Genomic DNA, 57,671 nt, shown 5'->3' with positions numbered 1-57,671 from the left:
CTTTATAACTTTAGTGTTAGCTGAATTTATATTTTCTATGGTTGTGACATTTCAGCAATCCATCATCTTAGGCAGCGTATATTTAATTGCAGTGCTCAGTGGCGTGTTGTTGTTAGGCAAGCTCTTATGGCGTGAGTATAGAATGTTGCGCAGCTTAAAGCGCAATCAATTACATCGTCATGAAGCGGATCGTTTGCTCAATAGCGAACAGGTTGGTGGGGCACTACCTTGGCTTGAAAAACTCAATAAACATCAGCAGTTAACTGGGTTTGATGAGTTTAAAGCAAGCATTGATAGCCATCATAGCGATAAAGAGATCATGACCTTGTACGCCGATAGTTTGTTAGTGAAACAAGATACTCAAGCTAAAAAGCTGATCAACCGTTTTGCCACTGAATCAGGCTTGTTAGTGGCATTAAGTCCATTAGCGCTGGTGGATATGATGGCTGTGCTTTGGCGGGGCACAAAACTGATTGAGCAAATAGGTAAGATTTACGGTATCGGATTTGGTTATGCTAGCCGGATCAAGCTCTATCGTATGTTGATCAAGCAAGTGATGTTTGTTGGCAGTGCTGAGTTAGTATCGGATTTAGCTGCTACAGCGCTCAGTGCTGAATTACTAGGTAAATTATCAGGACGTGCAGCACAAGGCTTAAGCGCGGGTATATTTACCGCACGCATTGGTTATAAAGCGATGGAACTAAGCCGTCCTTTACCACGACTTGAGCATAAGCGCAGCTTGCTTAAAGGTACTGCGCAATTGATTGCCAGCAAAATTATGAGCCGCAAAGCTTCGTCGTCAGGAGCTGGCACGAAAGAAACGAGCTGACAATAAATCTGTACAGTGGTGAACTGCCACTGTACTAACTACATCCCAATTTATAGCCATCTGAGCATCTGGCATGCTTGTGCTTTATCCTGCGATACGTTTTGATTATGGGATCAATAATAATCAAAAAAGATCAGACAATGAACAAACTCCACATCGACAGCCAATGTATCCATGGACCAGAAAAAGCCAATGATCCGCATGGTGCACTTACTGCTCCTTTATACCAAACTTCTACGTTTCATTTTACTAGTGCCACGCAAGGTGCAGCACGTTTTGCTGGTGAAGAACCGGGCTATATTTATACCCGTTTAGGTAACCCGACGACGACAGAGCTTGAACAAAAAGTCGCACAACTTGAAAGTTGCGAAGCCGCTGCAGCAACAGCCACAGGAATGGGCGCGGTTTCTGCATCGGTATTAAGTTTTTTATCGCAAGGCGATCACTTAGTCGCATCAAGCGCTTTGTATGGCTGTACGTTTGCTTTCTTCGCACATATGTTGCCGCGTTGGGGGATTGAAGTGACGTTTGTAGATATGACCGATGAGCAGCAATTACGCGATGCAATTAAACTGAATTCAAAAATGATTTTTGCCGAAACCCCAGTTAATCCAACTATGGCGGTAATTGATTTAGAGTTAATAGGACAAGTGGCAAAACAACACAATTTGATCAGTGTAATAGATAACACCTTTCTCACGCCGTTACTGCAAAAGCCAATTGATTATGGCATTGATTTAATTGTTCACAGTGCTACTAAATATTTAAATGGTCACGGTGATGTTGTGGCAGGTTTGGTGTGTGGCAGTCAAGAGCACATTACATTAATTAAAATGACCGTACTTAAAGATATTGGTGCAACAATTAGTCCACACGATGCATGGCTTATTAATCGTGGTTTAAAAACCTTAGCGATACGCATGCAGCGTCATTGTGAAAGTGCGCAAATTATTGCTGAATTTTTAGAGCAGCATCCCCAAGTTAATACCGTTTATTACCCCGGACTTGCATCTCACCCAGGGTTTAAGTTTATCGGTAAGCAAATGAAAGCCTCTGGTGGCGTTATTGCCTTTGAATTAAAAGGCAGCCTAAAAGATGGCGAGCAGTTTATTAATAATACCCAATTGTGCACACTCGCCGTGAGTTTAGGAGACGCCGAAACACTCATTCAACATCCGGCATCGATGACTCATTCACCGTATTCACCCGAAGAAAGAGCAGCTGCGGGTATTAGCGATGGTCTGATCAGACTATCTGTTGGCCTTGAAGATGTTAACGATATAATTAACGACCTTAACCGCGCTTTTACTTTTATTGCATAGTCTGTAATTTTATATTTACGGTTTGTGTTGCTTCTAGCCCTTTAAAAATAGCACTGTAAACTTTTTGATCTTAAAGTGTAATGTTTGGTGTACAAAGGGCGGTTTGGTGCTAATAGCTGATGTTGTCTCAGCTATTAAACTTTGCCTTACATTTGCTTAGTATCTCCTTAACAGGTTGACACCGATATCGGTTTAACACTAAGAAGGTTATTATGGCTAAAGCAAGTAAATACACCTCCAAGACACCAGATGAAAATGGCGTTATCCATTGGAGCGAAGCAGAAAATAAAATATGGTCAGAACTAGTCGCACGCCAACTAAAATGTATTGCAGGCAAAGCTTGCAATGAATACATGGAAGGGCTTGAAAAAATAAACCTGCCTCATGACCGTATTCCGCAGTTAAGTGAGCTTAATGAAGTATTACTAGCGACTACCGGCTGGCAAGTTACGCCTGTGCCAGCTTTAATCGACTTTGATGAATTCTTTCGTTTATTAGCAAATAAGCAATTTCCAGTCGCAACCTTTATTCGCAGCCGTGAAGAGTTTGATTACCTGCAAGAACCTGATATTTTTCATGAAATATTTGGTCATTGTGCAATGCTTACTAATCCTGATTTTGCCAAGTTTACGCATAAATATGGCCAGTTAGGTTACGCTGCCGAGAAAAAAGATCGGGTTTACCTTGCCCGTATGTATTGGTTTACGGTTGAGTTTGGCCTAATGCAAACAGATGATGGTCTACGTATTTATGGTGGCGGTATTTTATCAAGTCCAGGTGAAACACAATACGTGTATTCAGATAAGCCCGAGATCAACCCGATGAATGTATTGGATGTATTACGCACGCCGTACCGAATTGATATTATGCAGCCTTTGTACTACACCATTAATTCTATCCATGATTTATTTGATATTTCACAACTGGATATTATGGCGTTAGTTGCGCAAGCAAAAGAATTAGGGTTACATGACCCAAAATTTCCTCCTAAAGAAAAATTAGCAAGTTAAGGATTTAAGATGTCATCATTAAGCGCACAAAAATGTGAAGCCTGTCACGTAGACGCTCCACAAGTATCAGATACCGAGTTAGCTGAATTAATTAAAATGATCCCAGATTGGGTGCCTGAAGTACGCGACGGTATTATGCAATTAGAGCGTGTTTATAAATTTAAAAACTTTAAACAAGCCATCGCTTTTACTAATAAAGTAGGTGATATGGCTGAAGATGAAGGCCATCACCCGGGCTTGCTAACAGAGTGGGGCAAAGTAACGGTAACGTGGTGGAGCCATTCAATTAAAGGCTTACACAAAAATGATTTTATTTGCGCTGCCAAAACAGATGAAGTTTTCGCTGCGCTATAAATAAAACACAGCAATTGTTCTGCCCAAAGAACATGAAAGGCGCTTAATTAGCGCCTTTTTTATTGTTTTAAGCTTTGGTTATTACATTTTATATCGCAGCAAAGTTAACCCCTGCGGCGAAGTTTGCTACAATCGCTCGTCTTTACTCAAATTTTATAAGGTAGTCGCGGGTGGTTAACCTAGGTCAATTGTTTGGTGAACTAAAAACGTGTTTAAGAAAAGATCAATTCATCTTTAAAAAACGCCTTCACGGCATAAAAAAAATAACCGATGAAACAAAACAAGCAGCCGTGATTGAAAAAATCACTGCGGATATAGCACGTAGCCAACAATTGCGAGAGGTGCGCTTAGCTCAGTTACCTAAAGTAACTTACCCTGAGCAGCTCCCCGTCAGTCAGAAAAAAGACGACATTAAAGAGGCTATCGCCAATAACCAAGTGGTTATTATCGCGGGTGAAACCGGCTCAGGTAAAACCACGCAAATTCCTAAAATGTGTTTAGAACTTGGCCGTGGCGTTGATGGTTATATCGGTCACACCCAACCAAGACGTTTGGCTGCGCGCAGTGTCGCGGATCGGATTGCTCATGAAATGCAATGTGAACTTGGCCAGCAAGTGGGTTTTAAAATTCGTTTTAGCGATCAAGTATCAAATAACAGCTATATAAAGTTGATGACTGACGGTATTTTACTGGCGGAAATTCAACAAGACCGATTTTTAAACCAGTATGACACCATTATTATTGATGAAGCTCATGAACGTAGTTTAAACATTGATTTTATTTTAGGTTATTTGAAAAACCTATTACCAAAGCGTCCTGATTTAAAAATAATTATTACCTCTGCGACCATTGATCCAGAGCGATTCTCAAAGCATTTTAATGATGCACCGATTATTGAAGTGTCAGGACGAACATTTCCGGTGGATGTGCGTTATCGTCCTTTGGTTGAAATTGATAAAAATGATATGGAGGCTGAAGGCGACCAGCTGCAAGGTATTTTTGATGCCGTTGATGAGCTGTGCCAAGAAGGCCCAGGCGATATTTTAATCTTCTTAAATGGTGAACGGGAAATACGCGATACTGCTGATGCCCTTAGTAAACGTAATTTAAAAGGAGCGGATGTTTTACCTTTGTATTCGCGCCTTTCTAACGCAGAACAAAACCGTATTTTTGCTCCCCATAGTCGTCGTCATATTATTTTATCGACCAACGTTGCTGAAACCTCACTTACTGTGCCGGGTATTCGATACGTTATTGATCCTGGTACCGCGCGCATTAGCCGTTATAGTTATCGTACTAAAGTGCAGCGTTTACCGATTGAGCCAATATCACAAGCCAGTGCCAATCAGCGAAAAGGCCGCTGTGGCCGTGTGGAAGCGGGTATTTGTATTCGTTTATATGCTGAAGATGATTTTAATTCGCGCCCAGAGTTTACTGATCCAGAAATACTACGTACTAATTTAGCCTCAGTTATTTTAAAAATGCTTGGCTTAGGGTTGGGCGATATGGCCGAGTTCCCATTTGTACAAGCACCAGATAGCCGTAATATCAACGATGGCTTAACGTTACTAGAGGAACTTGAAGCGGTAAAACCTAGTCGTCACAATAGCAATACACAGCTTACTAAATCGGGTATTGAACTGAGCCGCTTACCGGTTGACCCGCGTTTAGCTAAAATGGTACTAACAGCACAAAAGCTGGGTGCGCTGCGTGAAGTGATTATTATTGTGGCGGCGTTATCGATTCAAGATCCACGCGAGCGCCCGCAAGAAAAACGCGCTGCTGCAAACGAAAAGCATGGCCGTTTTGACGATCCTGATTCAGATTTCATCGCCTTTTTAAATTTATGGAATTACTTAGAAGAGCAGCAAAGTGAGCTAAGTAACAGCCAATTCAGAAAGCTGTGCCAAAAGGATATGCTCGCTTATATGCGTATTCGTGAGTGGCAAGATATCGTTTATCAGCTCAGTACTGTGTGCAATGAAATGGGCATGAAAGCGACCAGCAATGTTGCCGATGGCGATAAAATCCATCAAGCGCTATTGAGTGGCATGCTCAGTCACATTGGTTTTAAAGATGAAAAGCAAGTATATAAAGGCGCTCGCAACAGTCAGTTTCATGTATTCCCAGGCTCTGGATTATTTAAGAAAAGCCCAAAATGGTTGATGTCGGCAGAGCTGGTTGAAACCAGTAAATTATATGCACGTATTAATGCCAAAATTAACATCGATTGGGTTGAACCATTAGCACAACACTTAGTAAAACGCAGTTACAGTGAGCCGCATTGGGAGAAAAAGCCCGGCGCAGTGATCGCTTTCGAACAGCAGGTACTATACGGGCTGATCATAGTGTCAAAGCGTCGCTGTGTGTACAGTAACATTGATCCGAAAGTTAGCCGCCAGTTGTTTATTCGCAGTGCCTTAGTAGAGCAAGATTTAGGTCAAAATGAAGGGTTTTTGCAGTTTAATCGCGAACTGATTGAAGATATTCAAACTCTAGAAAATAAAAGCCGCCGTCGTGATATTTTAGTTGATGAGCAAACCTTATATGAGTTTTACGATAAGAAAATTCCTGCTCAAATAAACAGTCGTGCAGCATTTAATAAATGGTATAAAACGCAAAAGCAGCAGGATAAACATTACTTGCAAATGACACGTGATGATTTAATGCAACACGGTGCTGATAGTGTTACTGAGTTTGATTACCCCGATGTATGGCAACAAGGTAATTTAATGTTGCCGTTGAGCTATCATTTTGATCCAGGCCAAGCGGTCGATGGGGTTGCAGTGCAAATTCCGGTGGCCTTACTAAACCAAGTAGAAGAAGCTGGCTTTGACTGGCATATTCCTGCATTTCGTCATGAGTTGATCACCGGTTTAATTAAATCTTTACCTAAATCACTACGTCGTAATTTTGTGCCTGCGCCAAATTATGCAGATGCGGTTCTTGCAGCAATCGAGCCTATGCAAGGTAACTTCATTGAGGCACTCAGTACGCGTTTATTACGTATGACAGGTGTAAAAGTTGATCCAGAGGCCTGGGATTTAACCACCCTTGCGACTCACTTACGACTGCAGTTTGAAGTTCGTGATGAAAAAGATAATGTACTTGCCCGAGGTATGGATTTAGCGAAACTCAAAGCGCAATTGCAGGGTAAAGTGACGCAAACGCTGTCTAAAGTGGCAGATAAAGGCATTGAAAAAGCTGACCTATTGCAATGGGATTTTGGCAAGTTACCGGTATCCTATGTGAAAAAACAAGGCCAGTATGAAATCAAAGCGTATCCTGCGCTGGTAGATAAAAAATCATCGGCGGCAGTGGAGCTATTTGATAACGAAGTTAAAGCGCAAACTGCCCATCAGCAGGGGTTACGCCGTTTGGTATTACTGAATGTACCTTCGCCGATAAAATATTTGCAACAAAACTTACCCAATAAGGCTAAATTAGGTCTATATTTTAATCCGTTTGGTAAGGTTGCTGATTTAATTGATGACTGTATTGCCGCAGGCGTTGACAGTTTATTGGTGAAATTAGGCGATGTACGCACCGAACAAGCGTTTGAGCAAGTAAAAGAGCACGTGCGCGGTGAGCTCGGCGATGCGGTTGTTGCTATTGCAACCCAAGTTGAGCAAGTGTTGAGTATTGCGCATGCGTTACATAAAAAAATGAAAGGGCGAGTTGATTTAACCATGATCACTGCACATGGAGATATAAAAAGCCAACTGGGATCTTTGGTATTCAAAGGCTTTGTTTCAAATCATGGCGCAGACAAACTTAGTGATTTAATTCGTTACTTAAAAGCAATAGAAAAACGCTTAGAAAAGTTGCCAGTTGATCCAAATCGTGACAGATTATGTGTACTTGAGTTAGAAAAGGTTGCTCAAGAGTATCAAAAACAGCTGAAAAAAGTGCCGCCTGGAATGCCTGCTCCGCAACAATTGCAGGATATTTTTTGGATGCAACAAGAGCTTAGAGTATCCTTGTTTGCGCAAACGTTAGGGACACCGTATCCGATTTCAGCTAAGCGTGTATTGAATGCTCTGAAAGAAATTGATTGAGTTTGGTATTTAGTAAACATCGAATACCTTGGAAGGAAATATTTGTTAGATGAGAAGGAACTGATATTAACCATGCGCTCATCCGCTAATACACACCCGCGTTTACTAGTTGTAGATGACGAGTACTTTAATTTTGAAATGCTCAAAGTCGCTTTATCAGCGGATTTTGAGCTCAGTTATGCTGAATCAGGTAAGAGCTGTTTATCGTCGGCTATTGCAAATCCACCGGATGCGATTTTACTCGATGTATGTATGCCCGGCCTAGATGGTTACGACACGTGTCGAATGTTGAAGAACACCCCTGAAACTCGTAATATTCCTGTTGTTATGGTGTCAGGCTTAGAATCCGTACAGGAACAACAAGCTGGTTTTGATGCCGGTTGCGATGCCTATGTGGTGAAGCCTTTTTCGGTCGTGGGGTTATTAGAAAAAATCAATACGGTTGTTTAGGAGTTATTATGCTAAATGAAGATAAACGTAATTTTAGACGTATGCAATTAAATGCACAGGCAAAATTAACCACACTTGAGCCAGTCGCTGATCAACATTTTGATGCTGTATGTGTCGATTTAAGTGCAACTGGGTTGTCACTGCAGTTGGATGAATTACTTGAACTGGGCACCATTGTGAAGGTGAATATTGATTCGACCAGCCCTGCCATTGCACCACTTGATGCAACAGCAAAAGTCGTTCGTGCCAGCAAAGAAAGTGATGGCACGGTAACCGCTGGGCTAGAAATAATGCAGTTTAATTAACCTGATGAACTCAGGTTAATTAGTTGCAGTCAGTTTAGTAAACTTTACAGATCAGGCCTTTTAGGTAAAAACCTTCAGGGTAACTGCCTGCGATTGGATGATCAGCAGCTTGGTTTAAACGCTCCATGATCAACAAATCCTTACCAGCATCAAGGGCTGCATCAGCAACCACTTTTTGAAATAAATTTTGCTCCATTAAACCTGAACATGAGAACGTAAGCAACGTACCACCTGGTTTAAGAATTTGCATGGCAATCATATTGATATCTTTATAGCCACGACACGCACCCGTTAGTTGTGCTTTGTTATCAGCAAATTTAGGTGGGTCCATAACGATAGTATCGAATAACACCCCATCTTCACGGTATTGGCGTAGTAATTTAAATACATCTTGTTTTATGAAGTCAACTTTATCTAAATCAAGATTATTGTGCTCGACATTACGTTTTGCGGTATCAAGCGCGGGTTGCGATACGTCAACGTTAGTAACATGCTCGCAGCCGCCACGCAGCGCATACAATGAAAAGGTACCAGTGTAGCTAAAACAGTTAAGTACTCTTTTATCTTTTGAAAAACGCTCTAATGCAGCACGGCTATCACGTTGATCAAGGTAGAAACCGGTTTTATGACCTTCGAGAATGTCTACTTCAATTTTAAAACCATTTTCTTCAATTAATACTGGCTGCTCAGGCTTATTACCCCATAACACGCCCATAGTCGGCTCTAAGCCTTCTTTGGTGCGCACATCGACATCAGAGCGCTCATACACGTTACAGCCTGGGAAAATAGCGATTAAAGCGCCAACTATTTCACCTTTATGGCGCTCAGCACCGGCACTTAATAACTGACACACTAAAAAGTTGTCAAATTTATCAATGGTTACACCTGGTAAAAAATCAGACTCGGCGGCACATAACCGAAATCCCGTTAAGCCACCTTCAGTAATTACTTGCTCGCGTGCCGCAAAGGCACGACGTAAGCGACGTTCAAAAAAAGCTTGGTCGATGATTTCTGTTTCATCAAAGCTCCAAACACGCGCGCGGATCTGTGAGTGCGGACTGTAAGCCGCTGTAGCTAAAAATTTACCATTACTATCGTGAATGGTCACTGTGTCACCTAAACCTGGCTTACCTTTTATTTTTTTGATGGCTTTTGAAAACAACCATGGGTGTTTTCTTTTTAGTGATTTTTCACGACCAGCTTCTAGGTATACGACAGATGACATTAGGCTTCTCATTACGGATAAATTAAGAGCGTATTTTAGTGAAGCAGGCTCGAACATACAATGAATGTTTTGCACAACAGCCTATAACCGCGGTAAAGTAACAGTAATTCAATGCATTAATTTGAAATTACAGGATTTATGGAACAACGTTTGCCCGTTTTAGTATTATCTGAGCCGTTGCAACAGCTAGAAAATCATTGCCGTGCTTTTATTTTGTCGTTAGTGAGTGCTGATGTCGCCCACGATATTACCCATATTGAACGAGTCGTGCGTGTTGCAAAACAGCTCTGCTTTGCTGAAGATGCTTCGATGGACGTGGTGTTACCCGCAGCATGGTTGCATGACTGTGTTGCAGTGGCTAAAAACCACCCGGATCGCGCTAAAGCTTCAACAATGGCCGCAGATAAAGCAATTTCATTTTTAGCGTCAATAGGGTACGACGCGCAATATTTTGATGCCATTCATCATGCTATTGTAGCCCATAGTTTTAGTGCTAACATTGCAATTGAAAGTGTGGAAGCACAAATCGTTCAAGATGCTGATCGTATGGATGCTTTAGGAGCAATTGGTGTCAGCCGCTGTATGAAAGTAGGGGGCTCAATCGGACGCAATTTATATCACCCTGACGATCCATTTTGCGCCCACCGCAGCCCGGATGACAGCTTGTATACATTAGATCACTTCTTCATCAAGCTATTACATATTGCACAGAGTATGAATACACCTTCAGCAAAAGCAGAAGCGGTGCGTCGTACTGAATATATGCAGGTATTTATTGAACAACTTAAGTCGGAGATTGGCTAATGGCAATGCCTACTTTATCTGGTGTCGATCATTGCCATTTAAATGTGACTAACCTTGCGCAAGCCGTCACGTGGTACAAAACAGTCCTTGGATTTAATATTGTGCCAGAGCTTGCTTTTTGGGATGAGGGTACTGGGCCTTTAACACTAGAAGATCCTGCGGCAACTATTCGCTTAGCGTTATTTGAGCGAGAGGGCAGTAGTAAAGGGATTGCATTTGGCGCATCTGGAGAGCAGTTTATCGCTTGGCTTAAGCATTTGGCTGACTTAAATATTAAAACCGTGGTTGCTGATCACAAAGTTACATACTCTGTTTATTTTCAGGATTTAAGTGGTAATAGTCATGAAATCACCTCTCATGACTATGCATATATCTCGGCCAACATCTAGCATATGGTTAGCTTTGGTAGGCAGAGTACACTGCTAAAACAGCATCTAGCTGGCCTTCAAATAGTGCGATAAGCTGAGGATCAAAGTGTTTACCAGCTTGCTCGCGCATATGACTTATGGCTTCATCAACGCTCCAAGCTTGCTTATAGGGACGTTTAGAGGTAAGTGCATCGAATACATCGGCGATTGCCACAATACGTCCTTCAATCGAAATTTCCTCACCTTTAAGACCGTTTGGATAACCTGATCCATCCCATTTTTCATGATGCTCCATCGCAAGTATATAGGCGAGCTGCAATAACGGCGATGACGAGTTTGCTAAAATTTTAGCGCCGATTTTGGCATGCTGTTTCATGTGTTCAAATTCTTCGGCTGTTAATTTCCCTGGTTTAAGCAAGATTGCATCGGGAATGCCGATTTTACCAATGTCATGCATCGGTGCTGCTTGTTTGAGAAGCTCAGCATGTTGTTCAGTCATTCCATAGGCTAGTGCTAAAATTTTACTGTATTTACTCATGCGCACAATATGCTCGCCAGTATCGGTGTCTTTATACTCGGCAGCGCACCCTAAACGATGGACTAAATCAACGTGAGCCAACTTTAGCTGCTCAGCCTGAACTAGGGATAAATGAGTTTTAACACGCGCTCTTACGATTGCAGGACTAATAGGCTTGGTTATGTAATCTACCGCGCCAATTTCAAAACCTTTAAACTCATCACTTTCATCCGCAAGTGCAGTCACAAAAATGACTGGAATATGCTCAGTAGCAGGGTTTTTTTTAAGCAGCTGACATACTTCAAAACCACTCATATTTGGCATCATAATATCGAGTAGAATGAGTTTGGGTGGCTCTTTTTCAACTAACGCGAGCGCGGCATCACCCGATTTAGCAAAAGAGAGGCGATATTGATTCCCTAATACTTCGCGCATGACTTTAAGGTTGGCGGGTTCATCATCAACAATAAGAATTCGTGGGCGTTCGGTTATTAAGTCCATCAGTGTGTTTCCAAATTTGCTGCCTGATTGAGCAGCTCTATTAATGCAATAAGAGTACTCTGGGCATTGTCAAAGTCAAACTGGTCGAAATATTCGATTAATGCATCCACATCACTTTGATAAGTAGCGGGGGCATTGTCTGCTAATGTTGCTAACAACTCATCATTGAGCTCTGCATTTTCTGCGTCTTTACGCAGTTGTTCACACAGTATTTTAAATTCGCTGAGCGATAGTACTTGGGTATTTTTTTCGCTGCTTTGCACTGCTATACAGCTGCTGGTTTTTCTAGCTAACAACTCATTGACCGCATTAAACTCTATCTGCAATTGCTGAATTATTTGCGCCTGCTGCTCAGGGGCTTGGCTGTTTTCTAAGGTTGAAAGTAGGGCCATCATAGTCGGTAAACCTAAATTACCAGATAAGCCTTTAAGGGTATGTAATGTGCCATTAATATCTTTTAAGGCATTTAGTCCATCATTAAAGATAATGTCACATGTTGCCTGCTGCTCTTTAAAAAAACGGTGTATTTCGCTCAGCTGTTTACACTTACTGCCCCAAAGTTGCTGTCCTTTTTTTAAATCAATATGCTGTGCTGTGGGATCACTGTGAGCAATTTGCGTTTCTATATTTAAACCAAAGCCAAGCACTTGCGCAATCTCTTGATTCAATTGATTGATATCAACAGGCTTATTGGCGAAGCCATTCATACCCGCTTTTTTAGCCGTTAATTTATCTTGCTGTAAGACACTGGCGGTGAGCGCAATGATCGGAGTCTTTTTTAGCTGTCGTTGTTGCTCAATTTCACGAATTTTTTCGGTCGCGGCAATACCGTCACATTCAGGCATATGGATATCCATTAAAATGACATCAAAATCTTGTTTTTCAAAAATAGCGATCGCTTCTAAGCCGTTGCTTGCAGAGCTAATCGTATGCTGATCTCGCGACAATAATAACTGTAGTAGCTCAACATTTTGTGCTATGTCATCAACGACTAAAATGCGCAGCTTAGGTAATTGCGTATACAACTTATCAAAGTAATTGACTTGGGTTTCATCACCGACCTCTAAAGGCAATGAAAAATAAAAGCAGCTGCCTTTATCTTCTTCACTGACTACGTTGATTATGCCACCCATCAGCTCAACGAGTTGCTTACTGATAGTAGTACCAAGTCCAGTGCCACCAAAACGACGTGTAGTAGTCCCGTCAGCTTGTTCAAAAGGCTGAAATACCGCTTTAAGACGATCTTTAGCAATACCAATACCGGTATCTTGTACTTCAAAAAATAAGTAATTATTTTGTGTCGTACTGACAGTGACATTCACTGAGCCCTGAGCTGTAAACTTAACTGCATTACCAATTAAATTTGTTAAAACTTGGCGAATTCGGTCTGGATCACCGTAATAAGTAGGGTGAACAGACTCTTTGATGGTAAGTGTTAGTTCTAGATCTTTCTTTTTTGCTTCTAACCAAAATGTAGAAATAATACTATCAAGCACCGCTTGAAGATTAAAATGCACTAATTCAATGGTCAGCTTACCTTTTTCAAGTTTTGCAGAATCCAATATTTCATTTAATAGCCGTAACAGCGAGCGAGCCGCATTATTTACGATAATTAAGTGCTTTTGTTGGTCTTGATCAAGTGGTGTATCCATCAATAAATCACTAAAGCCAATAATCGAATTCATCGGTGTGCGAATTTCGTGACTCATATTCGCCATAAATGACTGTTTGGCTTGAGCTGCATCTTCGGCGGCTATTTTCGCCAACTTTAATTTATCTTCGTATTCACGACGTTCACTAATATCGATAATAACGCCGTCGATCCAAATCGCTTCACCTTGCTTGTTGAACTCAAAGCTACCTTTCTCAAGCACCCAAATTAGCTTGCCACTTCGATGACGTAGTCGGTATTCAATTGAGTATTGCGATTTAGCAGCGATCGCTTGCTCGACCGATTTATTGATGCGTTTGTTATCATCTTTAAAAATCAAATCACTAAACTGAATATGCTGATTGATAAATTCCGATGGGACATAGCCAGTTACTTCATTAATGCTAGGGCTAATAAAAATCATGCTCCAGCTTTTATCCAACTGGCAGCGAAATACCACGCCAGGCATATTATTCATCAGCGAGCGGTATTGTTGTTCTTTCGCTATGAGGTTTTGTTGTAGTTTGCGTTGCTCAGTCAAGTCAGTAATAAAGCCAACAAATATTGACTCTTGTCCTGGCTGGTTTGCTTCACCAATACCTAAGCGAATAGGAAATAGGTGACCTTGTTTATGTTTAGCAAGAACATCACGATTGACGCCAATAACTTTACCTAAATCGATGTGATGTGCCTTTAATAGATATTCATCATGCTCGGCTGCGATATCATCTGCCATCAGCATTTTTATGTTTTTACCCTTTACATCAGTGCTATGCCAGCCGAAAATATTCTCTGCAGCGTTATTAAAGCTTAAGATAATACCGCGATTGTTAATTGTTACAATGCCATCTATAGCGGTCGATAAAATAGCCTCTAAGCGAGATTCATTCCGTGTTTTTTCTTCAAGTAACATGCGATAGCGTACCATACCGTTAATGATAGCAACTATCGCGGTTAGAATAATGGTGGCGAACACTACGCTAATAGCAACAAATGTAAGTTCTGAGCTGGCGCTGTCATTACCAATTAATGGCGAGGTTGCAACAAACCGTGTTGCCGCCATTCCCATGTAATGCATACCTGCAACAGCAAAACCCAAAATGATTGCGCTGATCAACCGCGTCTGCAAAGAATTTAGTGTTGAGAGGTGCTTTTTAATATTAAAGCGAGCATATAAAGATATAAACGCCAGTACAACGGCAACGATAATTGACAACCCAAACATCAATGGATCGTAGCGTAGCAGCGGGCTCAATTCCATTGCTGCCATACCACTGTAATGCATAGTGCCGATACCTGCGCCGAGTAGTACCGAGGGCAGTATTAAACTGAAAATAGTGGCGTTATTTTTTACTAATAATGACACGCCAGTTAGGCAGGCTAAAAATGCTGGAATGAAAGATAAAAAGGTGAGTGTTGGGTCGTAGCTGATATTTGTACACAGTGAAAATGCCAACATACCAATAAAATGCATACTCCAAATACCGCCAGAAAGTACCAAGGAAGCCGTTGAGTTGGCTAATTTTTGATAACTTTTGAAGCGTGTTTCTTTGGCCAGATCGATCATGTAAGTTGCAAAAAATGCAGAGAAAATAGCCGTTAAAACAGACAGAGCGACTAAAAATGGGTCATAAACACCATTAATAAGAAGGCTCGGATCGTGATCGGTAATAAAAAAAGCGGTAAGCATAACGGCTCAATACACTGTTATTTCAGTAATAACTAATATCACCTGAAATATATGTTAAGACAATTAATTAATTTTGCGCAAATGCCTGTTATTTGTTTACATATTTAGCTGCAAAATTTAACAAAATCAAAAACTTTTTAAAATCAATTCGCTAAGTTTCATTGTGCGCAATGATAGCATCATTTATAACCAGTTTTATAGCAGGTATTTAGCTGAACTATTTATTTTCGCAGATAAAGTAATCGGTAATTATCGGGTCATACGTTTGACAAATACGACTACGAATAATGCCAGAGAGAAACTCCCGCAAAACGCTTCAACTGCAGCAACGAATCGGGAGAAACCAACCGGAGTAATATCGCCATATCCTAAGGTTGTAAAAGTAACCACGCTAAAATAGAAGCTATTAAGTAGGGCTAATAAATTATCACTTAATGTTGCCGCCGGATTGAACTGCATAATACGACCAGCATCCATCACCCCAAAAATAAAATAACACAGGGCGCAGCAGATGATCAGTGACAAACTAAAACGGATCACATTTTCAGGCTTTTCACCATACCCGCACAACATATCAATACAGCTCGAGGCTAATCGTTTTTTTGAACCCCGTGGATATTGTGCGTGACGCATCCGCAGTTCTTTGTACGTGAAATTACCCGCCAGTTCAAATAAGCCTTGTTGTTCTGATGCTTTACGTAAATTGCGAAATATTTCTTCTGATTGTTCAAATAAGTCAAGGGCTGCGCTTTTATCTGTATGTTTAAGCGCTGCTTTAGCTTGTTTTTCCTGTAATAGTTCAGCGCCTAGCTCAATGTTATCAATACGGGTGTTGTTTAGTTTTATACCCAATAAATTTGTATCTTGTAGGTTGCAGTAATGCAGGCTTGCTTCGTGCAAGTTGGCTTTCATCAGTGAACTGTGGGCTATTTTATTATTAAACAGATGAGCGTTGGTGAGCGTTGCACGATAAAAATTACTGTAAGATAAATCAAAGCCATCCTCATCATCTTGTTTTATCAAATTAAGCCCATTAAGGTTAGCGCGTTTTAATTGCAATCCCTGTAATAATCCTCCCTTTTTTGCATAGCGCTCTAATTTTTGGGTCAGATCTAAGCCTGACTTATCAAATTTGGCATCATGCCAAAAACAAAAACCTGAACCCATGTCTGTTTCTTGACAATGATGGCCATCGGGAGAGGTATAACGACAACAAGGCTTATCAGGCATGTTTGATATCGCTTTATTTAATTCTACTTAGATATAGATTAGCAGTTATTTTGCAAGGTATTATAGTGACCTGTTAATTAGTTTAATGACTGTCGGTCAATTACAAGAGTTAGGTTTGTTTGAATATACATTAAAACGTAGTCGCCGCCGCAAAACTGTCGCTATCAAAGTCCAGCAACAAAGTGTCACAGTTTATGCGCCTGTTGGGGTTGCTAAAAAGGAACTTGAAAGCTGGCTGCTAAGTAAAACTGACTGGATCAATGCGCAAATTAACAAGCAAAGTCAAATGCTTGATACTCGCCAATACCCATTACAAGATAATCGCGTACTGGTTTTTTCACAACCTGTGATACTGACTTATGGTGTCAGCTCGCGCAGCGCATGGCAGCTAGTAAAAAATCAGCAGGGAGATGTGTTACAGCTAAATCTTTCTGGACGGGTTAAGCATCAGCAGCCAATGTACCAAACCTTGCTCGAAAGTTTTTTACATGAGCAATTAGAAAATTATATTGAAATGCGTGTACATGCTTATTGCCTACAAATGGCAGAGACTTTACCTAGCAGTATTCGCATTCATACTTATAAGCGTCGTTGGGGCAGTTGTAATCGACGACGAGAATTGACCTTTAATTTGTTATTAGCCAGTGCGCCGCAGAGTATTATTGATTATGTGATTGTGCATGAACTAGCTCACTTGAAATATTTAAATCACAGTGCCGCATTTTGGCAGCGCGTCAGTGAGTTTTATCCTGATTATAAGCAAGCAACAAAATGGCTAAAGCAACACGGTGCGAGTTTACAATGGGTAGTCGAATGAGTTAGCGAGAATAAAGTTTTGCTGATAGATAAGAAAAGTGGTGGAGGGAGCTGGATTCGAACCAGCGAAGGCTGAGCCGTCAGATTTACAGTCTGATCCCTTTGGCCGCTCGGGAACCCCTCCACACTAATTTTGTCGCATTTGGCCCCACTTAACTTAGCGGTAAGAAAAGTGGTGGAGGGAGCTGGATTCGAACCAGCGAAGGCTGAGCCGTCAGATTTACAGTCTGATCCCTTTGGCCGCTCGGGAACCCCTCCAATGCAACGGCGCTGATAATAGCAAAGTGAGCATTTAAGTAAAGAAAAAAGCTAAAGAAATATTAAATAAAGCCGATAAATATCTATTACTAACTGCAATCGGCTAAAGTCTATGCAAATCGATGATTTGTTAATCACAGAGAGTCAACTTAACAATCGTCTTGCCAAAAGTGTCTCAGAACACCGTCGTGGCGAGTTTGCATTATTATTGGCAATGCTTTCTCATGACGTGTTAGATTTTAGTCAATTTCATCTCCCTAAAACCCCATTTGATGCACATGCTTCAACACCAACTGAAGCGCAATTACGTGAACAATTAGGGGCAGGGCCTGAGCAAGCATTGGCTCCAGATGAATTTGATATGCTCATTGGCCAACATAATGCACAGCTATTACAACAAGGCAGCATGGCAGATATTCGTTTACGTTCGTGCCTTGCGCCGGAACCATTAGTGATCAGAGATGATAAAAACCATATTCCACTAATGGTGATTGATAATTGCGAACTAGTCGTGCGAAAGCGTCATTTAGATAAAGAAACACAGCTAGATCATCCGCAAATGGATGCGGCTGCATTTTACGATAGCCTTAATAATGCAGATCTTCATCAACCCTTACACCTTGCCCAAGCGTGATATTAAGCTGTAATAATTATCGGTAAAAATATTTTATTTATTTTAGTGTAAAAAAAGCATCCACAAACTAAATGCAATTGCTATAATGACCCCAAATGGCATTTCCAATTTACTTGGTATTATTGCCATCATCATTAAATCAAGGTAATTAGGAACGTAATGAAGAAAACATTCACGCTGAATCACGAGAAAATCAAATACCCTCGCATGGTAGATGCTGCAAAGCATGAAGTAAAAAAGTATTTGAAAAGAGAGCGTAACAAAACGTTGCCAATTGATGCTGATTACTGGGCATTTGATTGTAAATTTGGTAACACAGCTGAAGATGCCCAAGTGGTGCACGTTGCTGAAATTAGCAACTCAATCAGCGAAATTGAAAAACAAGGCTTAGAGTCGTTTTATGTTGAAATCATTGCTAGAGCTGCACAACGTCAAGTGCAAGACTCTGATGATGAAATTTAAAAGTAATTGATTTAATGAAAGAATGGGCTAAGTAGCCCATTTTTTGTGCTTGCAAAAAAGTAAGTCCAGCAGTTTATTTTGCACCCGGTTGGTGCGAAATGGATCTTTTCTCTTCTTCAGATAATGCAACCAGTTGATTTATAAGTTTTTGTAAAGTTGGTTCCGTAATTGCTATTACTTTTAATAATGCAGTTAGGAGCAAACACATGGCAAGAATGAGTTATATCAGTAGCGTCGAACGTTACCAAGAATATCAAACCGTGATCCACGACTTACTTGACTCAGTGCTAGCAAGCTTAGAAGACGGTGTTAAAAAACAACAAGATAATCGTTACTTAATCGCTCAATACCCATTTTTAGAATTACAATACTGTCTAGATAAAAATGGCGTGCAGCTAGGTAACAATGTCTGCTTTAAACGTCAGTATATGAAAACCTTAAATAATCATGGCGATTCACAGGATTTGAGTGAACGGCCGTATTTTCAAGGTATCCAACAGCAGCAACATACTCGTTTTACGCCGCCCTATATTTCGATCGCGACCAATCACTTATGTATTTCAGCAATAAAATCGTTACATGCTTCATATGGCGAAAATCGCTATTTAGTGATTGATGTATGTCTAACGCAATTAATCGAATTTATTATGGGGGATCGTACTCGCGCCACGATGACGCCATTTTTTAAAGCGGGTTATGGCATTATTGTCAGTTGCTTATTTATCTTAGTGTTATTTTTACTTGGTAGGGTGTTTGGTGATATTTATAGCTTACTGTTTGTCCGCTCTATAGAAAATGATCCGCTCGAACCGTTTACGATCATCATTTTTATCACCCTCGCGTTAGCAATATTTGATTTAGGTAAAACGATTCTCGAAGAAGAAATTTTAATGCATAAAGATATCTTTAGGCACAGTTCAACGCGGCGCACTATCACACGGTTTATTTCAACTATTTTAATTGCAGTGTCTATTGAAGCGTTATTAACGATGTTTAAGGCAGCGCTGGGGCAGTCGCAGTATTTATTACCGGCAATTTATATGATGTTAGCGGTTGTAGGGCTATTGATTGCGTTGGCTATTTATGTGTATTTAGGGGCAAAAGCCGAAACCTTATTATTGAGCGCACAACGCAATAAGAAAGGGCATTAATAAAAATGGGGTAGGCGATGAATGCCTACCCCAACTCAACTTAATTTATTCTGCGCGGTCTTGGGCGCGACGAGTTTTAAAATCTGAATCGGCTTGCCATTTTGGCCAATCACCGTTGTTTGCCAATTGTGATGCGATATCAACAATTAACTCGATGTCTTGTTTTACACCACCTAATGACCACTGAGCAGAGTAATCATCAGCTTCTTTATGGTATTTATGAGCAATATAATCTGGATCTGTATCACCTAAACTCATAAACAGTAAACCAGGTACGCCTTGTTTAGCTAGTGAGAAGTGATCTGATCGGAAGAATAGGCCGTTTTGTGGCACGGGATCCATTTTTACATGACGGCCTTGTTTGCTTGCGGCTTTGCTAAGGTAGTCTTCCATTTGTGATAAGCCTTTGCCGTATTGCAGTATGTAATCGGTGCCATCTAGCACATTCATACCATCAATATTTAACAGAGCGACCATCTGCTTGGTAGGGATAAGTTCGCCACTGGCAAATTGCTCTGAGCCAATTAACCCTGTTTCTTCGGCGGTAAAGTTCGCAAAAATAATCGAGCGCTTAAACGGTTTTTGTTTATGCATGTTACTTAATATACGAGCGATTTCAATTGTGGCAGCACTGCCTGAGGCATTATCAACTGCACCATTATAAATTTTTGGCCCGCTATCAGTTTGCTTAGTGCCAAAATGATCCCAATGTGCGCTGACCACAATATATTCATCAGGCGCTTCACTGCCCGTTAATTGCGCAACAACATTGTGTGATTTAGCATGTGACACTTCGTTTTTAAATGCAAGGTTCGCTGTTAAATTAAGCGCAGTAGCTTTAAAGTCGTCGTTAAGTGCTTGTTGCTTTAATTGTTGATAGCTCAAGTTTGCTGATTTAAATAACTGCTCGGTTGCATCGAGTGTTAGCCAACCCATTACCGGTAGTTCTGATGCGTTTAGGTTGTTATCCATTAAGGTGTATTTTGTGCCTGTATTTGAGCTTTCAACTACGCCCCAAGGATATGCAGCTGGCGCTGTTTCATGCACAATAAACACTGCGGCTGCGCCTTGGCGAGCGGCTTCTTCGTATTTGTAAGTCCAGCGACCGTAGTAGGTCATAGCGTTGCCGGTAAATAGCGCATCGTCTTGCGTAGCAAACCCAGGATCATTTACTAACACAACAACCGTTTTACCCGTTACATCAATATTTTTATAATCATTCCAATTATACTCGGGCGCATTAATGCCATAACCAACAAATACTACCTCTGAATTACGAACATCAATAAGTGGCTGTAATTGTTTCGTTCGCGCCGTAAAATCTTTACCAGCGGTAAAGCTCAAGTCGCCAATTTTTAATTGCATGTTTTGATCAGCGGTTACCATCGCCATTTTTACCGGCTGTAAAAACTTATTATTATATGCACCAGTTAATCCAAGCGCTTGGTATTGGTCACTTAAGTAACCCACAGTTTTTACTTCACCGCGCGTTAATGGACCGCGTCCTTCAAATTCGTCTGAGGCAAGGGTTTTAATATGTTGTTTAATATTGCTTAAATTTACACTGGTTGTATTGTCAAGCGTCGTTTGTTCTTGAGCAGGCTCTGAACAGCCAGTTAAGCCCAATAATAAAGTTACACTGAGCGATTTAAAAAGAGGAGTCATAATTGCAGGTTTTTAAGGATACATACTGTGACTATATGGGGTGTCGGTTTTGCTGTCTAGTTTTTTGCCATGAAGCGCAGATATTTTTATAAAATACAATTAGTTGATTTTGGGTACTATGATTTAGGGGCTGAATTAAATTTCGTTGGGTGAAAGGGACTGGCGCAGAAGTTGTGTGAAAAAAAGCTAAAAGCCAGCGAAGAGTGCTGGCCTTTTGCAACAAAATAACACGTTTAAGCGTCAGCTTTCTTTACGCGGATCTTGCTTTTATCAACAGTACTTTGATTCAATGCTTTTATTGCTACAGCAGCTTCTGCATCGTTTGGCATTTCTACAAAGGCAAAGCCTTTCGATTGGCCGGTTTCTTTATCTAGTACTAAATTACAATCGGCTACTTTACCGTGTTCAGTAAAAAGTACGCGGATTTCATGTTCAGTGATAGTGCGTGATAAGTTTCTAACTAATAGTTTCATAAAGAACCATGTTTTAAAAATAACAGGGGTGATTGTCTCAAGGAAAAGCCGTTTGACCTAATGATTAATTACAAACCGCAAAAATAGTTTTTGGCTGATAGCCAAAGAATAAAGTAGGTTCCTTTTTTGGGGGGGAATAGTTAAAGCATAAGAATAGTTAGCCGATAACAACTTAGCTATAAAAAAAACAAGGACGTAATATGCAAGTTAACTCGCAAGATACATATCCACTATTGCAACCTACTTCAAACAGTTCGGTGGTCGAAATCAACACGCCAGTGAATAGTAAAGAGCAATTAAAAAGTGAAATGGAGCGCCTAGCGAAGGACATCTATCATAAAGGGCAGTTTAAAGAGCCTGATGCAACATACTATAAGCCTGTAAATAAAGATGCCAATATATTAAGACCTATTGAAGAGGTTATGTATGATATTGGAGTCGCTACAGTTCATTTGTATATGCCTGGTGGTGATGTCCCTAAAGCAGTTGAGAAGATGCTTTCACCCTATGATCGCGTTATGGCTGAATTAAGGAGTGAACAGCCTTCTTTAGCAAATAAAAGTTGGGGTATTTCTATCAATGAGTCAGGTGAGCTTACAGTAACGGGTTCTCTTAATGATGATGAAAAGGCAATCATTGCAGAAAAACTAAATAGTAATGAAGAGCTAGTCACTGCCGTTAATGATTTTAAGTCTAATTATTTAAAGTATATTAAGATGGAGCCTAGAGGCTGGGGTAATTATGACGTAAATGAAAGTAATTTTGCGGACGTCTTTGATTTTAGAGAAATGTTAGAAAGCTCAAGGAGTAGCGAAGAGTTTAAAGCAACGTGGGATTATGAAACAAATTGGCTTAAGTTGAACGATAATGTTTCAGCACAATTGAGAAGCAATGCTTCGAAACGAAAATAAACGTTGAAAAATATATGCTAAAAATTTTTACAACAACTAAGAAGAAATGCTCTTAAAATTAACTTTAAGGGTTTAGCATGAAAGGTAAGACCATTAATATAACAAAAAAGCCGTTAGTGATTTAATCCATTACTAACGGCTTTTTCAATTCTGTAAAAATGATTACTTCACTTCTTTACCCGCAGCTTGTTGATCAGCATGGTAGCTTGAACGAACAAATGGGCCTGATGCGGCATGAGTAAAGCCAATTTCATCAGCGTACTCTTTAAGCGCGTCAAACTCTGCTGGTGGCACGTAGCGTTTTACAGGTAAGTGATGCTTTGATGGCTGTAGGTATTGGCCAACCGTTAGCATATCGACATTATGCGCGCGTAAATCACGCAGTACTTCTTCGATTTCGCTAATTTCTTCGCCAAGACCAACCATTAGACCTGATTTAGTTTTCACTTCAGGGTGTGCTTCTTTAAAGCGACGCAGTAATTCTAATGACCATTTGTAGTCAGCACCTGGGCGCGCAAGTTTATATAAACGCGGTGCAGTTTCAAGGTTATGATTGAATACATCTGGTGGCGTTTCTATTAAGATTTCAAGCGCTCGGTCCATGCGACCACGAAAATCAGGCACTAAAATTTCGATGGTGATTTTTGGGTTATACTTACGAATTTCACGAATACAATCAGCAAAATGTTGTGCGCCGCCATCACGTAAATCATCACGATCCACAGAGGTGATCACCACATAGCTTAACTTCATATCGCGAATAGTAAGAGCCAACTTCTCTGGCTCTGCGGCGTCTGGTGTTAACGGACGGCCATGGGCAACATCACAAAATGGGCAACGACGAGTACAAATTGCGCCTAAAATCATAAAAGTTGCTGTACCGTGATTAAAGCATTCTGATAAGTTAGGGCAAGAGGCTTCTTCACACACTGAATGCAGTCCGTGCTTACGCATGGCTTGTTTAATGCCGTCGATCCGCTCAGTTGATTTAGGTAAGCGAATTTTTAGCCACTCTGGCTTGCGTAACATTTCGTTTTTTTCAGTGGGTAATACTTTTACTGGGATCAACGCCATTTTTTCAGCGTCGCGTAGTTTTACCCCTGGTTCCATCTTGACTGGTTTATTCATTCGTTTTCAAACCCTTCAGTATACTTAACCTGTGTCGCATTAAGTTTTTTAATCATATGTTTTACGAGCCCAGCACCTGCTTGCGCAAGGTTTTCTGGGCCGTTCAAGTCGGTTGTTTGCACCATGTTCATACCGGCGTAACCACATGGGTTGATACGTAAAAACGGGCTCATGTCCATGTTTACATTCAATGCTAGACCATGAAAAGAGCAGCCACGGCGAACACGAAGTCCTAATGATGCTATTTTGCTATCGTTAACATAAACCCCCGGGGCATCTGCTTTTGCGTAGGCTTTAATACCGTAATCATTGAGTGTATCGATAATGCACTCTTCAAGCCATGTGACCAATTCTCGTACGCCAATTTTCAAGCGACGTAAGTTAAATAATACGTACATCATTTGCTGGCCCGGTCCGTGATAGGTTACTTGACCACCTCGGTCAACCTTGATCACTTCTATATCTCCAGGTGCAAGTAGGTGTTCATCTTTACCTGCTTGGCCTTGCGTAAATACTGGCTCATGTTCAACGAGCCATATTTCATCCGCATCATGCTCAGTTCGAACATCAGTATAGTTTTGCATTTGTTGCCAAATTGGCATGTAACGCTGTTTACCAAGTTGACGGACGATTAAGGTATTTTCGCTCACAGCTTACTCCGCTTAGCGTTTAAAGCATGTGTCGTACGTCATCAATCGCACTGATCACGTTATAAATTTCTTCAATATGAGTGCCGCTGGTCACGGTAACGACTAAGCTAACTGACTCATAATTACCTTTGCTGCTAGGTTTAACTTTTGGAGCGTAGTCGCCAGGGGCAATAGGTTGTAACTTAGTTAGAATTTGGTCAGTTAAGTTGACGTTTGCCAACCCCATTACTCTAAATGTAAAAGGGCAAGGGTATTCTAAATATTCATCAAATTTAGTATTTTTTACCGGTGTAGCCACGACGTTGACTCCTCATACTTATATGTGTGTTTAGTATTTATTACCAAACAATAAACCGATTAGATAACCTGTTCTCGACCTTTATAACAATTGAATTAATCGCTTACATAAGACAATTGGTATTCTGGTTATTTGCGGGTTAGATATGGGGCGCATTCTACCATCTTTAAAGCAAAAAAAAACGCCTTGCTTTGCAAGGCGCTTATATTATTTGGTAGCGTTTTACATTATTTGTAAACGTAGGTAATCATAAATTTTACTAAAGAAGCTACCTTCTTCAACTTCTTCAAGCGTTACCAGAGGATACTGAGCAATTACTTCGCCTTCAAGTTGTAAAGATAAAGTACCTACGGTAGAGCCTTTCGCTAATGGTGCCTCTAAAACTTTATCAAGTTTAAAGTCGGCTTTTAAATTTTTACGTTGGCCGCGTGGAATAGTGATCGGCGTATCAACTAAAATGCCTAACGATACATTTTCTTTGTTACCCATCCAAATACGTTGTTCGGCAAAACTGTCGCCGGCTTTGTAAGGTGTGATTGTTTCAAAAAAACGAAAACCATAGTTAAGTAATTTTTTACTTTCTACTTTACGTGCACGTTCACTCGAAGTACCCATAACCACGGCGATTAAACGCATATCATCTTTAGTCGCTGAACTTACTAAGCTGTAACCTGCTTCCGATGTATGACCGGTTTTTATACCATCAACGTTTAAGCTTTCATCCCATAACAGTGAGTTACGGTTGTATTGCTTAATGCCGTTAAAAGTAAATGATTTTTGTGAGTAAACCGCATACTCGTCAGGCACATCACGAATAAGTGCTGCACCTAAGGTGGCCATATCTCGAGGGGTTGTGAAGTGTTCGTTGGTATCTAAACCATGGCTGTTAATGAAGTGGCTGTTACTCATACCTAATTTCTCAGCATGGGCATTCATTAAGTCTGCAAATGCGCTTTCGCTACCGGCAATATGTTCTGCCATTGCTACGCAAGCATCATTACCTGACTGGATAATAATACCGTGGTTTAAATCGTTAACACTAATTTGCTTACCCACTTCGATGAACATTTTCGAAGATTCAGGAAAGTTTTTAGCCCACGCTTTTTCGCTTACCGTAACCATATCTGTTGGCGCTATATTGCCTGCTTTGATTTCGGTACCAATGACGTAGCTGGTCATCATTTTAGTTAAACTGGCAGGTGCTAGGCGAGTATCAGCTTCACCCTCGGCAATAACTTTACCAGTGGTGAAATCAACAAGAAAATAACCTTTTGCATTAACTTGAGGCGGTGCAGGGATGATTTGGGCGGTCGCAGAAAAAACGGCAGCAGAGCAAACTACGCCACATACACCGCTAATAATTTTGGATTTAATAGATTTCATCATACTCATTAATGGTTAAAGTTAAAGATTCGCGTTTACCTCATTCTAAAGGTGTTATTCACTATAAAGCAAGAACGCGTTTTGAAATTGATCCTGTTTTAGTTTTTCAAGTACTTGCTGAGCTTGCTCAGCATTTTTAATTGGCCCTAAACGCAGCCTATAAATAGCATCTTTTTCCACAATATTAGTGGGTAATTGATATTGCTGGCGTAAAGTGTACGCTAATGCTTCAATATTTTTTAAGGTACTGCCTGCAGCGACTTGAATATAACTCAAACGCGCAGTCGAATCGGCCATTGTAATAGCTTCAAGCTTAACCTTGGCTGTACCATGATGATAGTAACCAAGTTTATACGCTGCTGCATAGGATAAATCGATTAAGCGATCATCATGAAATGGGCCACGATCATTTACACGGACAATCACAGATTTGCCATTACTGGTGTTGGTTACTTTTACAAAGCTAGGCAAGGGTAACGTTTTATGAGCTGCAGTCATCGCAAACATATCGTAGACTTCGCCATTTGAGGTGTGATAACCATGAAATTTACGGCCATACCATGAAGCGATACCTTCTTCGCTATAACCAGTTTCATCTAGCATCGGAGTATAGTTTTTGCCGTTAACTGTGTAAGCGCGCCCAGCACTGGCACTTTTGCTAACCTCTGTGACTATGGCATCTTGCATTTCTAATTCAGTGGGTACTCTCAGTGGTGCAGAATCATGGCGCATACTATACCGGTCACTGTGATTTATACCTGAAGAGCTACAGGCACTTAAAAAAACCACTAACCACAAACAGCTGAATAATTTTAAACAGTAGCGCATTATTTTAACAGCATCCTTTTATCAGTTGCGATAGACATAATAATGCCAAACCCGGCCATTAAAGTGACCATCGACGTACCGCCATAACTTATCAATGGCAATGGTACACCCACCACAGGTAGTAACCCTGATACCATGCCAATATTTACAAATACATAAACAAAAAAAGTCAGCGTGAGTGCCCCTGCCAGTAATTTACCAAATGCATCTTGAGCATTAACTGCGATATACAAACCGCGACCAATAATAAATAAATACATGGACAATAAAACACATACACCAAAAAGGCCAAATTCCTCACTAAGTACTGAAAAGATAAAATCAGTATGGCGTTCAGGTAAAAACTCTAATTGTGATTGCGTGCCTTGCAGCCAACCTTTACCTTCAATACCACCAGAGCCGATAGCTATTTTTGATTGGATAATATGATAACCAGAGCCAAGAGGATCGCTTTCTGGATTGAACAAAGTTAGTACCCGCTGTTTTTGATAGTCATGCATACCGTAATGCCAAAAAGGCCATGCAGCTAAAGCAACCAAAGCGCTTAAAAAGCCGATTAATCGCCAGCTTAAACCAGACAAAAACAATACAAAGATCCCTGAACTGGCAATTAAGATGGAGGTACCTAAGTCGGGCTGTTCTTTGATCAGGAGTGTGGGAACCATAACAATGGTAAAACCAACAACTAAGTGCAGTGCTCTTGGCGGCAAATGATTACGGCCAATATACCAAGCCACCATCATAGGCACGGCTATTTTCATTAATTCAGCAGGTTGAAAGCGGGTAATGCCTAAATCTAACCAGCGCTGAGCGCCTTTGGAGCTGACGCCAAATAACAGCACCCCAACCAGCATCAGTAACCCAACACAATATAAAGGAATAACTAAACGCTTTAAGGTCGCGGGTGAAAATTGCGCTAAAATAATCATACCTAAAACAGCGCCGCCCATCCTGGTAATATGACGGATCATCATTGCAGGGTCTTGACCACTGGCGCTATAAACAACGGTTACACTGCCTGCCATCATTAATAGCAATGCCAGCAGTAGCGGCAAGTCAAGATGCATACGCATCCAGATTGAACGGCCATCATGCAAACTGGTCATGGTGTGTTATTCCTAGCAAGATTAACGGGATTTGCGGCAAAGTAGTAATCCATTAGTTGGCGAGCAATTTGCACACCGCCATGATTGTTTTCTAGAACAACAGAAACAACGATTCTGGGATCCTCATAAGGTGCAAAGCCTACATAGATAGTGTTATCACGTTGACGCTCTTTGAGGGATTTTGCATCGTATCGCTCACCTTGAGCAATACTGACTATTTGTGCGGTGCCTGTTTTACCTGCTGAATCGTAGTTTGTTCCTTTAAATGCTCTGTGTGCAGTACCTGAGGTTTTTTGAACTGTGTTATGCATAGCATCTAATGCGACCTGCCAATGGCGAGGATCTTTTAAAATAACGGGTGGCTTTTCTTCATTATTGATCTGTGTGACGTCATTGTCTTTTTTCACAACTTGTACTAAGTGTGGAGGGTGGTTAACGCCACGATTTACTAATATATTCATCGCGTTTGCGATTTGTAGGGGAGTTGCGGTCCAATAACCTTGGCCAATGCCAACAGAGATAGTATCGCCGCGCCACCATGATTCTTTAAAACGGCCTTCTTTCCATTCTTTTGATGGCAAAATAGCCGTGGTTTCTTCATGAATATCAATACCGGTTAAATCACCGTAGCCAAACTGTGCCATAAAATCACTGATTTTAGTGATCCCTAATCGATAAGAAACATCATAAAAATAGGTATCACACGACTCTTCAATGGCTTTGTAAACATCAACATGGCCATGGCCCCAACGTTTCCAATCTCGCCACTTATGATCAACATTCGGAATTTGGAAGAAACCAGGATCCCACATTGACGTTTGCTCGGTAACGAGACCTTCTTCAAGGGCCAGAACAGCCATGTGAGGTTTTACCGTCGATGCTGGCGCATAACGCCCTTGTGTGGTTCGATTGATTAGAGGTCGGTCAGGATTTAATAAGGCTTTGTAGTTTTTACTGCTAATGCCGTGAACAAATAAGTTCGGATCATAACTGGGATTGGAATAAAGCGCCAACACGCCTCCGTCTTTGGCGTCCATGACGATCACAGCGCCACGCATATCTTTAAGTGCATGTTGGGCAATTTGCTGCAAGCCAACATCAAGAGTAAGAACAAGATCATTACCCGGCTGCGGAGGAGTCATACTTAAGGTGCGAATGACGCGACCACGATTATTGACTTCAACCCGCTGCGAACCTACTTGGCCATGCAGCAGTTGTTCATAATATTTCTCAATACCGAGTTTACCAATATCATGGGTTGCACGGTAATTAGTACCTTGCTCTTGTGCTTCGAGCTGAGCCAGTTCTTTTTTATTGAGTTTAGCAACATACCCTAACGCATGAGTTAGGGTGTCTGCAAACGGGTAGTAGCGTGCCAAACGTGCTTCGATACTAAACCCTGGGAATTTATGCTGATTGACCGAAAAACGGGCTACTTCTTGTTCGTTTAAACGTGCTTTTAATACTTGACTCTTAAAGCGACGGTTATGTTTTATATCATCAAGAAAATCGTTTTTTTGTTGCTCTGAAATATCAATAAATTGTGTCAGTGCTGACAGTGATGCATCAAGATCGTCAACTTCTTCAGGAATAACTTCTAAATTATAAACCGGTTTATTTTCAGCGAGCAACACACCATTGCGGTCATAAATAAGGCCTCGGTTAGGAGCAATAGGAATAACTTTAATGCGATTGTCGTTAGAACGTGTTTGATAATCTTGGTGATCATCAACTTGAATGGTATATAAATTGGAAAGTAAAACCGCGACTAAAATAGTAACAAATACAAACCCCACAAAGGCGCGACGAGCAAATAGGTTAGCTTCTGCTGAGTGGTCTCTAATTGTGGGTCTGTGTTTGCGCATGAGTAAATGTTACTCGCGATGATACGGGTGGTTATTGTTTAAGCTCCAGCCTCTATAAAGGCTTTCAGCAACAATAATACGCACCAATGGATGGGGCAGGGTCAAATTTGATAGTGACCATTTTTGCTCTGAAGCTGCAATGCACTCCGGCGCTAAGCCTTCAGGGCCGCCAATTAGCAAACTGACATCGCGGCCATCCAGTTGCCACTTTTCCATGTCTTTTGCTAATTGGTGAGTATCAAGCGCTTTGCCTGTTACCTCAAGCGTCACAATACGATTGCCTTTAGGGATTGCGGCTAAGGTTTTTTCACCTTCAATATGCAAGATTCGTTTGATATCTGCATTTTTACCACGTTTGCCTGCGGGAATTTCAATTAACTCCAGCGCCATATCTTTTGGAAAGCGGCGCTGATATTCTGCAAAACCCGTTTCTACCCACGCTGGCATTTTGGTGCCAACGGCAATCATCTGTATTTTCACGTGTTACATCCAAACTCGGTTAAAAATTAGTGAGCGTTTAGCTTGGTATTAGCTCCATAGTTTTTCGAGGTCGTAATAGCTACGTGCTTGATCTTGCATTACGTGTACGATTACATCGCCTAAATCAACCAGCGCCCATTCACCATCTGATTGGCCTTCATAACCTAGTGGTTCTTGACCTGCGTGACGAGCTTCTTTTGCTAAATGGTCTGCAATTGACAATACATGACGCTTTGACGTGCCAGAACATACAACCATAAAGTCGGTAATGTCTGAGCTTGCAGTTACATCAATATTAACCACATCACGTGCTTTCATATCGTCGATTTTGTCTATTGCAAAGGCAAGTAGTTGTTTCGTATCCAAGGTGTTATCTCATTTAAAAGTGAATAGCTGTTATTTTATCACGCAACCAGTATTTATTCACCACTTAGATAAAGTTGCTGTGATTGAATATACTGACCCACGGCACTGGGAAGAAGTTCATTGTAATTTAACCCCTTTTTTATCGCATTACGTATATCGCTTGAGGCAATGGCCAGTTCTTCGCCAGTTAAAAAGTATAATTTGCCGCCAGAGTGTGCTGCAAGCTCTGCGCTATCACTACATTCGGCCGCTTGTTGATAGGCTTTTAATTCACCATGGGCATTGCACTTAAGCCCTGGGCGTTGAAATACCACAATATGGCACAACTGAGTAATTGTTTGCCACTGATACCACTTATCTAGATTATTAAATGAATCCATACCAATTAAGAACAAGATAGACTGCTGGGGATATTGCATACGCAGCTCTTGCAAACTTAATAGTGAATAAGAAGGGCCGCTGCGGTTTAGCTCGCGTAAATCGAGCTGAAAGTAAGGATAAGGTGAAATTGCGGCATTAAGCATGGCAACGCGGTGTTGCGTGCTTATTCCCGGAGCTGCTTTATGAGCTGGGATCGCACATGGCATAAAGTATAAAGTTGTTAAATTGAAATGCTCGACACAATGCTTAGCCATATTGATATGGCCTAAATGAACGGGGTCAAAAGTCCCACCAAACAGTGCAATCATCATAAACGCCTAATAATTAGTTGAGCGGATGCGCAGGCAAAGGAAACGTCAATGGTTGGCAAAATACTAAACAAATATGTGCTAATGCTTGATACGGTTTGACTAAATTACCTTGCTTATAACTGGCATCAAATTGTGCGAGCAACTGGGTGATTTGCTCTAAAGTATGTATCGACAAACGATTAAGTGCTTGTTGAATCGGCCCTTGCTGATTTTTCCAGATGGCTTTTTGTTTAAATAGCGTTGCCAGTTGTTCACCTTGTTGTAAGCCTAATTGTAGGCTTAGTAAGGTATTTGCTTCTTTAGTAATGGTCCATAAGATACTCACAGCTTCAGTGTTATCGCCAGCGAGTTTATTTAATACTTTAATTGCTTGGTGACTATTACCTTGTAGCAGTGCATCACTTAAATCAAAAATATCAAACTTGGCTTGATTAAGTAGGCCTTGTAAAACCTGCTGTTGATCGATCATAGCAGTGCCATGCAATAACGACAGCTTTTCGAGCTCTTGAAAACACGCTAACAAATTACCTTCAGTAGCATCAATTAGGGTGCGTTTGGCATCTGCTTGCATATTGATTTTTAAGCGCTGGCACTGCTCATCAAGCCAACGGCTTAAATGATTGCCGGTCAGGGGGTAGCAGGGTACAAATACGCCCAGTTTATCTAACGACTTAAACCAAGCACTGCGCTGAATATCTTGACTGGCTTTGGCCCCTTTTACAATAAGTACGGTGTCGGGGTTGTTTAGTGCTACGAGCTGTTTAAACGTTTGGCTACCAACAATACCTGGCTTTTGAAAATTAAGGTCTAGCTCGATTAAAGTACGAGCACTAAATAACGACATACTTTGATATTGCGCTATTAGCTCTTGCCAATCAAAACCGGGCATTAAGGTAAATTTAACAACCTCATCAAAACCTTGCTGTTTCGCAATCTGACGAATTTGTTGAGCGCATTGTGCTACTTGAAAGGGTTCTTCACCAAATACTAAATAAAAAGGCTGTAAGCCTTTTTTTAATTCATTGGGTAATTGATTCGCATAACAGCGCATTATAGTTGCGACAGCTCTCTAACAATACGACGACTAGCTTGCATGCGAATTTCATTCAATAGCAACTCTAACTCTTTTGCTTTTGCTAAAGCGTTATCAGGGTCGTCTTGATAATTACGATAAAGCTCAAAACGTTGTTCAATTGCTTCTTTGCCAGGGCGCTTGAGTAAGTAGCGAACACTATAAGCTAACTCGTACTCGGCAACCTGACCATTTTTAAATAATGATAAGGTTTGACGTTCAAGACGATCTTTATATAAATACAGCTGAGCGACGTTTTTCTTAGGCGTGTCGAGTAACTCAACTTTGCTCAATGTGAGTTCTTTGCCAAGCATCGCAAATAACGCTGATTTTTCATCATCACCGTTTAAAGTTAAGGTGGCCAAGTCATCAGGCAGACTTGAGGCTTTTTTAAGGTGAAAGCCGCAGCTAGATAACAAAAAACAGACTAGCGCTAAGGCTAGTCCGTTTTTAATGGCATGAATAGCAGCCATAATTAGTTAGCAACCACGTTAAGTAGTTTACCTGGTACGTAAATAACCTTACGGATTGTTACGCCATCAGTGAACTTAGATACGTTAGGTTCAGCAAATGCTAGTGCTTCTACTTGCTCTTTAGTAGCATCAGCTGGCACCGTTAATTTTGCGCGTAGTTTACCGTTAACTTGCACGATGATCAGTTTTTCATCTTCAACAAGGGCAGACTCATCAACTACGGGCCAAGACGCATCTAAAATATCGCCTTCTTTACCCAATTCTTGCCACAATTGATGTGACAAATGCGGCGTAATTGGTGCAAGCATAATTAGCAGCGCTTCAAGCGCTTCGTTGGCAATCGCTACATCTTGTTTGTCAGCTAAAGGTGCTTTTAACAATTTGTTTGAGATTTCCATGATTGCCGCAATGGCAGTGTTGAATGTTTGACGACGTTCAACATCATCAGTCACTTTTGCAATTGCTTTGTGCAGCTCACGACGAAGCACTTTTTGCTCGTTGTTTAATGCTGATTTGTCTAATGCTTGGAAACCAACAGTGTTTACATCAACCGCATATTTCCATACACGTTTAATGAAACGATGTGCCCCTTCAACACCTGAATCAGACCATTCAAGCGTTTGCTCTGGTGGTGCGGTAAACATCATAAATAAACGTACCGTATCAGCGCCGTATTGAGCGATAACTTGTTGCGGGTCGATACCGTTATTTTTTGATTTAGACATTTTGCTCATGCCTGATGAGAATACTGGCTCGCCGTCAACTTTATGCCATGCTTTAGTCACGCGGCCTTTGTCGTCGGTTTCAGTATTTACATCACTAGGGGAAATCCAAATGTCGCCACCTTTTTCATCTTTACGATAAAATGTTTCGGCAAGTACCATGCCTTGGCATAATAAGCGGTCAAATGGCTCATCTGAATTAACTAAGCCAAAATCACGTAATAATTTATGGAAAAAGCGCGAATACAATAAATGTAAAATAGCGTGCTCAATACCACCAATGTATTGGTTTACTGGTAACCAGTAGTTTGCCGCAGCTGGATCTAGCATACCTTTGTCATGGCGTGGACTACAGTAACGTGCGTAGTACCAAGATGATTCCATAAACGTATCAAAAGTGTCAGTTTCATGAAACGCAGGTGCGCCATTAACTGTGGTTTTAGCCCATTGTGGATCTGCTTTGATTGGCGATGTTACACCGTTCATTACCACGTCTTCTGGTAAGCGCACCGGCAGCATATCTTCAGTCGCAGCAAGTTCGTTACCGTTTTCATCGCTTAACATTGGGATTGGTGAACCCCAATAACGCTGACGGCTAACACCCCAATCACGTAAACGGAAGTTTACTTTACGCTCACCAACACCCAGTGCTTCAAGTTTGTCGGCAATAGCCTTAAATGCGCCATCAAAATCAAGGCCATCAAATTCAGCTGAATTTACCAGCACACCTTTTTCAGTGAATGCCGCTTCATTTAGGTTTACTTCAAGATCTGAACCTGCGACAGGTGCAATGACTTGTTTGATGTCTAAACCGTAAGCGGTAGCAAATTCAAAGTCCCGTTGGTCGTGCGCGGGTACGGCCATTACAGCACCTGAGCCATAATGCATTAATACAAAGTTGGCAACCCAAATTGGTACTTGCTCACCGGTAAGTGGGTGAGTAGCAAAAAAGCCCGTTGCGATGCCTTTTTTCTCCATCGTCGCCATATCAGCTTCAGCTACTTTGGTGTTTTTGCATTCATCAACAAAGCGTGCCACAGCGTCGCTATTTTTAGCTGCTTCTTGTGCGATAGGGTGTCCGCCTGCAACAGCAACATAAGTCACACCCATAAAGGTATCAGGGCGAGTGGTATAAACGCTGAATGTTTCGTTGTTATCGGTGCGTTTAAACTCAATATCTAACCCTTCAGAGCGACCAATCCAGTTGCGCTGCATGGTTTTAACTTGCTCTGGCCAATCTTCTAACTTGTCTAAGTCGTCAAGTAGCTCTTGCGCGTAGTCAGTGATTTTAATAAACCACTGTGGAATTTCTTTTTGTTCAACTACAGCACCTGAACGCCAACCGCGACCATCAATAACTTGCTCGTTAGCAAGTACTGTTTGGTCTACTGGATCCCAGTTTACCGTTGACATTTTTTTGTACACTAGGCCTTTTTCGTAAAGCTTAGTGAAGAACCACTGTTCCCATTTGTAATATTCTGGATGGCAAGTTGCGATCTCACGATCCCAGTCATAACCAAAACCTAATTGCTTAAGTTGGGTACGCATGTAATCGATGTTCTCGTAGGTCCATTTTGCTGGCGCAGTTTTATTTTTAATTGCCGCATTTTCAGCCGGTAGACCAAACGCGTCCCAACCCATAGGTTGCATTACGTTTTTGCCTTGCAAGCGTTGGAAACGAGAAACAACATCACCAATCGTGTAGTTACGCACATGACCCATGTGGAGTCGGCCGCTTGGGTAAGGGAACATAGAAAGGCAATAATACTTTTCTTTGCTCTCGTCTTCAGTGGCTTTAAATACTTGGTTTTCTTCCCAGTAGGCTTGGACTTTTGACTCTATGTCTTGCGGGTTATATTGCTCTTGCATCTACGGTTCCAGACTTCTTGCAAACTAATAAAAAATTGCCGTTAGGATACCCCAAAAAAAGCACTAATCACAGCGTCAAATCAGTGGATTTTATATGAAATTAGTTTTCAGGGCAGGTTAACCTATACTTGTGTAAGGTATAGGTTCGCTAAACACAGTTCTGAAGGAGTAAACAATGGCTGATTATAAGACGTGGTTAACAGATTTGAGCACATGGTTGAAAGACGTAAAAGATCATGAGCTAAAAGATGCGATGGATAAGTTTATTGAATCTGAACAAGCGCTAAAAGATTTAGGACAAGAAAAATTAACTTTATACAGTGAATATTTAAAGCGCGATATTGAACACATCCAAGAGCACGATCAACACTATGGTTCCCTTGCATGGCAAGAGCTTAAAGAGTCTTTGTGGTTTGAACTTTCACATATCGAAGACAAAACTCAACTTGAGTGGCAAGCATTAAATCAAGATTTTAAGCACAATGGGGTATATCACCAAGGCGAATGGATAGCCATGGGCACATTAGTATGTAAGAATTGCCAATATAGTTATGATATTTACCACGCTACGCAAATTACAGCGTGTTCGCAATGTGATGGTATCTACTTTAGCCGCAAGGCACTACAACCTTAAATAGTTAGTGAACAGTGCCTTTTAGTGCACTGATGCCACCTTACAAAATCAACGAATATGTTGGTATAAAAAGAAGTTAGAATGACGAAGAAACTGCTGCCTTTATCTGTGTCGGCCCTTGCGCCGACAATTTCACTTAATCATGTACAAACGTGCATGAACAATCCATATCCTGAAACCTTGACTTTCATCGGTCAACAGCGGGCGCAAAGTGCGCTTGATTTCTCGTTAGGGATGGAATTACCTGGTTACAATGTGTATGTAATGGGGGAGGCCGCGCATGGTCGGTTTACCTTAGTCAAAGATAAACTTCAAGCACACAGCAAAGGCCGGCCAACACCAAATGAGTGGTTATACGTTAATAATTATGACGACCACCGCGAGCCTATCGCAATGTTTTTACAAGCAGGTCAAAGTAAACAGTTAGCTGATGATATTGACTCATTTATTGATGAAGTACTCGACACCTTTCCTGCAGCGTTTGATAACCCAGCGTACCAGCGTAAAAAGAAAAAAATCGACCGTGAATTTAACGACGCTTACGATAGCGCAATTACTGCTGTGGAAATTGCCGCGCTTGAGCAAAGTGTTGCCTTAATTGAAGAAAAAAGTGTGGTTGGATTTGCCCCGCTGATTGATGGCAAACAACTAAGCGATGCTGAATTTGCTGAGCTTGATGATGAATTGCGTGAACAATTTTATGAAGTAATTGAAAAACTCGAAGATGCACTCATTGAGGCACTGATTGAGTTGCCTCGTTGGAAACGTGAATCATCTGAAAAACTCCGTAATTTAAAAAAATCCACCGCAGAGCTGGCTACTAAGCCATTACTAAAAGATCTTGAACATAAATATGCTGCGCACATTGGAGTATTACGCTATCTAAAAGACATCCGCGTGGAAATTATTGATGCGGTACTTGAGTGGCTCGATGATGAAGATGTTAGCGACGAAAACAAAGAAGATTTTGACCGTAAAGGGATGCTTACCGACTTTTTTGCACCTAATATTTTAGTTGAATTTAAAGAAGGTGATGCTGCCCCTGTGGTGTATGAGCCAAATCCTACCTTTGGTAATATTTTTGGCAAAATTGAATATGCTACTTCACAAGGCTCATTGATCACCAGTTATCGATCGATTCAGCCGGGGGCACTGCATCGCGCTAACGGTGGTTATTTGATTATGGACGCTGAAAAAGTGATGGCTAATCCACAAGTGTGGGATGGTTTAAAGCTGTCATTAAAAACTCATCAAATCAAAAATGATTTACCGTATCAAGATAGTGCTGTTGGCAGTAGCTTTACCTTGCGTCCACAGTTGATCCCGCTTGATGTAAAAATTATTTTACTCGGCTCGCGTGAGTTGTATTACACCATCGGTGAATATGACGAAGAGTTTGCTGAGCTGTTTAGAGTGTTAGCCGATTTTGATTATTACCTGCCAAGCAGTGATAAATTACAGTATCAATTTATCACTAAAGTGATTGAGTACTGTGAGCAGACGCTAAAGTGTAGTCTAACTGAGTCAGCGATGGCACGATTACTGAAATTTAGCTACCGCCAAGCAGAACATCACAATAAGCTTTCAGCTCGTTTTGCTGATGTGTTAGAGCTAGTGGCAGAAGCCAGCTTTTATACCAAGCAAGATAACTTAACTTTAATTGATGCCCATCATATTGATGAAGCGATTGAAGGCAAGCAATATCGTACTGGGCAAATTAGCGAAAATATGCTCAGCGATATCAAAGAAGGGCATACCTTAATTGCCACCGACGGTCATGCTGTAGGTAAAGTAAACGGTTTAACAGTATTACACATTGGCGATACTTCTTTTGGTACTCCGGCACGGATCACCGCCACGGTTTACGCTGGTGCGGATGGGGTAATTGACGTTGAGCGCGAAGCTGAGCTGGGTAAAGCCATTCACTCCAAAGGTGTCATGCTACTGACGGGCTATTTAGGTAATAAATATGCGCAGCAATTTAGTTTAACGCTCAGTGCTAATATCGCCATTGAACAAAGTTATGGCTACATTGATGGCGACAGTGCGTCATTAGCTGAGTTGTGTGCGCTTATTTCTGCAATTACTAGCTTACCTATTAGCCAGTCAATTGCACTGACTGGTTCAATTAACCAGCACGGTGACGTGCAAGCCATTGGCGGTGTAAACGAAAAAATTGAAGGGTTTTTTAAGCTTTGCAAAATGCGTGGTTTAACGTCTGCGCAAGGAGTAATAATTCCTAAATCAAATCAAGTAAACTTAGTGCTTGATGACGAGATCCTCAATGCAGTAGAGCTTGGCAAGTTTCATATTTATGCAGTTGAAACGGTTGACCAAGCGCTTAATTTACTGATGGATATTGCAGCAGGCGAGTTGAGCGACGGGCAATATCCTGAAAACTCAGTTAACGGCATTGCCTTAGCCCGTTTAAGTGAAATTGCAGATATCGTTAATGGCGATAACGACGAAAAAGAACACGAGAAAGAATAATCATGATCAACATTATTTTGGCGATTATCATCGCCATTTTATGCTTTTTGATTTTTCAAAATAGCAAAAAAGTAAAGCAACAAGCGGTCGCTAATGCGCAAATCGAAGCCGACTTTTTAGTGGCAAACAGCAAGGTTGAAGGGGTTATTGAGACCGTATCTGGTCTGCAATATAAAGTTGTTAGCAGCAGTGGTAATGAGGCAAGACCAAGCCCAACTAGCATGGTGAATGTGCATTATCACGGTACTTTGCTAGATGGCAGTGTATTTGACAGTTCTGTTGAGCGTAATAGCCCAATCAGTTTTGGTTTAAATCAGGTAATAAAAGGCTGGACTGAAGGCTTGCAACTGATGAGTGAAGGCGATAAATACACCTTTTATATCCCTCATCAATTAGCTTACGGTGAAAAACGTGTTGGCAGTATTCCTCCAGCCTCTTTACTTATATTTGAAGTTGAATTACTTAAAGTAGAGTCTTAGTTGAAAAAATGGCGAAATAAATACATTCGCCATTTTAAACAACTTTTACATGGCTTCTAGCTTGATACCACGTGTTTCTTTTATATATTTAACAATAAAAAATACGCTAATAAAGGCCGAAATAGCATAAAACCCATAGGCACCAGCTAAACCAATACTACCGAGCATAATCGGGAAGGTCATGGTAATTGTAAAGTTGGCAAGCCATTGCGCACTTGCTGCAACAGCTAAAGCAGCCCCTCGAATACGATTATTGAACATTTCGCCTAATAGTACCCATACAACAGGTCCCCAGCTTAAGCCAAAAAATACCACAAAGAGATTAGCCATGATAAGTGCAAACGTGCCCATACTGTCAGTTAATGCAAGTTTACCTGCCGCATCGAGGCCTGCGCTACCAAAGGTATAAGTTAATGCACTTAAACTAATAAACATACCAATACTACCTACTAGTAATAATGGTTTTCTGCCTACTTTATCGATAAGCGCAATTGCTATAAAAGTAGATAAAATATTGGTAGTACCCGCTAATACATTGATGAATAAAGATTGTGATTCATCAAAACCCGCTGCTTGCCAAAGCTCAGAGCCGTAATAAAAGACCACATTAATGCCTACAAATTGCTGAAAAACAGACAAAGCGATACCAACCCATACGATTGGGTGTATTTTCTTTTTACCGTCAATAAATAAGTCACGAATACTTGGTTTTTTATCGCCATGAAGTGACTGCTTAACATCGTTTATTTGTGATTGGGCATCATCATTGGATATTTTTTTAAATACAGCTTTGGCTTTTTCTAATTGGCCTTGGGCAACTAAATAACGCGGCGACTCTGGTATAAATAATACTCCCAACAGAAATAATCCTGCAGGTACAAGTTCTGCCCAAAACATCCAGCGCCAAGCCGCCAGCTCAAGAATAAAAATACCTTCAGCGCCGTTTGCCGCCGAAGCGATCAGGTAATTACTTAAAAAAGCAGCAAATAAGCCAAGTACAATCGCTAATTGTTGCAGTGTTGCTAATCGTCCACGCAAAGCCGCAGGTGCGACTTCAGCAATGTAAGCGGGTGCCAATACAGATGCAGCGCCAATACCGAGACCACCAAATAGACGATAAAAAATAAATTCAGCGGAGCTGTCTGCAATGCCTGAACCAAACGCGCTAATGGCAAATATTACTGCAGTGATGATCATAATTGAGCGGCGACCAAATTTATCAGCAAGCGGGCCCGCAATCAGCGCACCAAGAGCACAACCCAGTAAAACCGACGCAACATTAAACCCTGTTGCGACGCTGCTTGAGTTAAATGTTTTGCCAAGCGCCGACACAGTTCCGTTGATAACCCCGGAGTCAAAGCCAAATAAAAAGCCACCAATTGCTGCAACGCCAGATATAAATATAACGTAAAGTAGAGAATCGGTGTTTGTTGATAAAGAGTGATTCGGGCTATTAATCTTGCCCGACGATAAAGGTGTTGTCATGGTGATATACCTGGTTATTGTTGTAACGAATTATATAGTAGTGTGAGGCGACGCATATTTTAACATGATTTTATCGGGGCTGACTCTTTCATAACTAATATTAAAGTTATTATTAAGCACTTCGAGTAGACCTTTAACGTCGCCAGTTTTGAACATGCCTGCAACGTGTACTTGCTTCAAACGTTCGTCATCAGTATGTATAGCTATAGTGGCTCAAAGTTATGTTGCAGTCTTTGATGCTAAAATATTTGCTTTTAGAGTTTAACCATTAGTAGCTTCCTAGCATTTGGGTAATAACAAAGGGTAATATTTTTGGAGAAGAAAGCTAAAGTCTTATTATTTTGTGCCGATATTATTACCAGGATAATTTTAAGGATGAAATATGAAGATCTTACCTGTTATTACTATTCCTGAAGCTCATGGGTTTCAAAGTAAATACGAAAAACGACTTGAAGAACAAGCAGCGCAAACAGAACAGCCTGAATATATTTTGTCTGAGTTTTTAGATGCTAAAGCGCAAGAGTATAGCGAAGATGATGTGAATTTTGCTGAACAGTATAACAATTTACAAAAAGTGTATGAAGATTTCGCTCAAAAGATCATCGTGCTACAAGAACAAATTAATAAATTAAAACAAGATCCAATTCAGCGAAATCTCAAGCTTGAAAGCCACAATAGCAACTTTATACAGCTGGAAAAAAATACCGAAGCGCAAAATTTAAAAATAGATCCTGAGCATACTGGTGCGAAAAAATACCGAGATTCTCAACAGCAAGAGCAAATTGATATATTAGTTCAGCAACTTAATGAGCTAAAGTCCAACCACGCAGAAATAAAGAAACAGATGATAGAAATGGTTATCACAGAACTTAAAAAGCGAGGTAACGAAGAATATGATTTTAAAAAATAATTTTAATATTTCCAATATAGCAGCTTAATTTACGCTATTTAAGCTCAAAGTTAATATGCGCTAATTCAAGTTTAAAATTACCTTGCTGCTTTTTGGCGATCATAAGGCCCAATTGTTGTACATCTTTGAACGTTAACTCTGGTTGCTGCTCTAAGGTTTTACCACGGTAAGTAAGACTAAAGTCAGTTGGTGAGAATGTAACGACTTGCCATTGATCTTTTAATGTTGCAAACGAAGCAGTAAATGCTGGCCCATCTAGGTACTGACTCGTTCTTAAGCGAAGTTGATACGTTTTACCATCTCCTTTGAACCGTAAAGATATGAGATTGGCGTTTTCTTTATTAGTGTTTATTGTTGTGCGTATTGAAGCAAAGCCTCCATTATTTTCAAAAGAAACGTTGCCTGTAAAAATTAAGCTATTGTCCTTCTCATAAGCTTGGCTGGTCGATAAACCGCCCATTACTGAGTCATTAACTATTTGCCAGTGCAGAATTAAATCGCCGGAACCTGATAGTAAGGGCAAACTAGTTGTAGGGTTTGTTTTCATTTTTTATCGCAAAGCTTTGTGTTATAGATAAGCTCAATAATACGTATGTTCAGATAAATTGATCACTTTTTTAAAAATAGGGAAAGCATGAATTCAGATAAATTTTTTAAATGGGTATGGAACTTAAATGGAATTATTTTATTAGTCGGGGTTTTAATTGCTACTGCGTTAATTTCAGTCCAACTTGTTACAACAGTATTTAATGATAACGACGTTGAGCCACCGGCATTAAATTTAGCAGATGACAAAAACGAAGAAGAAAAGTGGCGTTTGGGCTACCCGCGAAGAGTAGGAGAAACGGACTTTTATTATATAGAGCTTGAGTCTGAAAAGTTAACGGTTGAAGCCGATACCGAACGTGGGTTAGGGCAAGTTGTAGAAAATTTTAGTGGTTCCTCTTATTATAAAAATAGGCCAACACGGTCAAAAAATGTGATGTTTATCAATGGTAAAACAAACTATGCAAATTGGCTTTTTGATACGACAGATCAGTTGATCACTGATATTTCTCCATTGTATTTATCTGAATTTGATTCGCAGTCAAAAGCGGCGGGTATTGCCTATCATGTTATTAAAAACGACACAAATAACGACGGCCTTTTAAGCAACGAAGATAAAAGCACTTTTGCGTTAAGTAAAATTGATGGCAGTGGTTATAGCGAGGTTCTCACAGGCTACGACCGCATTCTTGAGCATGCTGTTAATGAGCAAGGCAATTTGTTTATGTTGTTTATAGACAATGCTGAAGTGTTTTCAATGCTTGTTGATTTAACTACTTTTAAAGTGATTGATAAAAGGCAGCTACCTAAAGTCGGAGGACTATAACTATTACTCATGAGTATTATTTAACCTGACCTCTGATTAAGAGAATTACTAAGACACTGATTATAAATATTGTTCAGGTTATTTACACTCTGTTACAGTTATTTGCCGAACAAAGCTGCAATCCATTTTTATGTTGTTATGATGATATAAAATAACAACATAAGGATGGTTAAGTTGAAATTACGTACTTTTTTAACCGCAATAGCGATTGCGGTTGCGCCTACATTCTCACCCATGGCCGCGGCTTATGATACTCAAGATACGCGATTATTGCGTTTCCCTGATATTCATAAAGAGTCGGTTACTTTTGTTTATGCCGGTGATATTTATATAGCAAATATCAAAACGGGTAACAGCACGCGCTTAACAGATCACATTGGTTTTGAAACATTCCCTAAGTTTTCTCCAGATGGGAAAAGGATCGCTTTTTCAGCACAGTACAATGGTAGCCGCCAAATATATGTAATGAATCGCGATGGCAGTGATCTAAAACAGCTGACTTACTATAACGATGTTGGTGTGATGCCGCCTCGTGGTGGCTATGATTATCGTGTCCTTGATTGGACGCCTGATGGTAAACATATAGTGTTTCGAGCAAACCGTACACCTTATGGTAAGCGTGTGGGACGTCCTTACATGGTGCCTGCCGATGGTGGATTAGAGCAGCCATTGGCCATACCTGAAACGGGTGGCGGCATGTTATCGCCTGATGGTAAGCAATACGTATATACACCAATTGATCGCGAGTTTCGTACCTGGAAGCGCACGCGAGGGGGCCGCGCACAAGATGTATGGATCTATGATTTAGAGCACAACAAGTCTACGCAGTTAACTACCGATAAAGCCACAGATCAGCAGCCTACTTGGGTGCATGATAATATTTATTATGTCTCAGACAGAGCATACACTTTAAACTTATATAAGCATCAAGACGGTAAAGCACCAGTAAAAGTGACCAATCACACGGATTTTGATGTGCTTTGGCCATCGGCAGGCCCAGATGCCATAGTGTATGAGAATGGTGGTTATTTATACCGTTTTGACGATGCAACGCAGCGTGAAGAAAAGCTGACTATTAACGTACAGGGAAATCGTGAATATACCATGCCTTATAGCAAAAATGTGGCTGGCTTTATTGATTCGATGGATGTATCCCATGATGGTAAGCGCGTGGTTTTTAGTGCCCGCGGAGAGCTGTTCTCAGTACCCGTTAAAAATGGCCCAACACGCAATTTAAGCCATACGCCTAAAGGGCGTGAAATTGCCGCTTCGTGGTCACCAAATGGCCGTTATATTGCGTATATGAGTGATGAAAGTGGTGAGTACGAAATTTATATCCAAGACCGAGCTAATAACAACAAGGTTAAACAACTGACAACTAATGGCACTATTTGGCGTTTTGACCCTGTTTGGTCTCCGGACAATAAAAAGCTATTGTTTGCAGATCTAAATCACACCTTATGGTGGCTTGATATAAAAACCGGCAAGCAGCATAAAATTGATACCGCCAAGTATGAAGAAGACGGCTTAACTACGTATATTTGGTCACCTAATAGTGAAGATGTTGTATTTGTTAAAAATAACGAAAATCGTTATGCCTCATTATGGCATTACAATTTAAAAGACAAACAAGTTACACGTCTGACCGACGATATGAGCAGTGAACGAAATCCGGCGTTTTCTCATGATGGTCAGCAATTGTATTTTACTTCAGAGCGCGACTTTAACTTAACTTTTAGTAGTTATGAATTTGACTACATGTTTAATAATGCCACGCGAATTTATGCTGTTGCTGTCAATAACAAAATCAAACCGCTGAATACGCCACTGACTGATGAAATAAGTATTGTTGACTCGAAAGCGAATAAAGACGATGACAAGTCAGCTAAACCGCTAAGCACTTATATTGAAAGTGATGGTTTTATGGACCGCGTTGTCGCTCTAAATGCTCCGGCCGGAAATTACAGTGCTTTAACTGCTGTAAAAGATGGCGTATTAACACTCTCTGCGGGTGAGCTAAAATTAATACCTATTGCCGTCGATGGCGAAATTGCCACCGTAGCGAAGGGGGTTAATAGCTATAAAATATCAGCGAATGCGCAGCATATCATTGCTCGCTCAGGTGATAATTACAGTGTAATTAAGCCAGCCGCTGAGCAAGATTTAAAAGCCACCCAGTTAGACTTGCAAAATATGATACTAAAAATTGACCCGCAAACAGAGTGGGCGCAAATGTATCGTGAAGGCTGGCGGACATTACGTGATTGGTTCTACGATGAAAATCACCACGGCCAAGATTGGGATGCTATTTTAAAACGCTACCAACCAATGGCTGATGCAATCGCACATCGCGCCGACCTTGACTATGTGCTAAGCGAAATTGCCGGCGAGATTAACTCCGGGCATATTTATGTCAACTCTGGCGATATGCCAACTGCAACACGTTTACAGCATGGTTTATTAGGCGTAGAAATTAGCGCGCATAAATCCGGTTTTGTAAAAATCGAAAATATCTTTAAAGGCGAAAACTGGCACGAGAACTTCCGCTCACCACTCAACGAGCCGGGCGTTAACGCAAGCGTTGGTGATTATATTGTTGAGGTAAATGGTCGTTCAGTAAAAGATGTGGTTAACTTTTATGAATTACTTGAAAACACCCAAGGTAAATCGGTTGAGTTATTGCTTAGTAAATCCCCGAGCCTGAAAAAAAGTTGGAAGATAACAGTTAAACCAATCGCAAGTGAAACCGGCTTACGTTATTTACAATGGACGCATAGCCGTGCTGAATATGTAAATAAACTATCCGACGGTCGTATTGGTTATGTACATTTGCCAAACACACATTACGAAGGTAATCGTTCGTTATTTAAAAACTTTTTACCGCAAACTAGCAAAGAAGCAATGATCATAGATGATCGCTACAATGGCGGTGGTTTTATCCCTGAGCATATGATCACTTGGCTGGCACGTAAACCGCTTAACTACTGGAAGCGTCGTGGCGTTGAGCCAACTAAAACACCACAGTTTGCCCATGATGGACCAAAAGCCATGCTGATCAACGGCTACTCAAGTTCAGGTGGTGACGCACTACCGTATTACTTCCGCCAAGCAGGTTTAGGTAAACTAATTGGCACTCGCACTTGGGGTGGATTAATAGGTATCTCTGGTAATCCAGGGCTTGTGGATGGTGGCTCTGTGATCGCTGCTACCTTTAGAATACTCGATAATGACGGTAACTGGATCATCGAAAATGAAGGCGTAAGCCCAGATATCGAAGTGATTGACCGTCCAGAGCTTATTCAAGCTGGGCAAGATCCGTCGGTTGAGCGTGCCGTACAAGAGCTGTTAAAAGAGCTTAAGGCAAACCCGAAAAAAACCTTGATTGTGCCGCCAGCTCCAACAGAGTTTGGTAAGTAGTAAGGTTAATAGGTATTAAAAACTGAGCCAGCATTTGCTGGCTTTTTTATAGCTTTTTGCGCTGAAGTTCGTATTTAAATTTGTCGGTCGTCATTTATGGTGAAAAGGAACGTATAAGATACGTACTGAAGTTTAACTGTTAAATAGTTCATCTAATCTAAAATATTCAACACCATCACCTGATTGTTTACTGATATTACACATTTTGATGGCAACTTGTTTGCCTGTGATAGGGCGATACTTTCTTAAACCAGGCAGCATACATAAAATTGGTAACAATATACTGCCAAGCTTTTCACCAATACGAAATTCGTTATTACGCTCGCCAAGTAATAACGATGGCTGAATAATACTAATGCGTTTAAATGGCAGTTCTTTGACAGTATTTTCAAGTTCACCTTTCATTTGTAAATATGCGTTACCACTATTGGCATTTGCACCACTGGAGGATACTAGCAAGTAATGGTGTACTTCGTGTTTTGCAGCAAGTTCAGCGACTTTTAACTGATAATAAAAATCAACCTTACGCTGAGCGGCTATAGAGCCAGCGGCTTTTTTGGTGGTGCCTAAACATGAAAATAATATATCCGCTTTAAAAAGCGCAGCGTGTTGAGCTAAATGGTTAAAGTCCACTACATAATTAACGACTTTGTCACTGTTATAACTAATAGGGCGACGCGTTAGGGTGATAACTTTACTGATATGAGTTGCCATAATTAATTCTTCAACTAAGTGACTGCCCACTAAGCCAGTTGCACCGACAACAATAGCTACATTACTCATACATTCTCCTTTGATAGCCCTAGCAAATAGCCAAAGTATGTTGTAACCATTGTTATGGATCGTTACTTGTATAACAACCTTTTAGATTATTCATAACAAAGAACACAAGATTAATAGTAATACTTATTTTTTAAACAGTTATTCTAGTTATTTAAGCGCTAAGCATGGCATTATATATTTAACTTATTTATCACGTTGTAAAAAAATAATACAAAGTGCGCACCGTGACTCTCTACAATGAAAGGCCTCCTGATGACAATGATGACGTTAGCCACCCACAATACAGTTGCGGTTTTAACCTTAACAAACGGCGAAAACCGCCAAAATCCACATTTTGCACATCAACTAAAACAAGCGTTAGCAGAGGTTGTTGAAAACCAAAACCACAAAGCGCTAGTGATCACCTCAAATGATGATAAGTGTTGGAGTTTAGGCATTGATACTGATTGGTTGTTACCTGCTATGCAAGCAAAAAAGGCCGATGAAATACGTGGTTTTATGTACGATATGGACGATGTATTTAAAACCTTACTGCTTTTTCCTATGCCAGTGATCGCTGCCATTAATGGTCATGCTTTTGGTAACGGTGCAATTTTAGCGTGCGCGTGTGACTTTAGATTTATGCGCGGCGATCGCGGCTTTTTTTGCTTCCCTGAAGTGGATTTATCGATCCCATTTTTACCCGGCATGATTGCTTTTGTGAAAAAAGCGATCCCTTACTATCGCTTTAACGAAATGAAACTGACAGGGCGTCGCGTCTCTGGAGCAGAACTTGCAATTGATCACGTTATAGAAAAAGCCTCAACAGACCAAGATAGCCTATTAGCGGACGCAATGGCGTTTGCCGCTACATTTGATAAAAAGCGCGCCATTTTTGCTGAGCACAAAAAACGTTTACACAAAGAAATAATTCGTGTGATAAATGAAGAAAATAAACCATTTATAGATAATCTAGCTTTGATGGTTTGAGCTATAGGCTGCTCTCAATAACAATCTAAATAAAGATACCTATTTAATTTTAAGGACAAAGGCGTAAATGAAAGCGAAACAAATAGAACAATTAGCATTAACAGCTGCTGAAACTAAGGAAGTTATTACGCCCTATGCATTTAAAATAGATCAAGCATTATTGGGACTGCCACTTGCTTCACCGACTCGCCGCGCGCTCGCGATGGTAATCGATGTAGCGCTAATTTTTCTCGCGGCTAAGATCAGTGCTGCTGTAATCGCATTTGTAGCTGCAATGGCTTTTTATAAAGGCACAGCGCAAAAATACTTACCAACAATGTCGACTGTTTGGCGAAGAGTATTAAAAATAACTGCTGCCAGTATATTATTTATAAGTTCACTCTCAGTGCTTGCAATCGCAATCGATTTTTTTGAGGATGATACTGCGATTCAAGGGATAAGAATTAAACGCGAAACACCATTAAATGCAGAGGAAAAACAACAGATAAATACTTATTTAATGCAAACAGCACCAAGTCAAAATTGCGATCAGGCTTGTCAAAGCAATGCGCTTGCTAATTTAGTTACTCAAGTGCCACAATTGGCTGAAATAGATGAATCTGATAACGATCAGGTTGCCCGATTATTATTGAAAGTAATGGTTGAAGCTGATGAGCAGACGGCTGCACCTGAAGACGCACCTGTTAAAGCTGCACCTGTGAATAGTATTTTACAGTGGGGCAAAGGAATCATTCAAGATTTAGGTCTTGGCTTTGGTTGGGCTGCTGTATATTTTACATTATTTTCGCTGCTTTGGCGTGGCCAAACACCGGGTAAAAAAGTATGCAATATCCGAGTTGTCGCACTTAGTGGCGAAGATTTAAGTTTATGGGATGCGTTTGGCCGATACGGTGGCTACGGCGCAGGGTTTGCAACTGGGTTACTAGGTTTTTTACAAGTTTATTGGGATCCGAACCGCCAAGCCATTCAAGATAAAATATCAGCAACTGTGGTTATTAAAGGCAGTATAAATCAGCTAATAAATGAAGAGACAGTTAAAGCGATTGTTAAATAGATAGTTAGACTCTAAGTAAGTTTTATAGAAAGGATTAATATACAGAGCATGCCCTATTTATGAAAAATAGGGCATTTAGTGAGGTTCACAGTCCTAAAAACTCTAAATAAGGCATAATAACATCGATATTTGATTTTATGAGTGCGCTAATGCCGGCAAAAAACAGCGCGAATAGTGTACACGCTGAAACATAGCTAACATGTTTATAAATCAGACGATAAAACTTGTCCAGAAAGTTCCACATCAAAAATAATGCGCCTATCCAAAACATGGTATCAAGTTTATATAACAGCGCAATTGTGACCACTGCTATTTCACTAATTAAACCGATAAGCTCAGCGCTAAAGCGTAGCCAAGGTTTTTCTTTTAATAAGAAAAAGCTAAGTTGGGAGATCCCTGAAAAATAAGCAAGTGGCAGTAACGTGAGCATACCAAGTTCAAAAGATTGTAGAGGCTGCCTTAGTTCGAGTAAAGGCGCGAACCAATCGGTATAAAATACTAACCAAGCTAATAGAGTTAACGTAAAACTAAGCGCAGTTAAATAAACAGATTGTGCAACGCGTTCATCTTGGCTGCCGACGGTTACTCTACCTGGAGCAACTAATATCATAAAACCAAAAGTTGATAACAAGGCTAATACACTGCAAAACCCAAAGATGCTGTTATCAAATATTAAGGCCAGCGCTGCGAATGTAATAGCTAATGGCCAACCTACCCATTTAGCTTCTTCTTTATCGTCACTAATGCGACTTAGCACCGAATAGCTAACAATGCTGCCTAAAGAGAATCCTGCAACCAGTAGCCAATATTCGTAGTGGAAAAAAATGAGCGAAATGATGGACGCGCCGTAAATCAAAAGTTCGTTGAGTAATGGTGGGAAATACGACATGATTTTGCCAATTAAGGCCAATAATAACAAAGCTGAAATAGCATATAGCGCGGTAGTGAAACTATCAATACGCTGCTCGGTGTCAGATATTGGTGAAGGTTGTTTGCTAATTTGATGGGCATTACCAATCGGTATGTCGGAGGTGTATGTTCCACTGTCTAAGTCAAAATGAAAGTTCGTTTGTGCTTGTTGATGTAAAAAAGTAGATTTTTCAGTAAACACATTCTCTGAAACAGCATTTTCAGCTTTTAACTCTAGTAATAACTGATATTGAGCTTGTAACTCATCCTTGGAACTGACTTCATATTGAGCGGCTAAACCCAAGGAGGGGATAGTAACCATCAATACGAACAGAATAAAATGCCTGACTCTGGCCATGTGCTGTGTAATTGATTGTTTGCATAGGGTGTTAATCCATAACATACGACTTCCTTGTTATTATATTTACGACAATTGATGTAGATGAAATATATCAATTATGTGATTAATTTTAGTGAATATATTTAACGATGATTATCTTTATATTTAAATTTTACGATTAATGCTGCGATTGTAATGCTAAAAATAAATAACCACACAGGCAAGTTACCGTATTGACTATAGATGCTGTCGCCTTGGATTAGCTTGATATTAACTTTAAGGGTGTCGGCTTCAAATTGTGGCATGCTGACTTGAATTTGACTGATTGGGTCGTATACGCCGCTGATACCATTGTTGGTCACACGAATAAGCGGGCGTTGCAATTCAAGGGCGCGCATACGGGCTATTTGCATGTGCTGGTGGGGGCCGTGGGAGGCACCAAACCAGGCATCATTACTTACAGTAAATAAAATATCCGAATCATTGTGGTAATTACCACGCACTAAATCAGCAAAAGCGATTTCGTAGCAAATGGCCGGTAATATATTTAAGCCATTAGCACGTAAGTTATTTTGAATTTGGTCGCCGCGAGAAAATGATGACATAGGTAAATCAAATAAAGGGGCGATAGGGCGCAATATATCTTCAAATGGCACAAACTCACCAATGGGAAGTAATTGGTGTTTTTGGTAACGGTTTTTACCTAAGTATAGATAATGACCATGTTCGTCACCCTGCTCTTTATTACCAAGTACAATTAATGTGTTGAAGATTGCTTTAGTGTCGCGCTGATAGTCAACAATACCTGTAATGAGAGCAGTATTGTTAAATGAGGCTGCGCTATCTAAGCCTGCTAAATAGCTATCTGCAAGTGCTTCTATTTCAGGCACTGCAGCTTCTGGCCAAACGATTAAGTCGGCATCCCAGTGCGGTCGAGTCATATCTTGGTACTTACTCATTGTGGTCCAAAATTCACTCGGGTCAAAGCGCAGATGCTGTTTGATATTACCTTGTACCAGTAAGGCGCTAATCGTTTTATCACTGTAACTGTTATTGCGCGTGTAGTGAGTAATAGCGAATAGTACAGCGATGCTAATTACAGTGGCTGCTGTGGCTTTAAAGTCTCTAATAAACAGCAGGCGATAGAGCGCAAAACCAATCGCGATACATACAAGGGTTAAGCCAAACTCACCAATTACTGGAGCGAGTAGATTAAGTGGGCTATCGGTTTGAGTATAACCAAAGCTTAGCCAAGGGAAGCCGGTGAGTACCACACCGCGTAAGTATTCGGTGACAGCAAAGCCTGAGAGTAATAATAAACCGTAGCTACTAGGGCCGCTGGCAAAGCGTGTGGCAAACATAAAGGCTAAAGCCGGGTAGATAGCTAAATAAGCACATAACAGCACCATCAGTAACACTGAGGCTACCAGTGGCATACCGCCGAAGGTGGCAATGGAGACATGCACCCAACTGATACCTGCGCCAAACCAACCGAGGCCAAATATAAAACCATATTTGGCGGCGCGTTTACTGGCTAGTTTGCCATATTGCTGCCCAGAATTATGTGTGTGGGTACTGTATATCGCTAATGCTAAACAGGCGAACGTGAGGGGCCAAATCTCAAAAGGGGCATAACACAAGGTTAAAAAGAGGCCCGCAACCAGTGCGAGCCATGCTTTTTTATCTTTTGCTAAATGCAGGCAGTTAGTCAGAAGTGTCTTCACTGTCGTTATCATCTGCCTTTGGCACTGTAACCTGTAATTGCAATAATCGACGATTATCGGCATTGGTTACTTTAAATTGTAAGCCATCTATATCAATTATTTCACCACGGCCAGGCATATGCCCAAAGGCGTGTAAAACAGTACCACCGATGGTATCAGCGTCTTGCGTGCTGTAGCCAGTTTTAAAATATTCGTTAAAATCATCAACAGGAGTAAGTGCTTGAACAACAAACACATGCTTTGCAAGTTGACGAATATCTAGTTGCTCTTCTTCGTCGTGTTCATCTTCAATTTCACCGACGATGAGCTCAAGAATATCTTCTATGGTTACTAAACCAGATACACCGCCGTATTCATCAATTACTAACGCCATATGGTAACGCTGTTGGCGAAACTCATTAAGTAGCGTATCAACACGCTTACTTTCAGGCACAACAACGGCTGGGCGTAAATAATCACGTAATGATGGCAGTAGATCATCTTTATTGAGGATCAGTGGTAATAGATCTTTTGCTAGTAAAATGCCTTCAATGTGGTCTTTATCTTCACACACCACTGGAAAACGTGAATGCGTTGAATCGACCATCATTGGAATGAGTTCTTCTAGTGGCGCTTCCACTTCGAGCGTGATCATTTGTGAGCGCGGGATCATAATATCTCGCACTTTTAACTCTGACACACCGAGCACACCTTCGATCATCTCTTTGGTTTCAGGATCAATGACATCCCGAACTTGCGCATCGGCAATTACTTCAGCCAGCTCTTCTCTATTCTGGGGTTCCCCTTGCAACATTTGGGTAATTCTACCCAACCAGGTCTTGCCAGAAGAACCCTGGCTAGTCTGCGAGTTATCGTCGCTCATTGCGTCTACTTGCTCCGTAAATTTAAATATCGTCCCGATATGGGTCTGCTATGCCTAATTCGGCAAGCAATTGCTTTTCAATGCTTTCCATTTCTGTCGCATCTTCATCCTTTATATGGTCAAATCCAAGTAAATGCAAGCATCCGTGGATCACCATATGGGCAAAATGGTCATGAAATGACTTTTCTTGCTCTATTGATTCAGCTAACACTATGGCTGGGCAAATAACTAAATCACCCACCAAAGGTAGCTCTATACCTGCTGGCGCTTCAAATTCAAACGACAACACATTGGTTGGTTTATCTTTACCACGGTAGTCATTATTGAGTTGTTGGCTTTGCTCTTCATCAGCAATAACAATACTCAGCTCTGATTCATCACGGTATTGACTAAGCACTTTATTAGCCCACAGCGCAAACTGCTCAAGACTAGGCAAGTTATCAAACTCGCAGGCTATTTGTAAATCAAGTTCAGTGTTCACGGCATCACTCTTTAGTCGAAGGTTGCGCTTGCTCTTGGTTTGCGAGCAAGTCTTTAGCACGTTGTTTTTCCGCGCGTTTGAGTCGTTCTGCTTCATCGTTACGTTCGTAGGCTTCAACAATACGTGCCACGACAGGGTGGCGTACCACGTCCTGTGATTGGAAGAAGTTAAAGCTTATTTCGTCTACATCGCTAAGTACTTCAATGGCGTGACGAAGCCCTGAGCGCGCACCACGGGGTAAATCTACTTGGGTAATGTCGCCGGTGATCACTGCTTTTGAATTAAAACCAATTCGGGTTAAGAACATTTTCATTTGTTCAACCGTGGTATTTTGGCTTTCATCTAAAATAATAAAGGCATCGTTAAGTGTGCGACCACGCATAAAGGCAAGTGGAGCGACTTCAATGACATTTTGTTCCATCAGCTTTTCGACTTTTTCAAAGCCGAGCATTTCAAATAAGGCATCGTACAATGGGCGCAGGTATGGGTCGATTTTCTGACTTAAATCACCTGGTAAAAAACCCAGTTTTTCACCGGCTTCAACAGCAGGGCGGGTCAATAAAATACGCCGTATTTCTTGACGCTCTAAAGCATCAACTGCTGCGGCGACAGCTAGGTAGGTTTTACCTGTGCCAGCAGGCCCGATACCAAAGGTGATATCGTGACGAAATATATTCGATACATAATGACCTTGATTGTCGTTACGTGGTTTTATTACGCCACGACGAGTTTTGATCATCACCTCTTTGCCATATTCGTTTAGCTCATCTTGCTCTAATGCATTTGACTCACTAATGGCTAAATGTACGGTATTTGCTTCAATTTCAGTAATAACACCGCGTACTGGCTGAGTTTCGACATATAAGTCTTTGAGGATTTCCATCGCTGCAAACGCGCTGGTGGTTTTACCGGTGATTTTAAAATAGTTATCGCGATGAGTAATTTCAACACCTAAGCGGCGTTCAATGTGTTTGATGTTTTCGTCAAACGGGCCACATAAAGATGAAAGACGTTTGTTGTCGGAGGGTTCTAAATAAATCTCTAATTTTTTTAATTGATTACTCAAAATTGCTTCCTGTTTTGATGTGCCAGCGAGGCTGGCACAGTAAGTTTCGCCTAAGGAACGAAAGTTGCAACACCTAATTCATCAGGGGTGGCTTGCGGCTCTGGTTGTGCTGCTTTACTTAAAATATCAGCAGGAGCAACCGCACGGCGTAAGTTCATTTGGGATTCTGTACGAATTAAGTCACCGCGTAAAGAGTTTGGCAGTGCCTCAGTTATACGTACATCAACAAACTGACCGATCACTGTGTGTGGGCCAATAAAGTTTACTACGCGGTTGTTTTCAGTACGGCCACGTAGCTCCATCGGATTTTTCTTGGATGGACCTTCAACTAGGATGCGTTGTTCAGTATCAAACATTTGACGACTGATCTGTTGCGCCATTTGAGTAATACGGTTTTGTAGTAGGTATAAACGCTCTTTCTTTTCTTGCTCGCTGACATCATCAGGCAAATCAGCCGCTGGCGTACCCGGGCGTGCGCTGTAGATAAAGCTAAAGCTCATATCAAAACCAATATCATTGATAAGGTTCATCGTCGCTTCAAAGTCAGCGGCGCTTTCACCTGGGAAACCAATAATAAAATCTGACGACATACTTAAATTAGGGCGAATTTTACGTAATTTACGAATCGTTGATTTGTACTCAATAGCAGTGTGACCACGTTTCATTAAATTAAGAATACGATCCGAACCGCTTTGTACAGGTAAATGTAAGTGATCGACTAATTCAGGTACGTCGGCATAAGCGTCAATGATGTCTGGTGTAAACTCTACCGGGTGCGACGTGGTGTAGCGAATACGGTCAATCCCGTCGATAGCTGCAACATAACGAATTAAATCTGAGAAGTAACAAATTTCACCATCGTGAGTTTCGCCGCGATAAGCATTTACGTTTTGACCTAGTAGGTTTACTTCACGAACATTTTGCTCTGCAAGTTGAGCAATTTCTAATAATACATCATCAAGCGGGCGGCTGACTTCTTCACCGCGCGTGTAAGGTACTACGCAGAAGGTACAGTATTTAGAGCACCCTTCCATAATAGATACAAATGCAGAAGGACCGTCTGCTTTTGGCTCTGGTAAACGGTCAAACTTTTCAATCTCTGGGAATGAAATATCAACCACAGAGCTGCCTTTGTTACCTTGCACTTGTTTGATCATTTCAGGTAAACGGTGCAATGTTTGAGGGCCAAAAATAACGTCAACAAATGGTGCGCGTTGGCGAATTGAATCGCCCTCTTGTGACGCAACACAGCCACCAACACCGATGATCAGATCGGGTTTGTCATCTTTGAGTAATTTCCAACGGCCTAGTTGATGGAATACTTTTTCCTGCGCTTTTTCGCGAATTGAACAGGTATTGAGTAGGATAACATCTGCATCCCCAGCTTCATCAGTTAACTGGTAGCCGTTGGTTGCATCGAGAAGATCAGCCATTTTCTGAGAGTCGTATTCATTCATCTGACAACCCCAGGTTTTAATATGCAGCTTTTTACTCATTGAAATATAGCCTCGTTTTCAATTCGGTAGTGGCACGGTTGTGCGCTAAACAGGATAAGCGGCACTTTCGCTTACTTAAAGGACGCGTATTTTAGCTGGATACCCGTCTAGATCCAAGTATAGTTTTTATGTTTGTGAATTGAAGTCAAACAAAGTGCGTTTTATGGTTGATTAAGATGAAACTCACTCGCACTTGCAAACAGAAGTACGATACAATCAAGCGCACTGAAAATAACCAAATTAGTGACTAAAAATGATGAAAAACAAGGTTGTTGTTGTTGGCGGCGGCATGGTTGGTGCAGCCACAGCAGTTAAACTCGCTAAACAAGGATGCCAAGTAACAGTGATTGAGCAGCAGATAATTGATGCTGATGCTGTATTGGCAAGTGAAAAAGTTGATATTCGTGTATCTGCTATCAATCGTTTTTCAGAAAACTTATTAGATGACTTAGGCGCTATGCCTATTTTACGAGTGCATCGACATGCCCCATACCAACAGCTCGAAGCGTTTGAACGAACGGGCGATAACCTTTTGTTTGATTGTCACGATATTAATACCACTCATTTAGGCCACTTAATTGAAAATAATTTAATTCAAGCGAGTATCTGGCAACAGTTTGCACAGCACAATATCGAAGTGATTGAAACACCTCAATCATTGTCCGCAATTGAGCAAAGCGAACAGCAAGTGACATTGCATTATGGTGAGCAGCAATATACAGCTGATTTAGTTGTTGCTGCAGATGGTGGGCAATCGTTATTACGTCAACAGGCCGGTATTGGTGTTACGGGTTGGCAATATGGTCAGCATTGTATGGGAGTATTAATAAAACTAGACGCTGCGCAACAAGTAAAAACATGGCAGCAGTTTAAGCCCACAGGTCCGGTAGCTTTTTTACCTATGCAGGCGCCATACGCCAATTTAATTTGTTACCACGATGCAAAGCAGTTAAAGCAATGGCAGCAGCTCTCAGCAGGCGAATTAAAACAGCAACTGCTTGCACATTTCCCGCCCTTAGCTGGGGACTTTGATATCATAGAGCATGCTGTATTTCCGTTAGCCCGCCAACATGCCAACAGCTATTCAGATGGCCGTATCGTGCTGGTTGGTGATGCAGCGCATACGATTAATCCGCTCGCTGGGCAAGGGGTTAACTTAGGTTTTCAAGATGTCGTAGCACTTGCTGATATATTAAAAAATGCAGACGATATAGGTGCTGCACAATATCTTAAACAATATGAGCAAACTAGACGCAAAGCAAATTTGTTAATGATGAGTATGATGGACGCTTGTTATTTTGGTTTTTCTAATCAACTAACTCCATTGCAGTGGGCACGCAGTCAGTTTTTGAAAATGGCAAATAAAACCGGACCGGTAAAGCATTGGGTATTAAAATATGCGATTAGCGGTGAAATCAGTTAAGAATTCTCATTTTATTAAAAATATGATTATCATAGCGAATTATACCAATCGTGTTAAGTTACTGACCATTTATAGCGACAGATAAATACAGTGATAACAAGGCGTAAATTTTGACATGTAGTTGTTCTACTTGAAAAAATTATAACGCAGTTAGCGCTTTA

At 40.9% G+C, this 57,671-nt stretch carries 51 protein-coding genes and 2 tRNA genes (1 of these 53 running past the window's edge); 23 read left to right on the top strand and 30 right to left on the bottom strand.

All coding sequences use genetic code 11. From position 1 onward, the window contains the following. The 7 genes from H5186_RS17380 to H5186_RS17350 all read left to right on the top strand — a co-directional run. Positions 1 to 829: the 3' portion of a TIGR01620 family protein gene (locus tag H5186_RS17380; RefSeq protein ID WP_182794730.1), read on the top strand. Its footprint begins 218 nt before the window's first position; 829 of the gene's 1,047 nt are visible here — the last part of the coding sequence; its start codon lies off the left edge, out of view; the stop codon is at positions 827 to 829. Between the two features lie 140 nt (positions 830 to 969). Continuing rightward, positions 970 to 2,151: a methionine gamma-lyase gene (megL, locus tag H5186_RS17375; RefSeq protein WP_182794729.1), complete on the top strand. Its 1,182-nt coding sequence runs from the start codon at positions 970 to 972 to the stop codon at positions 2,149 to 2,151. 212 nt (positions 2,152 to 2,363) lie between these two features. Further along, positions 2,364 to 3,161, top strand: a complete 798-nt coding sequence (phhA, locus tag H5186_RS17370; protein ID WP_145241432.1) for a phenylalanine 4-monooxygenase — start codon at positions 2,364 to 2,366, stop codon at positions 3,159 to 3,161. Between the two features lie 9 nt (positions 3,162 to 3,170). Continuing rightward, complete coding sequence (locus H5186_RS17365) at positions 3,171 to 3,515, top strand: 4a-hydroxytetrahydrobiopterin dehydratase (protein ID WP_149980747.1); 345 nt, start codon at positions 3,171 to 3,173, stop codon at positions 3,513 to 3,515. Between the two features lie 170 nt (positions 3,516 to 3,685). After that, positions 3,686 to 7,573 (top strand): ATP-dependent RNA helicase HrpA, encoded by a 3,888-nt coding sequence (hrpA, locus tag H5186_RS17360; RefSeq protein ID WP_182794728.1) that lies wholly within the window; start codon positions 3,686 to 3,688, stop codon positions 7,571 to 7,573. 72 nt (positions 7,574 to 7,645) lie between these two features. After that, on the top strand, positions 7,646 to 8,023 hold the full coding sequence (locus H5186_RS17355) for a PleD family two-component system response regulator (protein WP_145241521.1): 378 nt from the start codon (positions 7,646 to 7,648) through the stop codon (positions 8,021 to 8,023). Between the two features lie 8 nt (positions 8,024 to 8,031). Continuing rightward, positions 8,032 to 8,328 (top strand): PilZ domain-containing protein, encoded by a 297-nt coding sequence (locus H5186_RS17350; protein WP_145241426.1) that lies wholly within the window; start codon positions 8,032 to 8,034, stop codon positions 8,326 to 8,328. Positions 8,329 to 8,362: 34 nt separating this feature from the next. Here the strand turns inward: H5186_RS17350 and H5186_RS17345 are convergent, their stop codons facing one another. Then, positions 8,363 to 9,553, bottom strand: coding sequence for a class I SAM-dependent methyltransferase (locus tag H5186_RS17345; protein WP_145241424.1), 1,191 nt, complete (start codon positions 9,551 to 9,553; stop codon positions 8,363 to 8,365). Positions 9,554 to 9,691: 138 nt separating this feature from the next. Here H5186_RS17345 and H5186_RS17340 point away from each other — a divergent pair, with 138 nt between their 5' ends. Beyond that, positions 9,692 to 10,357 carry an HD domain-containing protein gene (locus H5186_RS17340; RefSeq protein ID WP_145241422.1) on the top strand — a complete coding sequence of 222 codons (666 nt, stop codon included), beginning with the start codon at positions 9,692 to 9,694 and terminating at the stop codon, positions 10,355 to 10,357. Further along, the gene (locus H5186_RS17335) at positions 10,357 to 10,746 is read left to right on the top strand and encodes a VOC family protein (protein ID WP_145241420.1); all 390 of its coding nucleotides are present in this window, start codon (positions 10,357 to 10,359) and stop codon (positions 10,744 to 10,746) included. Before H5186_RS17340 ends, H5186_RS17335 begins: the two co-directional genes overlap by 1 nt. A 7-nt stretch (positions 10,747 to 10,753) precedes the next feature. On the opposite strand, the gene H5186_RS17330 is transcribed toward H5186_RS17335, so the two are convergent. The 3 genes from H5186_RS17330 to H5186_RS17320 form a co-directional block, all read right to left on the bottom strand. Next, on the bottom strand, positions 10,754 to 11,743 hold the full coding sequence (locus H5186_RS17330) for a two-component system response regulator (protein WP_182794727.1): 990 nt from the start codon (positions 11,741 to 11,743) through the stop codon (positions 10,754 to 10,756). Beyond that, on the bottom strand, positions 11,743 to 15,084 hold the full coding sequence (locus tag H5186_RS17325) for an MHYT domain-containing protein (RefSeq protein WP_182794726.1): 3,342 nt from the start codon (positions 15,082 to 15,084) through the stop codon (positions 11,743 to 11,745). Before H5186_RS17325 ends, H5186_RS17330 begins: the two co-directional genes overlap by 1 nt. A 249-nt stretch (positions 15,085 to 15,333) precedes the next feature. Continuing rightward, a complete protein-coding gene (locus H5186_RS17320) occupies positions 15,334 to 16,314 on the bottom strand; it encodes an ion channel (RefSeq protein ID WP_145241414.1) in 981 nt (326 codons plus the stop codon). An 85-nt stretch (positions 16,315 to 16,399) separates the two neighbouring features. Here H5186_RS17320 and H5186_RS17315 point away from each other — a divergent pair, with 85 nt between their 5' ends. After that, positions 16,400 to 17,131: a M48 family metallopeptidase gene (locus H5186_RS17315; RefSeq protein ID WP_182718135.1), complete on the top strand. Its 732-nt coding sequence runs from the start codon at positions 16,400 to 16,402 to the stop codon at positions 17,129 to 17,131. 38 nt (positions 17,132 to 17,169) lie between these two features. On the opposite strand, the gene H5186_RS17310 is transcribed toward H5186_RS17315, so the two are convergent. After that, positions 17,170 to 17,254, bottom strand: a tRNA-Tyr gene (locus H5186_RS17310). 49 nt (positions 17,255 to 17,303) lie between these two features. After that, positions 17,304 to 17,388: transfer RNA gene (locus tag H5186_RS17305), tRNA-Tyr, on the bottom strand. 112 nt (positions 17,389 to 17,500) lie between these two features. On the opposite strand from H5186_RS17305, the gene H5186_RS17300 reads away from it, so the two are divergent. From H5186_RS17300 to H5186_RS17290, 3 genes are all read left to right on the top strand, one after another. Beyond that, entirely contained in the window at positions 17,501 to 18,022 is a 522-nt protein-coding gene (locus tag H5186_RS17300) for a VC2046/SO_2500 family protein (RefSeq protein ID WP_182718134.1), read from the top strand. 159 nt (positions 18,023 to 18,181) lie between these two features. Further along, a complete protein-coding gene (locus H5186_RS17295) occupies positions 18,182 to 18,484 on the top strand; it encodes a DUF6172 family protein (protein WP_145241408.1) in 303 nt (100 codons plus the stop codon). Between the two features lie 206 nt (positions 18,485 to 18,690). Beyond that, positions 18,691 to 19,635 (top strand): general glycosylation pathway protein, encoded by a 945-nt coding sequence (locus tag H5186_RS17290; RefSeq protein ID WP_182718133.1) that lies wholly within the window; start codon positions 18,691 to 18,693, stop codon positions 19,633 to 19,635. Between the two features lie 45 nt (positions 19,636 to 19,680). Here the strand turns inward: H5186_RS17290 and H5186_RS17285 are convergent, their stop codons facing one another. Together H5186_RS17285 and H5186_RS17280 are read right to left on the bottom strand one after the other, a co-directional pair. Next, positions 19,681 to 21,300: a M28 family metallopeptidase gene (locus H5186_RS17285; RefSeq protein ID WP_182761446.1), complete on the bottom strand. Its 1,620-nt coding sequence runs from the start codon at positions 21,298 to 21,300 to the stop codon at positions 19,681 to 19,683. 233 nt (positions 21,301 to 21,533) lie between these two features. Next, positions 21,534 to 21,773 carry an RNA-binding protein gene (locus tag H5186_RS17280; RefSeq protein WP_145241401.1) on the bottom strand — a complete coding sequence of 80 codons (240 nt, stop codon included), beginning with the start codon at positions 21,771 to 21,773 and terminating at the stop codon, positions 21,534 to 21,536. A gap of 200 nt (positions 21,774 to 21,973) precedes the next feature. Here H5186_RS17280 and H5186_RS17275 point away from each other — a divergent pair, with 200 nt between their 5' ends. Continuing rightward, positions 21,974 to 22,684, top strand: a complete 711-nt coding sequence (locus H5186_RS17275) for a hypothetical protein (protein ID WP_182794725.1) — start codon at positions 21,974 to 21,976, stop codon at positions 22,682 to 22,684. 162 nt (positions 22,685 to 22,846) lie between these two features. On the opposite strand, the gene lipA is transcribed toward H5186_RS17275, so the two are convergent. From lipA to leuS, 13 genes are all read right to left on the bottom strand, one after another. Next, the gene (gene lipA, locus H5186_RS17270; RefSeq protein WP_145240533.1) at positions 22,847 to 23,812 is read right to left on the bottom strand and encodes a lipoyl synthase; all 966 of its coding nucleotides are present in this window, start codon (positions 23,810 to 23,812) and stop codon (positions 22,847 to 22,849) included. Continuing rightward, the gene (gene lipB / locus H5186_RS17265; RefSeq protein ID WP_145240535.1) at positions 23,809 to 24,462 is read right to left on the bottom strand and encodes a lipoyl(octanoyl) transferase LipB; all 654 of its coding nucleotides are present in this window, start codon (positions 24,460 to 24,462) and stop codon (positions 23,809 to 23,811) included. The genes lipA and lipB overlap by 4 nt, the downstream gene beginning before the upstream one ends. Before the next feature lie 19 nt (positions 24,463 to 24,481). Continuing rightward, the gene (ybeD, locus tag H5186_RS17260; RefSeq protein ID WP_145240537.1) at positions 24,482 to 24,760 is read right to left on the bottom strand and encodes a DUF493 family protein YbeD; all 279 of its coding nucleotides are present in this window, start codon (positions 24,758 to 24,760) and stop codon (positions 24,482 to 24,484) included. A gap of 222 nt (positions 24,761 to 24,982) precedes the next feature. Beyond that, a complete protein-coding gene (locus tag H5186_RS17255) occupies positions 24,983 to 26,143 on the bottom strand; it encodes a serine hydrolase (protein ID WP_149980736.1) in 1,161 nt (386 codons plus the stop codon). Between the two features lie 54 nt (positions 26,144 to 26,197). Further along, positions 26,198 to 26,971, bottom strand: coding sequence for a septal ring lytic transglycosylase RlpA family protein (locus H5186_RS17250; RefSeq protein WP_182718130.1), 774 nt, complete (start codon positions 26,969 to 26,971; stop codon positions 26,198 to 26,200). Beyond that, positions 26,971 to 28,077, bottom strand: coding sequence for a rod shape-determining protein RodA (gene rodA, locus H5186_RS17245; RefSeq protein ID WP_182785149.1), 1,107 nt, complete (start codon positions 28,075 to 28,077; stop codon positions 26,971 to 26,973). The genes H5186_RS17250 and rodA overlap by 1 nt, the downstream gene beginning before the upstream one ends. Continuing rightward, positions 28,074 to 29,942, bottom strand: a complete 1,869-nt coding sequence (gene mrdA, locus H5186_RS17240; protein WP_149980733.1) for a penicillin-binding protein 2 — start codon at positions 29,940 to 29,942, stop codon at positions 28,074 to 28,076. Before mrdA ends, rodA begins: the two co-directional genes overlap by 4 nt. Before the next feature lie 9 nt (positions 29,943 to 29,951). After that, the gene (gene rlmH / locus H5186_RS17235; protein WP_182718128.1) at positions 29,952 to 30,422 is read right to left on the bottom strand and encodes a 23S rRNA (pseudouridine(1915)-N(3))-methyltransferase RlmH; all 471 of its coding nucleotides are present in this window, start codon (positions 30,420 to 30,422) and stop codon (positions 29,952 to 29,954) included. A gap of 48 nt (positions 30,423 to 30,470) precedes the next feature. Continuing rightward, entirely contained in the window at positions 30,471 to 30,788 is a 318-nt protein-coding gene (gene rsfS, locus H5186_RS17230) for a ribosome silencing factor (protein ID WP_169019778.1), read from the bottom strand. A gap of 53 nt (positions 30,789 to 30,841) precedes the next feature. After that, on the bottom strand, positions 30,842 to 31,477 hold the full coding sequence (gene nadD / locus H5186_RS17225; protein ID WP_182794733.1) for a nicotinate-nucleotide adenylyltransferase: 636 nt from the start codon (positions 31,475 to 31,477) through the stop codon (positions 30,842 to 30,844). 16 nt (positions 31,478 to 31,493) lie between these two features. Beyond that, positions 31,494 to 32,531, bottom strand: a complete 1,038-nt coding sequence (gene holA / locus H5186_RS17220) for a DNA polymerase III subunit delta (RefSeq protein ID WP_182740488.1) — start codon at positions 32,529 to 32,531, stop codon at positions 31,494 to 31,496. Continuing rightward, on the bottom strand, positions 32,531 to 33,025 hold the full coding sequence (gene lptE, locus H5186_RS17215) for an LPS assembly lipoprotein LptE (protein WP_145240554.1): 495 nt from the start codon (positions 33,023 to 33,025) through the stop codon (positions 32,531 to 32,533). The genes holA and lptE overlap by 1 nt, the downstream gene beginning before the upstream one ends. 2 nt (positions 33,026 to 33,027) lie before the next feature. After that, positions 33,028 to 35,616 (bottom strand): leucine--tRNA ligase, encoded by a 2,589-nt coding sequence (gene leuS, locus H5186_RS17210; RefSeq protein ID WP_145240556.1) that lies wholly within the window; start codon positions 35,614 to 35,616, stop codon positions 33,028 to 33,030. 175 nt (positions 35,617 to 35,791) lie between these two features. Between leuS and H5186_RS17205 the strand changes: the two genes are divergently transcribed. The 3 genes from H5186_RS17205 (at position 35,792) to H5186_RS17195 (ending at position 39,219) form a co-directional block, all read left to right on the top strand. Then, positions 35,792 to 36,250, top strand: coding sequence for a zinc ribbon-containing protein (locus tag H5186_RS17205; protein ID WP_145240558.1), 459 nt, complete (start codon positions 35,792 to 35,794; stop codon positions 36,248 to 36,250). An 81-nt stretch (positions 36,251 to 36,331) separates the two neighbouring features. Next, the gene (locus H5186_RS17200; protein ID WP_145240561.1) at positions 36,332 to 38,740 is read left to right on the top strand and encodes a Lon protease family protein; all 2,409 of its coding nucleotides are present in this window, start codon (positions 36,332 to 36,334) and stop codon (positions 38,738 to 38,740) included. A gap of 2 nt (positions 38,741 to 38,742) precedes the next feature. Continuing rightward, positions 38,743 to 39,219 (top strand): FKBP-type peptidyl-prolyl cis-trans isomerase, encoded by a 477-nt coding sequence (locus tag H5186_RS17195; RefSeq protein ID WP_182794724.1) that lies wholly within the window; start codon positions 38,743 to 38,745, stop codon positions 39,217 to 39,219. A gap of 45 nt (positions 39,220 to 39,264) precedes the next feature. On the opposite strand, the gene H5186_RS17190 is transcribed toward H5186_RS17195, so the two are convergent. Then, complete coding sequence (locus tag H5186_RS17190) at positions 39,265 to 40,704, bottom strand: sugar porter family MFS transporter (RefSeq protein WP_220491345.1); 1,440 nt, start codon at positions 40,702 to 40,704, stop codon at positions 39,265 to 39,267. 382 nt (positions 40,705 to 41,086) lie between these two features. On the opposite strand from H5186_RS17190, the gene H5186_RS17185 reads away from it, so the two are divergent. Further along, positions 41,087 to 41,614 carry a hypothetical protein gene (locus tag H5186_RS17185; RefSeq protein WP_145240584.1) on the top strand — a complete coding sequence of 176 codons (528 nt, stop codon included), beginning with the start codon at positions 41,087 to 41,089 and terminating at the stop codon, positions 41,612 to 41,614. A gap of 34 nt (positions 41,615 to 41,648) precedes the next feature. Here H5186_RS17185 and H5186_RS17180 read toward each other — a convergent pair whose 3' ends face one another. Beyond that, complete coding sequence (locus H5186_RS17180) at positions 41,649 to 42,161, bottom strand: CIA30 family protein (RefSeq protein WP_182718119.1); 513 nt, start codon at positions 42,159 to 42,161, stop codon at positions 41,649 to 41,651. An 87-nt stretch (positions 42,162 to 42,248) separates the two neighbouring features. Here H5186_RS17180 and H5186_RS17175 point away from each other — a divergent pair, with 87 nt between their 5' ends. Together H5186_RS17175 and H5186_RS17170 are read left to right on the top strand one after the other, a co-directional pair. Next, entirely contained in the window at positions 42,249 to 42,986 is a 738-nt protein-coding gene (locus tag H5186_RS17175) for a hypothetical protein (RefSeq protein WP_182718118.1), read from the top strand. A gap of 234 nt (positions 42,987 to 43,220) precedes the next feature. Then, entirely contained in the window at positions 43,221 to 46,403 is a 3,183-nt protein-coding gene (locus H5186_RS17170; RefSeq protein WP_404936443.1) for a PDZ domain-containing protein, read from the top strand. A 132-nt stretch (positions 46,404 to 46,535) separates the two neighbouring features. Here the strand turns inward: H5186_RS17170 and H5186_RS17165 are convergent, their stop codons facing one another. Next, positions 46,536 to 47,186, bottom strand: coding sequence for an NAD(P)H-binding protein (locus H5186_RS17165; protein ID WP_182794722.1), 651 nt, complete (start codon positions 47,184 to 47,186; stop codon positions 46,536 to 46,538). Positions 47,187 to 47,438: 252 nt separating this feature from the next. On the opposite strand from H5186_RS17165, the gene H5186_RS17160 reads away from it, so the two are divergent. Together H5186_RS17160 and H5186_RS17155 are read left to right on the top strand one after the other, a co-directional pair. Then, positions 47,439 to 48,155: an enoyl-CoA hydratase/isomerase family protein gene (locus H5186_RS17160; protein WP_246175492.1), complete on the top strand. Its 717-nt coding sequence runs from the start codon at positions 47,439 to 47,441 to the stop codon at positions 48,153 to 48,155. 67 nt (positions 48,156 to 48,222) lie between these two features. Further along, positions 48,223 to 49,209 (top strand): RDD family protein, encoded by a 987-nt coding sequence (locus tag H5186_RS17155; protein WP_182794721.1) that lies wholly within the window; start codon positions 48,223 to 48,225, stop codon positions 49,207 to 49,209. A gap of 85 nt (positions 49,210 to 49,294) precedes the next feature. On the opposite strand, the gene H5186_RS17150 is transcribed toward H5186_RS17155, so the two are convergent. From H5186_RS17150 to miaB, 6 genes are all read right to left on the bottom strand, one after another. Beyond that, positions 49,295 to 50,521: a hypothetical protein gene (locus tag H5186_RS17150; RefSeq protein WP_182718111.1), complete on the bottom strand. Its 1,227-nt coding sequence runs from the start codon at positions 50,519 to 50,521 to the stop codon at positions 49,295 to 49,297. Positions 50,522 to 50,601: 80 nt separating this feature from the next. Next, positions 50,602 to 52,182 (bottom strand): apolipoprotein N-acyltransferase, encoded by a 1,581-nt coding sequence (lnt, locus tag H5186_RS17145; RefSeq protein WP_182794720.1) that lies wholly within the window; start codon positions 52,180 to 52,182, stop codon positions 50,602 to 50,604. Continuing rightward, on the bottom strand, positions 52,163 to 53,044 hold the full coding sequence (gene corC, locus H5186_RS17140) for a CNNM family magnesium/cobalt transport protein CorC (RefSeq protein ID WP_149980717.1): 882 nt from the start codon (positions 53,042 to 53,044) through the stop codon (positions 52,163 to 52,165). The genes lnt and corC overlap by 20 nt, the downstream gene beginning before the upstream one ends. 22 nt (positions 53,045 to 53,066) lie before the next feature. Then, positions 53,067 to 53,525: an rRNA maturation RNase YbeY gene (ybeY, locus tag H5186_RS17135; RefSeq protein ID WP_145240621.1), complete on the bottom strand. Its 459-nt coding sequence runs from the start codon at positions 53,523 to 53,525 to the stop codon at positions 53,067 to 53,069. Positions 53,526 to 53,529: 4 nt separating this feature from the next. Continuing rightward, entirely contained in the window at positions 53,530 to 54,591 is a 1,062-nt protein-coding gene (locus H5186_RS17130; protein WP_145240623.1) for a PhoH family protein, read from the bottom strand. A gap of 50 nt (positions 54,592 to 54,641) precedes the next feature. Beyond that, entirely contained in the window at positions 54,642 to 56,087 is a 1,446-nt protein-coding gene (gene miaB / locus H5186_RS17125; protein WP_145240625.1) for a tRNA (N6-isopentenyl adenosine(37)-C2)-methylthiotransferase MiaB, read from the bottom strand. A 253-nt stretch (positions 56,088 to 56,340) separates the two neighbouring features. On the opposite strand from miaB, the gene H5186_RS17120 reads away from it, so the two are divergent. Then, positions 56,341 to 57,510: an FAD-dependent oxidoreductase gene (locus tag H5186_RS17120; protein WP_145240627.1), complete on the top strand. Its 1,170-nt coding sequence runs from the start codon at positions 56,341 to 56,343 to the stop codon at positions 57,508 to 57,510. Positions 57,511 to 57,671: the final 161 nt, after the last annotated feature.

This window comes from Pseudoalteromonas sp. SG41-2 (assembly GCF_014164535.1).
In the GTDB taxonomy this organism is placed as follows: Bacteria; Pseudomonadota; Gammaproteobacteria; order Enterobacterales; family Alteromonadaceae; genus Pseudoalteromonas; species Pseudoalteromonas rhizosphaerae.
Note: the sequence above shows the minus strand (reverse complement) of the source record. Positions and strands in the feature narration are given on the sequence as shown.

Excerpts from the sequence above, each read along its gene's own strand:
- lipA (WP_145240533.1), bottom strand. The coding sequence starts at position 23,812 with ATGAATAAACCAGTCAAGATGGAACCAGGGGTAAAACTACGCGACGCT.
- H5186_RS17180 (WP_182718119.1), bottom strand. The coding sequence starts at position 42,161 with ATGAAAACAAACCCTACAACTAGTTTGCCCTTACTATCAGGTTCCGGC.
- H5186_RS17120 (WP_145240627.1), top strand. The coding sequence starts at position 56,341 with ATGATGAAAAACAAGGTTGTTGTTGTTGGCGGCGGCATGGTTGGTGCA.
- corC (WP_149980717.1), bottom strand. The coding sequence starts at position 53,044 with ATGAGCGACGATAACTCGCAGACTAGCCAGGGTTCTTCTGGCAAGACC.
- H5186_RS17155 (WP_182794721.1), top strand. The coding sequence starts at position 48,223 with ATGAAAGCGAAACAAATAGAACAATTAGCATTAACAGCTGCTGAAACT.
- H5186_RS17170 (WP_404936443.1), top strand. The coding sequence starts at position 43,221 with ATGGCCGCGGCTTATGATACTCAAGATACGCGATTATTGCGTTTCCCT.
- miaB (WP_145240625.1), bottom strand. The coding sequence starts at position 56,087 with ATGAGTAAAAAGCTGCATATTAAAACCTGGGGTTGTCAGATGAATGAA.
- H5186_RS17150 (WP_182718111.1), bottom strand. The coding sequence starts at position 50,521 with ATGTTATGGATTAACACCCTATGCAAACAATCAATTACACAGCACATG.
- H5186_RS17295 (WP_145241408.1), top strand. The coding sequence starts at position 18,182 with ATGAAGAAAACATTCACGCTGAATCACGAGAAAATCAAATACCCTCGC.
- H5186_RS17250 (WP_182718130.1), bottom strand. The coding sequence starts at position 26,971 with ATGCGCTACTGTTTAAAATTATTCAGCTGTTTGTGGTTAGTGGTTTTT.
- H5186_RS17205 (WP_145240558.1), top strand. The coding sequence starts at position 35,792 with ATGGCTGATTATAAGACGTGGTTAACAGATTTGAGCACATGGTTGAAA.
- H5186_RS17160 (WP_246175492.1), top strand. The coding sequence starts at position 47,439 with ATGACAATGATGACGTTAGCCACCCACAATACAGTTGCGGTTTTAACC.
- H5186_RS17330 (WP_182794727.1), bottom strand. The coding sequence starts at position 11,743 with ATGGACTTAATAACCGAACGCCCACGAATTCTTATTGTTGATGATGAA.
- rodA (WP_182785149.1), bottom strand. The coding sequence starts at position 28,077 with ATGACCAGTTTGCATGATGGCCGTTCAATCTGGATGCGTATGCATCTT.
- H5186_RS17335 (WP_145241420.1), top strand. The coding sequence starts at position 10,357 with ATGGCAATGCCTACTTTATCTGGTGTCGATCATTGCCATTTAAATGTG.
- H5186_RS17285 (WP_182761446.1), bottom strand. The coding sequence starts at position 21,300 with ATGACTCCTCTTTTTAAATCGCTCAGTGTAACTTTATTATTGGGCTTA.
- H5186_RS17195 (WP_182794724.1), top strand. The coding sequence starts at position 38,743 with ATGATCAACATTATTTTGGCGATTATCATCGCCATTTTATGCTTTTTG.
- holA (WP_182740488.1), bottom strand. The coding sequence starts at position 32,531 with ATGCGCTGTTATGCGAATCAATTACCCAATGAATTAAAAAAAGGCTTA.
- H5186_RS17355 (WP_145241521.1), top strand. The coding sequence starts at position 7,646 with ATGCGCTCATCCGCTAATACACACCCGCGTTTACTAGTTGTAGATGAC.
- H5186_RS17275 (WP_182794725.1), top strand. The coding sequence starts at position 21,974 with ATGCAAGTTAACTCGCAAGATACATATCCACTATTGCAACCTACTTCA.
- leuS (WP_145240556.1), bottom strand. The coding sequence starts at position 35,616 with ATGCAAGAGCAATATAACCCGCAAGACATAGAGTCAAAAGTCCAAGCC.
- H5186_RS17315 (WP_182718135.1), top strand. The coding sequence starts at position 16,400 with ATGACTGTCGGTCAATTACAAGAGTTAGGTTTGTTTGAATATACATTA.
- H5186_RS17320 (WP_145241414.1), bottom strand. The coding sequence starts at position 16,314 with ATGCCTGATAAGCCTTGTTGTCGTTATACCTCTCCCGATGGCCATCAT.
- H5186_RS17280 (WP_145241401.1), bottom strand. The coding sequence starts at position 21,773 with ATGAAACTATTAGTTAGAAACTTATCACGCACTATCACTGAACATGAA.
- lptE (WP_145240554.1), bottom strand. The coding sequence starts at position 33,025 with ATGGCTGCTATTCATGCCATTAAAAACGGACTAGCCTTAGCGCTAGTC.
- H5186_RS17325 (WP_182794726.1), bottom strand. The coding sequence starts at position 15,084 with ATGCTTACCGCTTTTTTTATTACCGATCACGATCCGAGCCTTCTTATT.
- H5186_RS17165 (WP_182794722.1), bottom strand. The coding sequence starts at position 47,186 with ATGAGTAATGTAGCTATTGTTGTCGGTGCAACTGGCTTAGTGGGCAGT.
- H5186_RS17290 (WP_182718133.1), top strand. The coding sequence starts at position 18,691 with ATGGCAAGAATGAGTTATATCAGTAGCGTCGAACGTTACCAAGAATAT.
- H5186_RS17350 (WP_145241426.1), top strand. The coding sequence starts at position 8,032 with ATGCTAAATGAAGATAAACGTAATTTTAGACGTATGCAATTAAATGCA.
- nadD (WP_182794733.1), bottom strand. The coding sequence starts at position 31,477 with ATGATTGCACTGTTTGGTGGGACTTTTGACCCCGTTCATTTAGGCCAT.
- H5186_RS17185 (WP_145240584.1), top strand. The coding sequence starts at position 41,087 with ATGAAGATCTTACCTGTTATTACTATTCCTGAAGCTCATGGGTTTCAA.
- H5186_RS17365 (WP_149980747.1), top strand. The coding sequence starts at position 3,171 with ATGTCATCATTAAGCGCACAAAAATGTGAAGCCTGTCACGTAGACGCT.
- mrdA (WP_149980733.1), bottom strand. The coding sequence starts at position 29,942 with ATGCGCAAACACAGACCCACAATTAGAGACCACTCAGCAGAAGCTAAC.
- H5186_RS17300 (WP_182718134.1), top strand. The coding sequence starts at position 17,501 with ATGCAAATCGATGATTTGTTAATCACAGAGAGTCAACTTAACAATCGT.
- phhA (WP_145241432.1), top strand. The coding sequence starts at position 2,364 with ATGGCTAAAGCAAGTAAATACACCTCCAAGACACCAGATGAAAATGGC.
- H5186_RS17200 (WP_145240561.1), top strand. The coding sequence starts at position 36,332 with ATGACGAAGAAACTGCTGCCTTTATCTGTGTCGGCCCTTGCGCCGACA.
- H5186_RS17345 (WP_145241424.1), bottom strand. The coding sequence starts at position 9,553 with ATGTCATCTGTCGTATACCTAGAAGCTGGTCGTGAAAAATCACTAAAA.
- H5186_RS17175 (WP_182718118.1), top strand. The coding sequence starts at position 42,249 with ATGAATTCAGATAAATTTTTTAAATGGGTATGGAACTTAAATGGAATT.
- megL (WP_182794729.1), top strand. The coding sequence starts at position 970 with ATGAACAAACTCCACATCGACAGCCAATGTATCCATGGACCAGAAAAA.
- H5186_RS17255 (WP_149980736.1), bottom strand. The coding sequence starts at position 26,143 with ATGAAATCTATTAAATCCAAAATTATTAGCGGTGTATGTGGCGTAGTT.
- H5186_RS17190 (WP_220491345.1), bottom strand. The coding sequence starts at position 40,704 with ATGACAACACCTTTATCGTCGGGCAAGATTAATAGCCCGAATCACTCT.
- H5186_RS17340 (WP_145241422.1), top strand. The coding sequence starts at position 9,692 with ATGGAACAACGTTTGCCCGTTTTAGTATTATCTGAGCCGTTGCAACAG.